Genomic DNA, 57671 nt, shown 5'->3' on the forward strand with positions numbered 1-57671 from the left:
GGAATAAGTTTTAGATAAGTTTTAGATAAGTTACGCTGCGCTCTCTTCAATCGTTATCTATTGTATTGCGTTAGGAATAAGTTGAGGTCAAGAATGAAGGCATTCAGTTGGTTTTGGAAAATTCCTTTTGTGCAGATGTTGCAGGGATACAATCTGCAAAAATTACGGCAAGATTTGATGGGAGGTTTGACGGTAGGGATGATTGCGGTGCCACTTTCGATGGCTTTAGCAATCAATACAGGTGTTGCCCCACAATATGGACTCTATACCTCTATCGTTGCCGGTTTTTTTATTGCAATTTGTGGGGGTTCGCGTTTCAATATCTCCGGGCCTACAGCCGCTTTTATCGTTATCTTACAGCCGATTACGAGTCAATATGGATTAACGGGACTTATCCTCGCCACTAGTATGGCCGGCGTTATCTTAGTTTTGATGGGGCTATTTCGCGTGGGTAGGATGATTCACTATGTCCCTTATCCTGTAACGGCGGGATTTAGTACCGGTATAGCGATTGTCATTGCTATGACGCAGATTCCCGATCTTTTAGGAATCGATGATCCACTTCAAGCCGATGGCTTTATTGAGCGCATCATTGCCATCTTTCAGATGTTGCCACGGCTCTCTATTGTTGATCTTGGGTTAGCTATTTTTACCCTCGCGGGGCTCATTATTCTCCCCAAATTTTTTCATCGGATGCCGCCCCATCTCATTGTATTAGGGGTGAGTGCACTTGTGGGAGTTTTCCTTGCGCAGATGGGTTTTGAATTTCGGACTATCTACTCTGTCTTTAGTTATGAGCATCATGGAGAGACCTATCAAGGAATTCCGAGCTTTCTCCCAGAATTTAGCGCGCCTTGGATCAATCCTGAAGGGGAGAGTATCCTCTCTTTTAAATTGGTTCAAGAGCTGTTGCCGAGTGCTTTTGTGATTGCAGTATTAGGTGCGATCGAATCGCTTCTCTGCTCAGTTGTCGCCGATGGAATGAAGAATACACGTCATAATCCCAATGCCGAGCTGATTGGGCAGGGTGTGGGTAATATTATTGCTCCCTGCTTTGGTGGATTTGCGGCAACTGCGGCACTTGCACGAACAGCGGCTAATATTCGTGCGGGTGGGAATACACCTATTGCCGGGGTGATTCATGCGGTTTTTGTTCTCTTTACGCTCCTCTTTTTTGCAAAATTATTAGGGTATCTCCCGATGGCAAGTTTGGGGGCGATGTTATTGATGGTCGCTTGGAGTATGGCGGATGTCCGTTACTTTAAAGAGACGGTAAAGATGGCGCCGAGAGCAGATTTGGCTGTCCTCTTTAGCTGTTTAATTTTGACCGTTGTTTTCGATATGGTTGTTGCCGTGGCAGTAGGGATGGTGCTCTCAAGTTTCCTCTTTATGACAAGAATGTCCGCTTATACTGAGACAGAATTTTTCCTCGATGATGATTTTGTTGAAAATGGGCGTAAAGGTGCAGCAGAGACTCAAGAATTTGCCGGCGGAATTGAAGGGGAATTGGAAGAGGAGCTTGAGCAATCTGCCCCGCTTATTTTGCATTATGAGATCAGAGGCCCCTTCTTCTTTGGCCCGGCAAGAAAGACCATTGAGTCTCTCGATCGCTTACCCTATCTTGATCAGCAGATTGAGGTGATGATTATCTATCTCGAGCGGGTGCCGATGATCGATTTAACAGGTTTAATTGCCTTTAAGTCGATGTTAGATCGTCTGCAGAAAAAGGGGATTGAGGTGGTTCTTTCCGGTTTAAATAATGATACTAAAGCGGTCTTAGGGAAAGCCGGTCTTTCTCCGAAGAAGCGAGAAGGTCTTCACTGGGCGAAGGATCGGGAAGATGCAGAAACGATCGCTTTCTCGCTCTGTTCTATCTGTGAAAGCTCCCTCTCTGAAGATCTGTCAGAAGAGAAAACTCCACATTAATCATCATTATCTCTATCTCAATCTATAGAAGAACTTATAGAGAAATTGATAGAGGGATTGATAGGGATTGATAGAAGCGCCCCTATCGATTCCTATTTTATGATGATCAGTAAGGGAGTAAGAGAAGGGATTAGAAGCAGGGATTAAGAGAGATGGTTATGATGCTTCTTCTCTTCAGGATCGAGTTGATGAATCTCGTCGATAATTGAGCAGTTATCCGCAGTATGGTTCTGTGTACAGCGGGCTTGAATATCGGCGAGCATCGCTTTTAGGGTGGTTAATTCTTGAATTCGCTCATCGATATGGAAGAGATGATCTTGGATTATTTCATTGATGGGAAGGCAGCTTTCCTCCCCATTTTCTGTAGCATCAATGACTTGTCGAATCTCATCGAGACTCATATCAAAAGCGCGACAATTACGGATAAGAATCAGTCGCTGTAGGTGATGAGGGCGATAGATGCGGTAATTATTATGCGCTCGCTCCGGGGCATCGAGTAGCGCCTCTTTCTCATAGAAGCGGATTGTTTCAACCGGCACTCGGCTCAATGTCGCTAATTCACCAATTAAGTAGGCTTTTTCGTTCTCTATAATCTGCTTTTTCATTTTGATTGATCTTTCCTTTTATATTCCTTTTATATCCCTTTTGTAACTCTTTTCGCATCCAATGAGTGTTTCATTGCTTATCTATTCTACACAAATTTCCTTGACCCTGTAGCAACTATAGGGTGTCTAATAAGATCAATAGAGAAAAGATAGGAATGCAAAGATGTGCTATCGATACGGTTATTGTAGGGCGGTGTGAAAATGGGAGAGAAGATGAGAATTGATAGTTGTTGTGCCGGCGAAATCGGTAATAGAGATGAAAAAAGAAGCTTCGATTGTCATGACGCTCATCATGAAGATCGAATCCTCACCTCTGAGCATGATCACTGTGAGGGTAATCATCATGATCATCACGATCATAAGCATCATGAGGGGGAGGGCTGTTGTACCCTTCCGGCGGAAGAGTATGAGCCGACAGAGCATGATATTCCTGCTGGATATCGACAAGATGTTCTCTATATTAAAGAGATGGATTGCCCGATGGAATCGAAGCTCATAGAGCGGGCTTTAGCCCCTTTCCCTGAGATTGATTCGCTCAATTTTAACTATTTAAAACGGGAGCTCTATATTGTGCATAAAGGGGAGTTAGCCCCTTTTTTAGAGAAGATCAGAAAACTCAATATGACACCGCAGAAGATCACCGGTGGGATCACTGCAGAGAGTGGGCCTGAAGGGATCTATGCTAAGAGCGAACGCTGGCGTCTGATACTATCGGGTCTTGCAGCAGCAACGTCCGAACTCTTTGAGTTTGCTGATTGGAGCAGCTGGGGAAGTGCCTTTTTTGCCTTTTTAGCGATTGCATTAGTGGGGCTCTCAACATACCGTAAAGGTTGGGTTGCCATTAAGAATCGAACGCTCAATATTAATGCTTTGATGAGTGTTGCGGTGACCGGCGCGTTACTACTTGGGATCTTTCCTGAAGCGGCGATGGTGATCTTCCTCTTTACACTTTCGGAGAAGATCGAAGCACACTCTTTAACAAAAGCACAAAATGCGGTCGAGAAATTATTAAAACTTGCACCTGACAATGCCCAAGTGGTCACAGAGAGAGGCATTGTGGAGATGCCGGTAGAGAAGGTGAAAAAGGGTGATCTTTTGCGGATTATTCCCGGGGGAAGATTACCTTTAGATGGTGTTATTACCCGCGGAGAATCGAGTTTTGATGAATCGGCCATTACCGGGGAGAGTCTGCCTGTAGATAAGTCTGTGGATGAGACTGTGTATGCCGGGACGATTAATCAACAGGGGGAGATCGAATATCGGGCAACTTCAACAGCGAAAGATTCCACATTAGCCAAGATCGTTAAAACGATAGAGTCAGCACAGGTGAAGAAAGCGCCGGTGCAGCGATTTATCGATCGTTTTGCCGCTATCTATACGCCGGTTGTCTTTATCGTTGCGCTCTTAATCGCACTCTTATCACCGATTTTTGGAATCTCTTGGTTTGATTCGATCTATCGTGCATTGGTGGTTCTCATTATCGCTTGCCCTTGTGCATTAGTGATCTCTACACCTGTGGCGATTGTGAGTGCTTTAACACAATTGGCGCGCCATGGAATTTTGGTAAAAGGGGGAGAATATATTGAAAAAGGGGCACATTTAACCCATATCTCTTTTGATAAGACCGGTACATTGACACGAGGTGCACCCACCTTTAGTTCAGTTATTGCATTAACTGATGCCGGAGAGGTAGCTCCGCTTTTAGACAATGAGCTTGAGCGTTTAGCCGTAAGTCTAGCTGCAAGATCAGATCATCCTATTTCGCAGGCGATTGTGAGTCACTATCTACAACCGGCAATAGAGATCGATCACTTTATGGCGATTCCGGGAGAGGGTGTTAAAGGGGAGTGGCAGGGAGAAGCCCTGTTACTAGGTAATCGGAAGATGATGCTCAATCATCAGATTCCCCTTGAGATGATTGCTCCCCATCTTGAGGCCGCTGAGGCAAGAGGATCGAGCTTAACACTCTTTGCTTATCGCGGTCAGATTCGAGCGCTCTTTATTGTGGAAGATCCTCTTAAAGAGAATGCAGCAACAACGCTTTCAACATTAAAAAGGTTAGGCATTACGCCGATATTGCTCTCGGGGGATCACAAAGGTGCGGTTCATCATGTGGCAGAAACGGTAGGGATCGATCAAGCGTATGGCGCACTATTGCCGGAAGATAAGTTGACAATTTTGACGCGCTATCAAGAGGAGAATCACCATATTGCCATGATTGGTGATGGGATTAATGATGCCCCGGCGCTTGCACAAGCGGATGTCGGTTTTGCGATGGGGACGATGGGGAGTGATATCTCGATTGAGACTGCTCATGTTGCTTTGATGGATGATGATCTTGCAAAAATTCCCTATTTTCTCCGTGTATCTCGCCGTACTGTGACTTTGATTAAGCAAAATATCGCGGTGGCTTTAGGCATTAAAGCACTCTTCTTTATTGCGATCTTTATCGGTTATGAGAGCATGTGGGCTGCGGTTTTTGCAGATGTCGGCGCTTCTCTTTTAGTGATTATGAATAGTCTACGCATCTTAAAGGAGGATTTTGAAGATTAGTGATATCTTTGTCTCTTATTTTTCTCTCTCGATCTTTTTATCGAGTCAAAAAAAGAGCCCCTTAAAGATCTTTTTGTATGATTGTAAGATTATTTAAGGGGCTTGATGGTTTAGTAGGATATTTTTATATCTTTTTATATCATTAATACCATATCATACGATACCATCTCTTTCCATATTTTATATTTAGGTATATTGATGTGTCGTGGAGCTACTGATAGTCAATAATCACCTTCATTGCTTTTTCATCAGCAGCATTTTTGAAGACTTTATAGGCGTGTTCAAGATCATCGAACTTAAAGTGATGGGTAATCATCTTCTCAAGAGGAAGCTTTCCGGAGCAGCAGGTTTTTAGCAACATATCGGTGGTATTTGCATTGACAAGCCCTGTTGTGATTTTTAGATTTTTAATCCAGAGCTTTTCAAGCGCAAAGCTGACAGGTTGACCATGAACACCGACGTTTGCAATATTGCCTCCCTCTTTAACCACATGTTGACAGACATCCCAAGTAGCGGGGATTCCCACCGCTTCAATTGCACAATCGACGCCGCGTCCATTCGTGAGGGAGAGGATCTTTGCGATCGGATCTTCAGTCGCTGAGTTGACAACATCGGTCGCACCCATTTCGAGCGCCATCTCTAATCGATTCTGATCAGTATCGGCAACGATGATCTTACTTGGCGAGTAGAGTTGTGCGGTTAAGAGTGCTGCCATACCGATCGGGCCGGCACCAACAATAGCAACGGTATCACCCGGTTTGACATCCCCATACTGAACGCCAATTTCATGGGAGGTTGGAAGTGCATCAGAGAGAAGAACCGCAACATCTTCACTTAACTCTTTAGGAAGATGGTAGAGGGAGGTATCAGCAAAGGGAGTACGGACATATTCTGCTTGTGTCCCATCGATCATATATCCCATAATCCAACCACCTTCATTGAGGCAGTGAGCATTAAGTTGTTTTTGACAGTTTTCACAAGTACCACAGCGACTGACACAGGAGATAATCACTTTATCCCCTTTTTTAAAGTTCTTAACAGCGCTTCCGACCTCTTCAATAATACCAATCCCTTCATGACCGAGAATTCGACCATTAAACTCACCATCGCGCTCTTTAGCAGTTGCCTCGATTTCGGGATTTTTACCCTTCATAATACCAAGGTCAGTGCCGCAGATCGTTGTCTTTGTAAGTTTTACAATAGCATCTGTGGGGGCTAAAATTTTGGGAATAGGGCGCTCTTCAAAACGAAGATCATTTTCACCATAATAGACCATAGCTTTCATACTTTCTGACATAGCATTCTCCTTAGTATTGTGGAAAGTTGAGTAAAAAGTATACTGTTTCATAGTAGGATATCTTGCCTGAAAGTACAATCTAAATTCACTTTATCTTCAGTGTTAATTCCCTTTTTATCGAGGATTTGAGCTTTTTTTTAAGTAGGTCTTTGATAATGAAGTGATAATATTAAGAAGTGGATATTGATATATCTCTATGTCACTATATTTTTATATTTCCATATCCCTATACTGCAAATCATTATAATTTAATATTTTTGGGTTTTTATCTCTTTCTTCGATAGGTATAAAAAAAGAGCACTATCTGTAATGCTCTTCTTCGTTGCCACTTTTTTTGATAAGTGACGATTACGCTTTTTTCATAAATTCTGATTTTAACTGTAAGCTCGTTCCGTTGACTTTACAGTCGATATCGTGATCGCCATCGATAATACGGATATCTTTGATCATCGTTCCTTGCTTAACGACCATTGAAGAGCCACGAACTTTGAGATCTTTGATAACGGTCACCGAATCGCCATCTTGAAGTGGTGTTCCATGAGCATCGCGTGTTACCGGTTTTTGCTCCTCTTCAACCACCTCGGCATTTACTGGCCACTCGTGACCACAGTCGGGGCAGAAGTAGAACTCTGTATCGGTATAGGTATGTGTCATCTGACACTCTGGGCAAGGGGGTAAATTATGCATTGTATTCTCTCCCAAATAATATTTTATCGGTTGAATCGGTGCGATATGATGCGCAACTGCCGATTCGGCACTGAGGCAATATACCTAAATAGGAGTTAAAAATCGAGGTGTTAAGTGAATATTGAGGAGGATAAGCGCTATCTTGATGATTTTTTAGTAATCTTGTTGAGTTATTTTGCTATTTTAATAGCGCTTTTGCTTCGATCATGATCTCAACGCGTTTCATTGAGAAATCGCTATAATAGTGGAGTGAACTCATATGAGCGAGCTTGTTGAGGATCCGTAAATTGTTATAAGGGGATAAGATGAGTAGAAAAATTAGTGCGGTAGCATTTGATCTTGATGGAACATTGATTAATAGTGCAAAAGGATTAACGGAAGCGATCGACCTGATGTTAAAGACTTTAGAGTATCCTGTTGCCGGTTTTGAAAAAGTCTCGGTCTGGATTGGAAATGGCGCTATTAATTTAGTAGAGAGTGCCCTTAAAGATGCTGGAGATTTGACGCTTGAACAGTTTGATGAGGCGTATGATCTCTTTAATCGTTTTTATGCTGATGTTTTAAAGAAGGGAAATGAACTCTATCCCGGCGTGCGTGTGACGTTAACCGCATTGAAAGAGCAGGGCTATCGTTTAGCGATGATTACTAATAAGCCATCACGTTTTTTACCACAACTATTGAAGGATCTCTCTTTAACATCACTTTTTGACCTTGTTTTAGGCGCCGATGATGTCGCTGCAAGAAAGCCGCATCCGGCACCGATCTATCAGACATTGGGGGCTTTTGGGCTTTACCGCGAAGAGCTTCTTTTTGTAGGAGATTCCCGCAATGATATTGAGTCGGCAAAAGAGGCAGGTGTTGCAACAGTTGGTCTCACTTATGGTTATAACTTTGGTCGGCTCATTTCAGAAGAGAATCCTACCTATGTGATCGATCATTTTGAAGAGCTCTTATCGATTTTGGAGATTCGATCTTAGAGAGAATCTCTTTTTCATGACTGATGATATCTCATCTAGTTAGCTATCAATATCTATAATGACAAGATGGCAAGACGAAAAGAGAAAAGAGCTATAGCAACAGAGAGTGATTTCAAATTTGAAGCTCTCCATTAATCTATAGCTCTTTTTCTTGCTGATTGCTCTTTAGCGATCGGTTTTGTGAGTTTTGTTAATCTCTTATCTCTATTAACATTTCAACACTTTAATGTTCTATCGATTAGCCACCGACAGCTGCAGAGGCAACTTGTGGGAAGAGTGGTGTCATAAGATAGAGTTTAATGACAATCGCATTGACGATATCGATAAAGAATGCCCCCACCATCGGTACTACTAGGAAGGCTTTTTTTGAAGGACCAAAGCGCTCTGTAACCGCTTGCATATTAGCAATGGCTGTAGGCGTTGCCCCAAGACCAAATCCACAGTGACCTGCCGCGAAAACAGCACCATCTAAACCACGACCCATCACATTGTAGGTGATGAAGACCGCATAGAGCGCCATAATAATTGCTTGTACCGCAAGGATAATGATCATTGGGATCGCGAGAGATTTAAGCTCCCACAATTTAAGACTCATCAATGCCATAGCAAGGAAGAGAGAGAGGCTGACGTTTCCAACGATAGAGACGGAGCGCTCAAAGATAATTTGATCACTGATCAGTGAGAGAATGTTATTGATAATCACACCCACAAAGAGGACACAAACAAAGGTAGGAAGTGCAAATTTTGTGCCGTTGAGTGCATCAGAGATAATGGTTCCTAAAGTGATTGAGATCAGAATCATGGTAATGGTCTCAATCAATGCATTTGAAGTAATACGACGACTTGCGCGGGGTTGTTCAAAGGCGGTGATATCATCAGATGCTTCCTTATCTTGATCTTGCCCCATAATAGTTGTGTCAAGATTCATTTGGCGTTTACGAAGGAGCATGCGCGCTACAGGACCACCGACTAAGCCTCCTAATACAAGACCAAAGGTCGCACAGGCCATTGCAATCTCTGTTGCATTGGTAAAACCATAATCTTTGGAGAAAACTTCGCCCCAAGCGGCGCCTGTTCCGTGGCCACCTGCTAATGTTATAGAACCTGCGAGAAGTCCCATCAGTGGATCAATACCTAGTGCTTTTGCTAAGCCAATACCAACACCACTTTGAATTAAGAGGAAGATGACCACGACAAAGAGGAAGATTAAGAGGGAGACGCCCCCTGAGAGGAGGCTTTTGAAGTTTGCATTAAGACCGATTGTTGCAAAGAACATCAACATTAATGGCGTTTGTAATGCTGTATCGAACTTGATTTCAAAGTCGAAGACAGTTTTTAAGATTAAGATCGTAAATGCAATAATCAATCCACCAGCAACAGGACTTGGGATTGTAAAACGATCGAGGAGGGGGATTTTTGCGACAACAACACGACCAAGAAGCAAGGTTAAACAAGCAATGACGATCGTGGCGTATACATCAAACGAAATCATGTTTGAGCTGATCATTAGGGGTAACTCCTATATCTAAAATAACGATTTTTCAATCAATTCTCCTTCTAGTAGAAGGCTTCTATCTCAATACCCTAATCGAAAAATATCTCTAAGAAGTATCTCTAAAAGGTATCTCTAAAGCTTATCTCTAGCGGTTATCTCCAAGTGTTATCTCAAAAACTTCTAGAGAGCATCCAAAGAGGAACCAAAGAGGATACCAATAGCGATGTGAAGATACTTCTCCATTAGGGTTGGTAGTTCTAAAATGTGCGTTTAGAGCATTGATAAGCACTAAAGCGCACGATGATCCTCGATAATGACGGATCAAACAGTATGCCAATGAGGATACATTCTATAGCAAAGGGCAATCTGTTATAATTCAGTGATCTAAAACTTTGCAAAATTAACCTGAGGCAATCAGCGATGACAAAACGACTTTTACAATGGATTCTTCCCTTGAGTCTTCTTCTATCCCCAACAATAACTTTGGCAAATCAGAAGTTTATTGTCGATTATTTCCAAGATCTAGAGACGCTCGAGGCCAATTTCACACAAGAGATTATCACTAAAGATCGTGTTGATACAACTACCGGTGAATTGATCGTTGAGAAAAATAATCGGGTATTAACAGAAAAAGAGCAACAATTATCCTCGAAAAAGGGGCAGAAAGAGCGAACATCATCCCCTAAATTTCTCTTCGATTACCAGAAGCCTTATCAACAAATTTTAATTAGTAATGGCAAAAAGTTTTGGTTTTCCGATGTCGATTTAATGCAGGTAATTATTAAGCCTCTCTCTGAAGTGCTCAATAATCCTGTCTTGCAGATCCTCTTGAGCTCTGAGCCTTTAGATCAATATTTTGATATTAAAACCGTTAGAGATCGCCGAGAGTATCTCTTAACCCCTAAAATGGGGCATTCTGACTTAGAGGTGAAAGATATTCAGGTCATCTTTGCCAATCGCAAAATCTACTCCTTCAATGTGGAGGATGTTACGGGTCAAAAGATCTCTTTTGTGATGAAACGTGTTCAAGAAAATAGAGAGATCCCCGCTTCTCGCTTCGATTTTACAATTCCTGCTGATGTCGATGTGATCGATGAGACAAAGTAAGAGATGCCGATTCAAAAGTGCACCAATGAATGTCATTAAGTGCTATGAATTGTTATGGAGCGTTATGAATCGTTATGAAATATCACAAAATGTAATGGGATGGAATAAGACAGATGAAAGATCTCTTTTCTGACTTAGCAGAGGAGACAAAGTTACAATTCTCCCCTCTAGCTGATTTAGCGCGACCACAAACGTTAGCGGAAGTCGTTGGGCAAGATGCGCTTTTAGGTGAGGGAAAGCCACTCTATGAAGCGTTCCGAAGTGGCGTTCCCCATTCGATGATCTTTTGGGGGCCACCCGGAGTCGGAAAGACAACGTTAGCCAATCTGATTGCGAAAGAATTTGATGCGGCGTTTATCTCTCTTTCGGCTGTCTTCTCAGGCGTAAAGGAGATTCGAGAGGCGATTAAAGAGGCTGAAAGCTATCAACTTCAAGGTCGCAGAACGATACTCTTTATCGATGAGATTCATCGTTTTAATAAGAGTCAGCAGGATGCGCTACTCCCTTTTGTGGAATCGGGTCTTGTGACCTTTATTGGTGCAACCACAGAAAATCCCTCATTTGAGATTAACCAAGCATTATTATCGCGCGCTTCGGTCTATCTTCTCGCGCCACTTGATGATGAGGCGCAAAAGCGTTTAATTGAGCGTGCTTTAAACCGTTATTATCCGCAATATCAGCTTGATGAAGCGGCAACAGAGCGTTTAGTTGAGTATGCCGGCGGTGATGGCCGGCGGTTATTGAATCTTCTTCAACAGCTGCTTGTAGTGGCTAAAAATGATGAGCTGTATGAGATTGGTCGCCCCTTAGTTGATCGGATCTTATCGAATCAGCCGAAGCGCTTTGATAAAGGGGGTGATTATTTTTATGATCAGATCTCCGCTCTTCATAAGTCGATTCGAGGTTCTGATCCAGATGCTGCGCTCTATTGGTTCTCGTTGATGATGGAAGGTGGTGTCGATCCTCGCTATCTTGGGCGAAGAATCCTGATGATTGCTTGGGAAGATGTTGGTCTTGCAGATCCTAGAGGGATACAGATTGCCACAGATGCATTAACCACTTACGAGCGATTAGGAAGTCCTGAAGGGGATCTTGCTTTAGCACAAGCGGCGATCTATCTAGCCTGTGCCGCAAAATCGAATGCAGGTTATATGGCTTTTAAGAGAGCGAGGCAATTTGTTGCAGCTGATCAGACGCGACCAGTTCCCCTTCATCTTCGTAATGCCCCTACAAAATTGATGGCAGATCTCGGGCATGGGCAACATTACCGTTATGCACATGATGAGCCCAACGCTTATGCTGCCGGCGAACGCTATTTCCCTGAAGGCATGGATGAGATGAGGTGGTATTACCCAACAGATCGAGGATTAGAGCGACAAATTGGTGATAAGCTCAAGTTTTTAGATCAGTTAGATGAAGCGGCTAGAAAAAATCGATCTTCATAGGGGTAGTTGAGCTTTATAGTTTTAATTTTCTCTACCAATCGATTAGATTTTGATGGTAGAGAAATAGGATTAATTTTAATTCGTTTGATTAACTATTCTGTTTTTAGTTTAGAATCATCACTTGAAGTTTCTCTATTAGACTCAAATAGCTATTGATCTAAGATAATCAATTCTGATGCTAGGTCGGGAGTATTGATCAAGGTATCTGCGACAGGGCAGGTCTTGTCAACAAAAGCAATCAGCGCTTCAATCTTTTCACGAGGGGAATCGGAATCAAAGTAATAGAGGCTCTTAACTTGGCTAAGCCCTATCTTCGCTTCGGGGTTGATTCCTAGAAAACCATCAACATCTAGTTCTCCTTCAACTTTTACGCGAATTTCTCGAAACTGTACATCAAATTTTTTAGCATAACTTTTAGCAACAATACATTTGCATGCACCTAAAGCACCAAGAAGAGCTTCTATAGGGGTCATTCCCGCATCACTACTTCCAAGGTTTTCTGGTTCATCAAGTGTAATGGTGTGTTCTCTTGCGGTCACTGTTACACGCAGTTGCTCTTCTAATCGAGTTTCTACAGAGGTTATCTCTTTTGCCATTTTTTAACTCCTTCTCTCTATTTTTGATTCAAATATTCAGTAAAATCATTAAAAATGATTTGTTAGGTATGTTTAAGGAGTATAGTAGCAAAGATCGAGGGTAATAAAATATTCTCTCAATTTAGGAACAATTGAATCAGGCAAAAAAGAACCCTGCCATCAATAGTTGCTAGCAGGGCTCTCTGTTTTTAAAAGTCTTTATTTATAAATTTTTATTTGTAAGTTTTTAATGATTTCTTAAGTCTATTTTAAGAGCTTAAATTGAAGCAATTGCTCTTTCTAATCGTGCAAGCGTTCGCTCTTTGCCGACTAAATAGAGGGTCTCATCAAGGTTGGGGGAGTTTGTACGCCCAACGATTGCGGTACGAAGAGGCATACCGACTTTTCCCATTCCCACTTCAAGATTTTTCGTGACAGTTTTAACTGCCGCATCAAGCTCTGCAGGTTCCCATTCTGTGACATCACCTAAAACACGGACTAACTCTTCGAGTACTGGTTTTGATACCTCCGTAAGCTGTTTTGCTTTTGCAGCTTCATCGATCTCAATCTCATCGATAAAGAGATATTTAATCATTTCCGCAAGCTCAACTAATGTTTCCGCACGTTTAACATGTGCTTCAACTGCTTTTGTGAGAAAGTTATCAAATTCTGGTGTGGTTTCTGTTTGGATACCAATTTTCTCTAAGAATGGCTTGAGCAATTGTCCTAATTCTGCTGGATTTTTCTCGATCATATAATGTTGATTGAGCCAGAGAAGTTTTGAGGTATTAAAAGCACTTGCTGATTTAGAGACATTTTTTAGATCAAAATATTGAACCATCTCTTCGAAGGTAAAGATTTCTTGATCGCCATGAGACCAACCGAGACGAACAAGATAGTTGATCACCGCTTCTGGGAGAAAGCCTCGCTCATAATACTCCATCACACCTACTGCACCGTGACGTTTAGAGAGTTTTTGGCCATCATCTCCTAAAATCATCGCTAAATGAGCAAAGTGAGGAACGGGCTTGCCTAATGCTTTGAAGATATTGACCTGACGATAGGTATTGTTGATATGGTCATCACCACGGATAACATGGGTGATCTCCATATCGACATCATCAACAACAACGCAGAAGTTGTAGGTGGGTGAACCATCACTACGAGCGATAATAAGATCATCTAACTCACTATTTTGAACGCTCAAGTTTCCATGAACGAGATCAGTAAAGCTCGTTACGCCCACTTGTGGATTTTTAAAACGAACCACAGGCTTAATACCTTCTGGGATTTCAGGAAGTGTCTTGCCCGGCTCAGGGCGCCACGTACCATCGTAACGTGGTTTTTCTTTCTTCGCTTCCGCTTTTGCACGCATCTCGGCTAACTCTTCAGGCGTACAGTAGCAGTAGTAAGCATGACCTTTCTCTAAGAGCTCAGCCACAACCTCTTTATAGCGATCAAAACGTTTAGTTTGGTAATAAGGACCTTCGTCATATTGAAAGCCTAACCATTCTAAACTCTCCATAATTGCCGCGACTGCCTCAGGTGTTGAGCGCTCAAGATCGGTATCTTCGATACGCAAAACGGTTGTACCTTTGTTGTGAAGGGCAAAGAGATGAGAAAAGAGCGCAGTTCTAGCGCCACCGATATGGAGATAGCCCGTTGGAGATGGGGCGAAGCGAGTTTTAACCATAATAATAGATCACATTATCCAGTTTAAAAGGTGAATTAAATAGTCAATATCTTCTGCCAGGCACTCGATCGATTATCGAAATCGGGGACAAAAGAGATTGAGAGATAAGATAAAGAGTGCCATTTAATCGACCTAATCGGAGTGATTTTATCGATAAAGGCGCTCTTATAATGGGGATAATTATAGCACTCTTACTCAATTAAAGAGCAGATAAATCATTCTTGAGAGGGGCTTTAAGCTTCTGAATCCTCATGTTTTGTAACCTCAAAAGAGCCCTCTTCTGCTGCTAATTTTGCCGCTCTTTTCTTCTCAATACGTTTACCGATATAGAGGCCTAATTCAAAGAGAAGTAGTGCTGCGGTTGCAAAGATAATCATTGAGAAGGGATCGGGGGGCGTTGCAATGGCAGAAACGGTGAAAACACCCACAATAATGTAGGGACGTTTTTTTACAAGACTCTCCGTTTTTATAATCTGTAAAGAGATGAGGATAATGAGAACAATGGGGATCTCAAAGACAATTCCGAAGAAGAAGAAGAGGCGTAAAACTGTTGAGAGATATTTGCCGATATCTGTTGCCATTTCAACGCCTGATGGCGCAGACCCTGAGAGAAACTTAAACATAATGGGCATAACGGCGTAGTAGGCAAATGCCATCCCTGTATAGAAGAGAATAACACTTGAGAAAATGATGGGAAATGCCACTCGCTTTTCATGTTGATAGAGCCCCGGTGCGACAAACCCCCAAACTTGATAGAGCACCCAAGGGATGGCAATAAAGAAGGAGACCCAAAGCGTTAATTTAATGGGGACAATAAAGGGTGCGATCACATCGGTAGCAATCATTTTCCCCCCTTCTGGTAAGACATTGAGAAGAGGTGTTGCGACAAAGTTATAGATATCATCACGGAAGTAGATGAGAGCTAAGAAGATAATTAAGACCCCGGCACCGGCACGAATAAGGCGATCACGAAGCTCAATAAGATGATGAATAAAGGATTGTTCTTTAGCGGTAGAATTTGTCATAGTCGGGATATCTATCGAGTTATAAACGGAGGTTAAAATGCAAAGATTAAGATGCAAAGAGGAACTCTTGGATTAGACGTGTTCCTGTAATTCCTAGTAATAGAATGACCGCTGTCAGCAGAATAAACTTCGCTGCAGGGCGACCACGTAAACCATAGTAGTGATGCGCCCATAAAATAGCACCATAGAGAATCCATGCAAGCCCGGTTAAGACCGTTTTATGAATGAAGTGGGGCGAAAACCATTGATCAAAGAATGCAAAACTTGTTACAAGGCTGACTGTTAGGAGAATAAAGCCGATGGTGAGCATTCTAAAGAGAAGCAGCTCCATACGTAAAATGGGAGGAAACTTCTGGGTGATTGAGCGCCGATTTTTTAACGCTCGATCCCGGAGATAGAGTAGTAATGCTTGTACGGATGCAAGTAGCAAAATCGCATAGGCGATAATAGAAGTTAAGATATGGAGGCTTAACCAAGGAGATGGGGTACTAAAACCGACATCTTGATGATCAAATAGGGTTAAAATTTGTGTCGCACCGGCAAAGAGCATAATAGCAATAGCTGTATTGAGGTGCCGCTTAAGGTAAGGAATGATAAGAAGGACCATCATGATTGAAGCTAAAGAGAGCGCTTCAATGGCGCTAATGACTTCAAGATCCCCAATTGATAGTTGATAACTTAAGGAGATTGCATGTAAGCCGAGTGCTGAGAAGATCGAGATATAACTGAGGGGCAACCACCATTTTTGTCCCTTCTTGAAAAGATGCGCAAGAAGAAGTAACGCTGACAAAAGATAGAGTCCAATATTGAGTGATACTAATGTCATAATCTTAAGATTCTTACCTTTTTATATCTAAGGGGGAACTTTAAAGAAGTCCCTATATCAAGTAAACTATACAGTGATTTTACTAGAAAATTGATAAGAATTATAAATAAAAGCTAAAAAGGGTTTTTATGTTTGAAAATTTAAGTGGTCGTTTAAGACAAACAATGCGTTCCCTTAGAGGGCAGGCGAGATTAACAGAGAGTAATATTCAAGATGCTCTGCGTGAAGTCCGTATGGCGCTTTTAGAGGCGGACGTTGCGTTGCCTGTGGTTCGTGAGTTTATTAACCAGGTGAAAGAGCGTGCTGTTGGTCGTGAAGTGATCGAGAGTTTAAACCCTGGGCAAGTTTTTGTGAAAGTGGTTCATGAAGAGCTCATCAATATTATGGGCGAGAGTAATGAAACCTTAAACCTGCAGACACAGCCGCCGGCAGTAATATTAATGGCAGGTCTTCAAGGGGCGGGTAAAACCACAAGTGTTGGTAAATTAGCGCGTTACCTTAAAGAGCGTGAGCGTAAAAAAGTCGCCGTTGTGAGTGCGGACGTCTATCGTCCTGCGGCGATTGAGCAGCTACGAAAGGTGGCTGGGCAGGTGGGTGCAGAGTTTATCCCCTCAACGGGAGATGAAAAACCACAAGAGATTGCACGTCGTGCGTTAGAGAGTGCAAAATTGATGAATGCGGATGTCTTAATTGTGGATACCGCAGGTCGTCTCCATATTGATGAGACGCTCATGACCGAGATTCAAGAGATCCATCAAGTGCTCAATCCTATCGAGACTCTCTTTGTCGTCGATAGTATGACAGGACAAGATGCGGCAAACACGGCAAAGGCCTTTAATGATGCGCTCCCTTTAACGGGGGTTGTTCTGACAAAGATCGATGGTGATGCGCGTGGTGGTGCGGCTCTTTCGATTCGTCATATTACCCAAAAGCCTATTAAATTCTTAGGAGTTGGTGAGAAGCTTGAAGCATTAGAACCTTTTCACCCCGATCGTCTAGCATCTCGTATTTTAGATATGGGAGATGTGCTCTCTTTAGTTGAAGAGATGGAAGCTAAAGTTGACCAAGAAGAGGCTGAGCGGATCACGAAGAAATTTAAGAAAGGGGAAGGCCTCGATCTCAATGACTTCAAAGCACAGATGGAGCAGATGCTCAATATGGGAGGCATCAATACGTTACTGACCAAATTGCCGGGAATGGGTGATATTGCGGAGAAAGCTAAAGGGAAAGTGGACGATAAGATCTTTGTTCAGAAGATTGCCATTATTAACTCCATGACGCCGGCAGAGAGAGCCGATCATAAATTGATTAAAGCGCCACGTCGTAAACGGATCGCAGATGGTGCAGGTGTCAATATTCAAGAAGTCCATAAACTTTTAAAAGAATTTGATCAGATGCAACGGATGATGAAGCAATTTAAAGGGGGCGGTGTTAGAAAGATGATGCGTTCCCTCAAAGGTAAATTGCCACGCCGTTAATATGTTATCGGTATCATAGGTTGATGCCCGATGATGGATAGAATCAAAATTGATAAGAGAACCCTTATTGCTCGGCAGTAAGGGTTTTTGCCAAATAGGGAGAGAAGAGATGAGTAGAGAATCGATCAATCATATTCCAGCGCTAGATCGAGAGGCGCTAGAAGGTGGCTATCAGAGCGGACAAGGTCATAGCGGCAATAGTCATGGGCATAATAATGGTGGAGGAGCCCTTGATTCCTCGCGCTTAACAGAGGCGTTAGCCAATGCCCTCAACAATGCAACTGTCGAGGCCCGGAGAAAGAGACGTTGGACCATCTTTTTCCGATTGCTCTTTGGTACCCTCTTTCTATTAATGGTCTTACTCTTTTTTGCCGGAAGATCGATCGAAAGCGGAGCGATTAAGGTTGATTCAGAGGGGCGTGTTCTCGATCGTTATAGTGCGGTAATCGATCTAAAGGGGATTATTGCTGAAAATAGTGATGCAAGCGCTGCAAGATTGATATCAGCACTAGGGAAAGCTTATCAAGATCCTAAAGCTGTCGGAATTATATTGCGAATCAACTCAGGGGGAGGATCTCCGGTACAGAGCGGTTATGTCTATGATGAGATTAATCGTCTTCGTGCGCTCTATCCTCATAAGAAGCTTTTTGCCGTGATTGAAGATATTGGCGCTTCGGGAGCTTACTATATTGCGGCTGCCGCAGATCAGATCTATGCAGATAAAGCGAGTTTAGTGGGATCGATCGGGGTGACTGCGGCGAGCTTTGGTTTTGTCGAGTTGATGGATAAGATCGGTATTGAGCGTAGGCTCTATACATCAGGGGAATATAAAGCTTTTCTCGATCCCTTTTCACCCCAAAATCCTGTTGAGACAGAGTTTTGGAAAGAGGTACTCGATGGTGTCCATCAACAATTTATTACCGCAGTGAAAGAGGGGCGCGGTTCTCGATTAAAAGATGCTGATAATCCGCTACTCTATAGTGGTCTTGTTTGGAATGGAGAGCAGGCGCTCTCCCTAGGATTGATCGATGGTTTAGGTTCAGCGGCTTCTGTTGCAAGAGAGTGGCAAGCGCCGGCATTGATCGATTTTACAGAGAAAGAGGATCCATTGAGTAAGATGATGCGGGAGCTAGGGTTAGGTGTGATATCTACCATTAAAGCACTCTTGCCACAGCCGGGACTCTATTAAAACTTTCTTTTTCATGTTCTCTCTTAATAGGAGATGATCGATCGACTTATGGCTGATCGACTTGCCTGAAAGAATTCTCTCGTGAGTCGCCAATAAAAGAAGCGCTATCGAACGGTAGAGTCAATGATCATTAAAGATGATGACTCTGCCATTCAAATAGCGCTTTTTATGATGATGTTTCTTCTCTTTTGAGTGATTGATTACTCTTAAAAAGGGGGCCTACGCCCCAATGTGCACCCAATGTGCATATCGTAACTAGTGATTCTGATCTTCTAATTGATGATCGTAATCATTGTCGATTAAGACTGCTTGCATCAAGAGGCTTGCCGTTGCGGTATTACAAGCAATCGGAATGTTGTAGAGCGTTGAGAGACGGATCAATGCTTTAACATCAACATCATGGGGCATTGGCGTTAAGGCATCTGTAAAGAAGATCAACATATCGAGTTTATCAGTACAGATCATTGATCCTAATTGTTGGTCGCCTCCGAGAGGACCGCTCTTTAATCTTGTTAAAGAGAGATCGGGATACGCCTCTAAAATATGGGATCCGGTGGTTCCTGTTGCGTAGAGATTATGTTGTCTAAAGTAGGGGAGATAATCTCCGATCCAATCTACCAAGAGCTTTTTTTTTGCATCGTGGGCGACTAAGCCGATAGAGAGAGGTTTCATATTTAATATCCTTCTAGGTGGTAAAAGCGGGACAAAACTTATTACTGATAATAGATCCTCTGATCTATTTTGCAATAGCGATGATCAAGATCTCAATCACTCTCTCTTTCTTATTCGTTGCTCTTATTCATTGTTCCTATTTGTTGTTCTCTGTACGCTTCTTTTTTATATTTTCTTTTTACCCAATTTCCCAAATAGTGGGATACTGTGCCAAGCAAGCCCTGTTGTTTCGAGGACCACTATGGGCGCAAGAAGTAGGAGTGCTGTGATATTAGGAAGCACCATTAAACCGTTAAAGAGATCCGCCATCTGCCAGACAATATCGACATGGATAAAGGCAGCAAAAAAGATGCCAATAACGGCGATTAGCTGAAAGATGGGTACAGCCGCACGACTCTTAAAGAGATAGCGAACATTTGTTTCGGCATAGTAGTACCAGCCAATAATGGTTGAGAAGGCAAAAAAGAGTAGGGAGATTGCGATAAAGATGCCTCCGATAGAGCCAAATACCATCTCATAGGCATATTGGGTGATGGTAATGCCGGTACCGTGACCGTCAAAGAAGGAGAGGAAGGAGGGATTGTCACTCATTGAGGCTTCCCAGCCTCGTATCCCTGAGGTAATAATCACAAGACCCGTTAAGGTGACTATAATTCCCACCACAAAAACCCCCATCATAGCGATATAACCTTGCTCTTCTGGAGTTTTAACTTTAGCAACCGCATGAGCATGAGGTGTTGAGCCCATTCCCGCTTCATTCGAGAAGAGTCCTCGTGCAATACCTAAACGCATTGCTTGCTGAATTGCAATTCCGGCCCCACCCCCTAAAACAGCTTCAGGATTGAAAGCTGCGATAACAATCATCTTTAATGCCGGGAAGATATATTGATAATTGAGGCCTAAGACGATGATAGCTCCTAGAAGGTAGAAGAAGGCCATTGAAGGGACAACTTTTTCAGTAAAGGCGGCAATATTACGAATCCCACCAATAATAACGAAGGCAACGAGCAGTGAAACTACAAGAGCCGTGATCCAAGTGGGAATCGAGAGTGACTTTTCAAAGGCCGATGCAATCGAGTTTGACTGCACCATATTGCCAATAATGCCGAGCGCCAAAATGATGAAGATGGCAAAAAGGATGGCAAGCCATTTGATACCTAACCCTTTCTCAATGTAGTAAGCCGGGCCTCCTACAATCTGTCCTGTACGATCATAGGTGCGATATTTTTGCGCTAAAATGGCTTCTGCATAGATGGTCGCCATTCCAAAAAAGGAGGAGACCCACATCCAGAAGAGGGCTCCTGGCCCACCGGCGATAATTGCTGTTGCCGGTCCTGCGAGATTCCCCGTTCCTACCTGTCCTGCAATGGCGGTTGATACCGCTTGAAATGAGCTCATTCCCTTTTTATCTGCCCGTTTTCCTGAGAGGGAGAACTTGGCAATTAAGGTCTTTAGGGCGCTCTTAAATTTTCGAACCTGAATCCCTTTTAGGAGAAAGGTGTAGAGAATCCCAGTACCACAAAGAAGGTAGACTAGCAGATAGTCCCAAAGGATTGTTTGAAAAGCGGTTAATAATGTATCAAAAGACATTGATCAGAATTCCTAAAATTGTGGGAAATAGCGCCCAACAGCTAGCTTTTGTTCATAGGCTTAAGTCAACTATTACGGCAAATTTTTAAGCTAATTTTGAGAACTCTGTATAATGATCTCTTCACAAAAGCATTATGCATGTAGTATCTCAAAAAGAGATTATTATAAGCATAAAAAGAGAAAGATGAAAGTCAAAGCGTATTTACTAGAGCCTAGGAGGGGCATGTAATCATGCAAGTATTGGTATTAGGAAGCGGTGCTGTTGGCACCTCACTCGCATATTTTTTAGCTAAAAAAGGTTTTAAAGTCACAGTTGTTGATCGACAGGATGGCGCAGGACTTGAAACAAGTTACGGTAATGCGGGGCAGATCTCACCGGGTTATGCGTCCCCATGGGCGGCGCCGGGAATCCCAATGAAAGCGATTAAATGGCTTATGCAGAGTAAGCATGCACCTTTGGCAATTCGTCCTACCTCTAGCTTAAAACAGTATAAGTGGATGTGGGATCTCTTCTTAAATTGTAATGAGAAGAGCTATGCAATTAATAAGGCGCGGATGGTTCGTATCTCTGAATATAGCCGAGATTGTTTAAGAGACTTACGTGCTGAGATCGATCTTCATTATGAAGAGAGAACTTTAGGAACAACACAGCTCTTAAGAACTGAAAAGCAGATGGAAGCGATTAAGAGCGATATCGCGGTATTAGAGGAGTTTAATGTCCCTTATGAAGTTCTTGATCGTGATGGCATTGTAGCGGTTGAGCCGGCATTGGCAAAAACGGTTGATAAATTAGCAGGAGGATTGCGTCTTCCTAATGATGAGACAGGCGATTGCTATCTCTATACAAGTCGTCTTGCAGAGAAAGCAAAAGCGCTAGGTGTAGAATTTAAGTTTGGTGCTATTGTTGATAAGATCGAAGTAGATGGAAAGAAGGTCACCGGCGTTATTGTTGATGGTGAACGATTAACAGCAGATGCTTATGCAGTCTGTTTAGGGAGTTATGGTGCTGAAAAATTGGCTCCGATCGGAATTGAGATTCCTGTCTATCCTTTGAAAGGATACTCGCTCACAATCCCTATCACAAATCCTGATATGGCGCCTAAGTCTACAATTTTAGATGAGACTTATAAAATTGCGATCACCCGTTTTGATGAGCGTATTCGTGTCGGCGGTATGGCAGAAGTAATGGGGTATGACTTGAGTCTTGATCCTCGTCGTCGCGAGACATTGGAGTTTGTGACAAAAGATCTCTATCCAGAAGGGGGAGATATTCCAGAGGGGATTTTCTGGACCGGTTTAAGACCGGCAACACCTGATGGAACGCCTATTTTAGGTCGTGCAAAATATGATAATCTCTTCTTAAATATCGGTCACGGAACGCTAGGTTGGACCATGGCGGCAGGATGTGGTCGTTATGTGAGTGACTTGATTGCAGGCGAAACACCTGAGATTAGCACTGAAGGGCTCGATATCACGCGATATAAGCGTTAAATCGATTCACTAAATCGATCGTTATATCTACGATCGTTATACCTATTAAATCTTTAAAAGAGGCTCATAGAAGATGAGCCTCTTTTTTATGGTTGGAAGATTGTCGCTGTTGAATATCTATTTCTTGCGTTTATCTTTTCGCTCTCTTCTACGTCTTCTTTCTACTCGCTGAGCGTTTCTGTGAGATAATGGTCTCTTTCTCGATAGATTCTTACACCTACAGCATCAGTCTGTTCAATTGCTCGAAGCTTATTGAGCTCGATCGTTAATGCCGGAATATTAAATTTCTCGATCAGTTTTTTAGCTAATAGCTCAGTAAAGGTCTCTACGAGTTGAAAAGAGGAGTTTTTGGCAAAATCTTTAATGTAATTGCTCACCTTTTCATAGTCGAGCGTTAGAGTAATATCATCACTATTTGCTGCAGGGCGGTTATTCCATTCCATCTCAAGATTGAGGGTAATGGGTTGAAGGTTCGTGCGCTCATGGGGATAGATGCCGATAATGATATCGAGTTGAAGATTTTTGATAAAGACAATATCTGGTTTAGGAAGTGAAAATTTTTCCATGAAGTATTCCTTGTTGTAATACAACGCCCTTTCGGGAAAAGTTAATAGGGTGATAAGTGGAAAATCTGAAAGATCAAAAAGGCCGGTAAGTACCGACCTTCGTGCTAAATTTTTACCATAACTGCTGACTATTCTATCATTATAAAGATTTCAGTTTATTGAAACCGGCAGCGGATAGGTATCTATTTATCTATTCCCTCTATATCTATTCCCTCTATATCTATTCCGGCTATCGAACTGATTGAGCTTATTGCTATCAGTAGAGGGCAACGGGATAGGATCCCAATACCTTAAAGAAAGAGGAGACCTCTTCTATCTCTTTGAGGGCTAATTTTAAGCCATGTTCCTCAAAATGTCCTAAAACATCGATAAAGAAGATATAGCTCCAATTACTATTTTTGGAGGGGCGGGACTCAATGCGTGTCATTGTAATATTATACTTTGAGAGTGGCGCAATTAGATGGAGTAACAAGCCGGGGCGATCATTGGCGGAGACAAGTATCGTTGTCTTATCATTACCACTTGGTGGGATACGTTTTGTGCCGATAATTAGAAACCGCGTACTATTGGTGAGATTATCTTCAATATTTTTTTCCAATATGGGGACGCCGTAAACTTCAGCCGCTTGCTTCCCTCCTAAGGCCGCAGTTCCCGGTTCGTTATTGGCGCGTTGAACTGCACCGGCATTGGAGTTTGTAGCGATACGCTCTGCATGAGGAAGATACTCATCGAGCCAGGAACGACACTGTGCTAATGATTGCGGGTGAGCATAAACAGTCTTGATCGATTGTAGCTCAGATTCATGAGACATTAAGTTTTGGTGAATCTTTAACTCTGTTTCACCACAGATATAGACATTTGATGTGGGAAAGCAGTCGAGAGTCTGATTCACTGCCCCTTCCGTTGAGTTTTCAATGGGAACAACACCAAAATCAAACTTTCCTGACTCTACGGCATGAAAGATCTCATCGATCGTTCGAATGGGAAGGCGTTTCGCCGCACCACCGAAGTGTTTAATGGTTGCTTCTTCAGTAAAGGTTCCTTCCGGACCTAAGTAAGCAATATTGAGCGGTTTCTCTAATGAGAGACAGACAGACATAATCTCACGAAAGAGACGGGCAATATCGATATCTGGGATAGGACCAGGATTTGCTGCCATTTTACTCTTTAGAACCTGAGCCTCTCTCTCCGGGCGATACATTTCACTATCACCACTTGCGATCTTAATATCACCGATCGCTTTTGCCTCTTTAGCGCGTTCATTCAGAAGGTGCAAAATTTCTGCATCAATTTTATCGATAGCCGCTCTATGGGGGGCTAAGGGGTCAGCTATTGATGATTCTTCAGCTGTAATCTGCTCAGTTTGGGAGATCTTCTCTTCGGTTGTAACACTCTTCTTCATTCTCTATTCCATAATTCCATACATGATTTTGATGATTGAATATTTCTGTTAACGCTTTATGGTGCGTTGATTAATATTTTTGGTTGCTCAAATTACTATAGAATGAATTGTTATAGAATGACAATGATCATTGACGAATATCATTCACGAATATCCACGAATATCATTTACTAATAATCATTCGTAATAGTGATACTGAATGACCGGCACTTAATGATTGATGCTGAATAGATCATTCATCAGAATTCTTGAGTGCTCATGAGATGGGTACAAAATTGAAGTGTAAAAAAGTTGCAGTCTAGGAGATAGGTTAATGGCAGAGAATTTAGTGGCAGAGAATATTATTACATTTGAGGGGATGACGCCGAAAATAGGGCAGAAGAGTTGGGTTCACTCAAGTTCAACCATTATTGGTGATGTTGAGCTAGGAGAAGATGTCTCAATCTGGCCGGGAGTTGTGATTCGTGCTGATGTTAATCGTGTTGTGATTGGTGATCGAACCAATATTCAGGATGGGTCAATTATTCATGTGACCAATCCTGGTGCAAATCCCCCTGATGGATATCCTACTATTATTGGTAATGATGTCACAGTTGGACATGGCGCTATGTTGCATGGTTGTACCATTGGTGATGGGGTTTTAATCGGTATGCGCGCTATTTTACTCGATGGTTCACGGGTAGAGCCGCACAGTATTTTAGGGGCTGGTGCGCTCTTAGCGCCGGGAAAAGTTGTGAGAAGTGGTGAAGTTTGGGTAGGGGCGCCGGCACGAAGAATTAAGGTATTGAGTGAAGAGGAGATTGAAGGGCTCTATCTCTCTGCAAAACAATATGTCACCTTAAAGGATCGGTATTTGAAAGAAGGTTTATAGAAATCCATTACATTAAGGCATTAAGGCATTAAGGAATTGAGGTATGAAGGGTTAAATTCACGGCTATTAAATGGTCATAGAAGATGGTAATAAAAAATTGCGATTAATGAGGTTGTTAACAAGTTTGTGGATAAGTCTGGTAGAGCAAGATAATTAGTGGTTATCGCTTGAGATCGCTGATTTCTACTTGCTTTTACCAATAGCAAGCTCTTAAATATCATGCTATAATTTTGAAGATCAATATCTGCAAAATTTCAGATCTGTAATAGTGAGCGACATCTTATGTGAGACGATTTCAGAAAGATATTGGTTAACGTCGATATCTATCGCTCACCCAAGAAGAGACTAAAAGAGGACCTATGAAGTTAGTTATTCAAAGAGAACAGTTGATGAAGCCTCTGCAGGCGATCATCGGTGTAATTGATAGAACGCAGACGCTTCCCATTTTAGCGAATGTTAAATGTGTTGCGAGTGATGATGAGATTACGCTCACTACCACCGATTTGGAGATTGAGTTAACTTGCTCATTTCCCCATATCCCTGTTGAGCAAGGCGCCATTACATTCCCGGCAAGAAAGCTATTTGATATTTTAAAAGCGTTGCCAGAGGGTATTGAAGTGCAGATTGAGGTTGATAATCTGCGAGCAATTATCACTGCGGGCCGTTCACGATTTACCTTAAGTTGTTTACCGGTCGATGAGTATCCGGTATCGGATCATTTGGAATTTGAAAAGACATTGACTCTGCCGAAAAATGAGCTTCGTCGCCTGATTGAAAAGGTTGCTTTCTCTATGGCCGTTTCCGATGTGCGATACTTCTTAAATGGTCTATTGCTAGATGTTAATGATACAGAGCTCAATGCTGTTGCAACGGATGGGCATCGTCTTTCTGTCTCTTATCTCCAATTGCCGGAGAGTTCTGAGATGCAAAAACAGCTGATCATCCCTCGAAAAGGGGTCGAAGAGTTACTGAAGCTTATTGAAAATGAATCGGCACCGGTTCATTTAGAGCTCAGCGAAAATCATCTGCGTGTAGAGTTAGGAAGTATTGTCTTTACAACAAAACTGATCGATGGCAAGTTCCCTGATTATAAGCGTGTTGTTCCTCCATTAGGGGATAAAATTATTGTGGCGGATCGGGTCGGATTGATCGAAGCGCTTAATCGCGCATCCGTCTTGTCTCAAGATAAATTCCGCGGTATTCGTTTTACCGTCTCCGATTATCTTCTAAAATTACAGGTTAATAATCCTGAGCAGGAGCAAGCAGAGGAGGAGGTTGAGGTGAATTACCAAGGGGAAACCTTCACAACAGCCTTTAATGTGGGATATCTGATCGATGCGCTAAAAGCCCTCGATGATGATATGGTTCGTTTAAGCTTTACGGCCATTAACTCAAGTTGTCTGATTCAGAACTCAGATAGTAATGGTGTCAGTTATGTTGTTATGCCGATGAGACTCTAACTCAGAGTGATTATTCAATCTTTACAAGTTGAAAATTTTAGACATTTAGCGAGTCAAAAGTTTGATTTTGACTCGCAATTTAATTTAATTGTCGGAAAAAATGCATCAGGTAAGACCTCACTACTTGAGGCGCTCTACTTTTTATCCCAAACCCACTCCTTTAGAACTTCCCGTATCAATCAAGCGATCTGTGAAGGAGCGGATTATCTTCGCGCTATTGCTGAGCTTCGCTCTTTAGATGGGGTATCGACTTCTCGCTTAGGGCTTGAGCGAACAAAAACGGAGTTAATCGTTCGCCAAGATGGTGAGAATATTCGGCGTCGATCTCATCTTGCAAAGCTATTGCCGATGCTCTTTTTAGGACCTGATACCGGCACACAGCTGATGGCAGAGCCGAAAGCTCGCCGGCAATTTATGGATTGGGGATTATTTCAAAATTACGATCTCTATCACAGTATCTGGCAACGCTATGATAAGGCACTCTCTCAACGCAATGCTGCTCTAAAAGGGGGCTACTCCAATGCTGTTTTAAATAGCATTGAATTGGAATTAGCAGAATCGGGGGAGATATTAAATGGTTATCGCCGGAGATTTGTGGAGGAGATTACCCCTTCAGTTGTTCTATTGTTAGGAAGGCTTATTGATCAAGATGTCACTTGGCGTTTAGATTACCTTTCGGGCTTTACAGAAGGGGCATTGCAAGAGGAGCTCTTTACGGCAAGAGAGCGAGATCGGCAGATGACCTTTACTCGGGTAGGACCTCATCGGGGAGATTTCACGCTACGTTGCAATGGACGAATTGTGACACAGCATCTATCACGTGGTGAGATTAAGCTGGCAACGATTGCGCTGATGCTTTCACAAATTCAGTTACATCAGAAACTTCAAAATGCTTCAACGATTCTCTTAATGGATGATTTAACCGCAGAGCTTGATCAAGAGAAGCGACGTATTCTTCTTGAGGAGTTGATCGCCCAAAAATCGCAACTCTTTGTGACTTGCTTAGAGGCAGATGAGTTTCCTGAGTTAACCGATCCTACTCTGATCTCAGAAAGAAGTTACTATCAACTTAATGACGGGATTGCGCAAAAAATGGTATAATCGAGAGCTATTACAAGGAAAAATAGGTAGTAAGCTACTGTCAATTGAATCATAAAATAATTTTATTCTTATTCTCAATTTATGGGGCTTTTGCTACGAGGTTATTACAGGATTATTGTAAAAGACTCATAAAGGTTGATAAAGATTTATGAGTTTTATAAAAGTTTTATCAGAATCAATAAAGAGGTATTGTGAATGACAACTGAAAGTCAATCTCCAAGTATCAAGGTTTTAAGAGGGTTAGATGCTGTTCGTAAGCGCCCTGGAATGTATATTGGAGATACCGATGATGGTACCGGTCTTCATCATATGGTGTTTGAAGTTCTCGATAATGCGATCGATGAGGCATTAGCGGGGCATTGTGACGATATCAGCATCACAATTCATGTTGATAACTCTGTAACAGTAACGGATAACGGTCGTGGTATCCCTGTTGAGATTCATCCTGAAGAAGGGGTGTCATCAGCGCAGGTTGTTATGACGGTGCTTCATGCTGGAGGTAAGTTTGAAGATAATGCTATCTCCGGTGGTCTGCATGGTGTTGGGGTTTCTGTTGTCAACGCACTCTCTTCAAAATTGAAATTAACCATCTATAAGCATGGCAAAATTCATGAGCAGGAATATACTTTAGGAGATCCTGATTATCCCTTAAGAGAGATCGGTGAGACTGATAAAACGGGGACGACGGTCTATTTTAAACCGAGTAAAGAAGTCTTCAATAATATCGATTTCGATTACGATACCCTCTATAAGCGCTTAAGAGAGCTTGCATTCCTCAACTCGGGAATTCGTATTACGCTACGTGATGAGCGAAATGACCGAGAAGATGTCTTTCAATATGAAGGAGGAATTAAGGCCTATGTTGAGCTGATTAATAAAAACCGTAATAAGATTCACCCTCAAATTTTCTATTGTAATTGTCAAAAAGATAATATTAGTGTTGAGATCTCTCTTCAATGGACCGATGGTTATCAAGAGAGTGTTTTCTGTTATACCAATAATATTCCTCAAAGTGATGGTGGAACGCATCTTGCCGGTTTTAGAGCGGCAATGACAAGAACGCTTAACCGTTATATGCAAGAGGAAGGGCTTTTAAAGAAAACAAAAGTTGCCACAACAGGCGATGATGCGCGTGAAGGTTTAACGGCAATTATCTCTGTGAAGATTCCGGGACCTAAATTCTCTTCACAGACAAAAGAGAAGTTAGTTTCGAGTGAAGTGCGTCCTGTGGTTGATAGTATTTTAGCAGAGCGTTTAGAGGAGTTCCTTTTAGAGCGTCCTGAAGATGCTAAAGCGATTACCTCAAAAATTATCGATGCGGCGATGGCGCGTGAAGCTGCTAGAAAAGCGAGAGAAAACACTCGAAGAAAGAGCGCACTCGATATCGCAGGATTACCTGGAAAACTTGCAGATTGTCAAGAAAAAGATCCTGCAAAATCAGAGCTCTTTATTGTGGAAGGGGACTCGGCGGGGGGATCTGCAAAGCAGGGACGTAGCCGTAAATTCCAAGCAATTCTTCCTTTGAAGGGGAAGATCTTAAACGTAGAGCGAGCACGATTTGATCGAATGATTAGCTCCGCTGAGATTGGTACATTAATTACTGCGCTCGGTTGTGGGATTGGTCGTGATGAATTTGATCCTGACAAATTGCGTTATCATCGGATCGTTATTATGACGGATGCTGACGTTGATGGTGCGCATATTCGAACCCTACTTTTGACCTTCTTCTATCGTCAAATGCGTGAACTCGTTGAGCGTGGACATATCTATATTGCACAACCTCCACTCTATAAGGTTAAGCGCGGCAGACAAGAAACTTATATTAAAGATGATAATGAACTTGCACTCTATTTCTTAAATACCGCTTTAGAAAATGGTTCTATGCATCCAAGTAGTGATGCGCCAGCAATCTCTTCGGTTGTGATGGAATCGTTAGCGAAGCAGTTAATGAGAGTCGAACATATTATCCATCGTATTGGTCATCGAGTACCAGAAGAGGTTCTCTATCATCTACTTGAAATGCCGGCATTAACAGAAGAGATGTTAGCGACAGCCGATGCCGCCGATTGGGCTAAGATGTTAGAGACAGAGTTACAACGAGATATCTCTGAAGGGGCAGTAAATTACCAAGTAGTTGCAAATCCTGAAGCAAAAGAGATCACTATTTTGGGTGAGCGTTACAATATCACCGATAAATATCTCATTGATGCTCGCTTTATTAACTCAAATGAATATCAAGAGATCGCTATTCTCGCGACTGAATTACACGCGCTTATTCAACCGGGTGCTTTTGTGCAGCGAGGTGAAAAACGCTTTAAGATTAGTGGCTTTAAACAAGGTTTAGATTGGTTGATTGATGAGGCTAAAAAAGGACAACAAGTCTCCCGCTATAAAGGCCTTGGAGAGATGAATGCCGAGCAGCTATGGGAGACAACAATGGATCCAGATTCTCGTAGGCTTCTGCAGGTTAAAGTTGAAGATGCGGTTAAGGCGGATGAAGTCTTCACCATGTTGATGGGGGATGAAGTTGAACCTCGTCGTGAGTTTATCGAAGAAAATGCACAGATGGTTGGTAATTTAGATATTTAAGATTGTTTTCTTGTCGAATCTCACAATCTTTGAAATGAAGAGAAAACCTCTGCTGGAAAAGCAGAGGTTTTATTTTTATCTCTATTTAAAATATTAAACTATTAGCATTACTAAATCTGTGAATGATGATATGTATAATCAGTAATAGAGAGGAACATTTAATTCTCTATTTCTCCTTCTTTCCCTGTTTTTGTTGATATCGTTTAATCAGCCACTGCCGGCTCTTATCGTAGAGATAGTTGTAGAGATAGGTGTAGAAGAGAAAGAAGATGAGTAATCCGACTTCAATCATAAAGGCTTCTGTAAGCGAGACACTTAAAATATAAGCAAGCATCGGGATCGTAAAGAGAATGAGCGTTGCCTCAAAACTCAATGCATGCAATATCCGGATGGAAACGGGTCGTTCACCATTAACAAAAGGGAAGAGCTTATCAAATATCCAGTTGAAAACAATATTGAGAAGTAACGCCGTGACGGAGATTAATACGGAGACTACGCCCATTGCATCTACAGGTTTATGAAGGAGAAAGATTCCGATTAACATCGTAAAGAGAATCGCTAAAACCTCAAAGAGTAGGGCATGAAAAAAACGTTCTTTCAGTGATCTTACTGTTGTAATAGTCATAATAAATAATTGGGGAGCAGGGATATTAGGCTTATCTGCATGCTCTTTATCGCTCGTTGTGAATAATCACTCCCTTGTATCACAAAAGTGTTTAATAAAATAGAGAAAAGGGAAAGAAAAACGCATACTAGAGCGAGGGCTTAAGATATTTTTAAGGCGATCACGCTAGGATGCTAAAAGATACAGAGGAGTGCTTTATGAAAATATTGCTTGTAGAGGATGATCGGTCATTAGGAGAAACTCTTCAAACATGGCTAGAGATGGATGGCTATGTGGTTGATTGGGTGATGGATGGAGTGAGTGCACAAAATGTTTTGATCGATACTTATGATTCTATCCTATTAGATCGAGGGCTTCCCGGCGCTTCTGGAGATATTGTACTGAAGAAGTTGCGAGAGAAAGGGGAGTCGATCCCGATCATTATGATTACTGCGCAAGATAGTATTGCTGATCGGATTGAAGGGTTAGATCTTGGTGCAGATGATTACTTAGTAAAACCTTTTGATCTAGAAGAGTTGAGTGCAAGAATTCGCGCACTCTCTCGGAGATCAGCTCGTAAATTGCAGACGCTCTTTGAGCATCGAGATGTTATTTTAGATCCTACAACAAAGAGTGTGACTCGCAGTGGAGAGAGTATCTCTTTAACTGCTAAAGAGTATGCTGTGTTGCACACTTTAATGCAGAATCCTACACAAATTTTTACGCGAGAGCAGTTAGAAGATAAGTTATATGCTTGGGGAAATGAGGTGGAGAGTAATGCAATAGAGGTCCATATCCACCATCTGCGAAAAAAGCTCGGCAATGATTTTATTAAAACAAGACGTAATTTAGGTTACACGCTAGGTAGTGAATGAGACGATTGAAGAATTTACAACAGTGGTGGCAACAGCGGCGAAAAGGGCAAAAGAGGCTCTACTCTCTTCGTGCAACATTGATGGCGAGTATCGTTGCTTCTACATTACTAGTTTCCGGTGTTAGTCTCTCTATTACGACCTACCTTAGCTGGGATCAGACAAAAGAGGTTCTAGATGAGGCATTAAAACGCTCCGCTCAGACCTTAGCGCAATTAGCTTATCGTGAGAATTTAGGGGGCCGTCCTGTTAAGGGGCATATGGATTTAGAAGATAATGAGTTCTATTTCCAGATTATCAATCAAGGTGTGGTGATTGCAAAGAGCAGTTCAGCACCTAATCGCCCCTTTATAGCAACGAGTGATCGTCGGGGGTATAAGGGCTTTAAGACCATCAAGATTAAGGGCAAGGGTTGGCGGGTTTTTCTCTTAAAGCCAAGGCATGCAAACTTTGAAGTGCAAGTTGCCCATGCGGTAGAGATGCGCTATCAATTTTTAGAGAAGTTGGCAAAGCAGCTGATTTTAGCGGGAGGAATAGTTTTGTTAATTTCACTTCTCATTAATGGGCTCTTTATCTATTTTGGCTTACGACCATTAACGGTAGTTTCACAACAGATTAAACGGATCTCCTCGAAGAGCTTAACGCCTATTGCAACCCACTCTCGTAGTAAAGAGATCGTTGCCATTGAAGATTCGCTTAATATGTTGTTAACCAATTTAGAGACAGCCCGCCGGCATGAAAGACAATTTACCGCGGATGCTTCTCATGAGCTTCGGACTCCATTGAGTGCGATTCAGATGAAGTTACAACTCCTAAGACGTTTAAGACCAGAACTGATCGCTGATTTAGCTCCGCTTCAACATGATATATCGCGCGCAACCCACTTAATTGAGCATCTCATGTTATTAGCTCGATTAGACCCACTCTCTCCCGATGAAAATAGCGATCTACTAAAGCAGGAGTTACTCTTTTCGGTGCTCTTTTCTGACCTTAATGAGAGTTTTAAAGAGGAGACAGCGCGAAGGGGAATCGAGATTCACTTCCATGAAGAGAGAGTCTCTCTCTGTGCCAATTATGATCTACTCTATATTGCCCTTAAAAATTTAATTAATAATGCCTTAAAGTACTCTCCAAGAGGGTCGAAGATAGAGGTCACTTCAGGAACAATTTTTGTAAATGCTGCTAAAGGAGTATCAGAGAGAGCGATCATTAAGGTGAGGGATAATGGGCGGGGTGTCGAGCCAGAAGAGCTTGCTCGACTAGGTCAGCGTTTTTACCGTGTATTGGGAACTGATGAGATCGGAAGTGGTTTAGGATTATCGATAGTGAAAAAGATCGTGGAACTTCATCGAGGGGAGATGCATCTTCGTTCCAAGCCGGAGATAGATGGTTTAGAAGTTTCGCTTATCTTTCCCGTAGAAAAGGGATAGTAACTTTAAGGGTAATCGATCACTTTTGTGATTGGCCTATTATTTTGAAGATTTTTATCTAAAAATATTATCTTCTTAAGATTTAGTTAAGGTTAATTTGGTCTAATAGTTTGTAGATAGAGAAGAGACTCTTAAGATTATCACACTCTTTTTGTCGATTATCCGGGAGATGGTTAGTCGAGAAGAGGAGCAGAAATCACTGATGAATCCCTTCTTTCCCTATTTATTAATCTCTAATTAAGAGAGGAGTTTACAATGCGAAAATTACTATTAGTATCGGCATTAATGTTAGGTTCATCACTTGCTTTTGCTCAATTTACAGGACCCTCAACTGATAATGTACAGGCCGAAGTTGCCGGCAAGTTAGAAAATGTGCTCTCTGTTGAGCAAGCGCGACACCTTAAAGATGATACAAAAGTGATCCTTGAAGGAAAAATTGTAGAGCATTTAGGTGGTGATAAGTACCGCTTTAAAGATCAAAGTGGTGAAATCACCATTGAGATCGATCATGATGATTGGAGAGGCGTGAAAGTCGGCCCTGAAGATACAGTCGTGATCTATGGTGAAGTGGATCATCATCGTCATAAACCAACCGATATTGATGTTGATAGAGTGGTTAAAAAGAGTGGCGAAGTTGTTGCTGAATAACTAAATAGCCTGACTACTAAATAGCGATATATAGCGGCATATAACGATTTAATACCGTATTTCTGCTTAAACTGTTGATTTAGCGACTGAGTTTGATCATATTATTTATATTTATATTTATATTTAGATATGTTACTGATATTAAAGGAGTGCAATGATGCGTCCACTATTTTTACTTTCAACCTTAATTTTAAGTTCTTCAATTGCTTTTGCCCAAGTCGATGCTCCAAAAGTTGAAACACCCGTGACAGAGAGAGTGGGAGTTGAAGCAATCGAGGAGAAAGCACAAACGCCGACAGAGCCAAGACAGATTAGAGCACAAGCGAGAATTCATAAGGATGAATGTGCAACAGGAGATTGTCCTGGAAAAGCTCAAAATGAGAAGCGTAATGGCGATAAAGCAGAGATGAAAAAGCAGCGCAAAGAGATGAAGAATGCCGATGGTAAGAGAGAGGCTCAAAAGGAGAAGCGAGCTAACTCTAAAGATGGTAAGAAACATCATAGTGATAAAGAGTATAAAAAGAACCATAAGAAAGAACATAAAAAAGAGCATAAGAAAGAGAAGAGAGCAAAAGAGCACCGCGATGGCTCAATGAAGGGCGATAAAGGTGCTAAAAAGATGGAAGGGCGTAATTAAGCGATAATATTAGTGAATAGATATATTTTATAAAAGCGAAGTTAGGGTCTGTTGAGCATTGGTGTGTAACTTACTGTTTTTAAAGATTATGATGAGTTTGCTGAAAATCGTCATAATCGATATATTTTCAGTAGGTTATAGTTACTAATTTTTGAATGTTCAACAGACCCTAATCTACTAAACCTAAGTTTCCCTTATTCTCACTTTTGTGGGGATAAGGGTTTTTTATATCGTATCTATTCACGACCTTCTAAAATCATTAAAAAATAGATAGGGAGATGAGTGCATTGCATTATCAGCGATTATTTTAGAGATGATAGCTCAGTTGTATTAAAATAGAGGTTCGACTTGTGATACTGCTGAGAATTATTCAGCGATACAAGGACTGGTAGAGAGATCTACAGATTGATAAATAGAGGTAAAAAATGGCAAAAAAACCACAAAAAGGTAGTGCACAGATTGCAGGTAATAAACGCGCTTACCATGATTACTTTATTGAAGAGAAGATCGAGACGGGTATTGAGCTACAAGGTTGGGAAGTTAAGAGTTTAAGAGAGGGCCGTGGGCAACTTTCTGAGGCTTATGTGCAGATTAAAAATGGGGAGGTCTATATGATCGGCTCCCGCATTACTCCTCTACTTTCCGCCTCAACCCATATCTATGCTGACGATACACGGACGCGTAAATTACTGCTCCATCGCCGTGAAATTGATCGCTTAATGGGAGCGGTAGATCAGAAGGGATATACAATTGTTCCCTTAAGTTTGTATTGGAAGCGGGGAATGGTTAAGGTAGAGATAGGATTGGCGAAAGGGAAAAAGGATCACGATAAACGAGCGACAATTAAGGAGCGAGATTGGAATCGTGAGAAGCAGAGAATACTTCGTCATGAACATCGATAATGTTAAATCATAAAAAATTGAATAAAGATTCATGAAAAACTGGAGGAGAAGATGGATAGAAAAAAGATTGTCTTTTTAGATCATGGAACAATGAGTCGCTTTGATCTCTCTTTTAACTTTCCTTATGAGTTAATTGAGATTGATAATTGCCCTAAAGAGCAGGTTGCTCAAGCATTAGCAGGTTGTGAAATTGCGATTACTAATAAGGTGCCGATCGACCGCGCGGCGATGGAAGCTAATCCACAGCTGAAATTGATTGCGGTAGCGGCAACAGGATTCAATATGATCGATATTGCAGCTGCAAGAGAGTTGGGCATTATTGTCTCTAATGTTGCAGGCTATAGCCAAACTGCAGTTGCAGAGCATGCATTTATGATGATGATCTCTTTAGTTCATCGTCTTCCACTTTATGAAGCACGTGTTCGTGCCGGTGAATGGCAAAAGTCACCCTTCTTCTCCCTATTTGGTGCGCCTATCTATGAATTAAAAGGAAAAACATTAGGAATATTTGGGCGCGGAAGTATCGGCTCACAATTTGCAAAGTATGCAGAATGTTTTGGAATGAAGGTTCTCTATTCTGAACGAAAGGATGCATCGACGATTCGCCCAGGATATGAGAGTTTCTCTGATGTGTTAGAAAAGAGTGATGTCTATTCGATTCATGCTCCTTTAACGTCGGAGACAGAAAATCTTATTTCAGCGAAAGAGATCGCAAAGATGAAGCCAGGGGTTGTTATTCTGAATGTGAGTCGTGGAGGATTAGTGAATGAAGCTGATTTAGCCGAAGGCTTGCGTAGTGGACAAGTAGGAGGTGCCGGAATAGATGTGTTGACTTCAGAGCCTCCCAAACCAGATAATCCACTCCTAGCGGATGATCTTGGGAATTTTATCTTAACACCGCATACTGCATATGCTAGTGAAGAGGCATTGGCAAAATTAGTCGTTATTCTACAAGATAATATTAACCAATTTGTTGCCGGCGCCCCGATGAATGTTGTTAGTTAGGGATGCTATTTGATCTTGTAGGGTTGAGTGTGTCATCATTGCCTGATTGATCACTATATTACTAGAGGAATATCGATGTTAGCAGCGTCTTATATGGGGCTAAAGCATACACATATTATGCTTGCCTTCTTTTCAATTATCTTTTTCAACTTCCGTTTTTGGAAATATTTTTTAGTAGCAAGACCCAAATGGGCACGTATAGTACCACATATTATTGATACTTTTCTCTTATTGACCGGTATCTTATTGGCGGTTGCGCTCTCTATTAATCCATTTTCATTGGGGGGAAGCTGGTTAGGGGTAAAACTCTTCTTTATTGTGCTCTATATTCTTTTTGCAATTTTAGCAATGAGACAAAGCTTTGCACTCTCTACAAGATTGATTAACTACCTGATTTGTAACAGTATGGCAATGGCAGTTGTCTGGATGGCGATGATGAAGCCACAACTGTTCTAATTCACTATTAATCTGCTCTGTTCCAAAACGGATAAAGAGTAGACAAAAATTTGCAAGTTACTAAAATTGTTATATACTAACCATCTTAGTTAAGCGCCCATAGCTCAGCTGGATAGAGTACCTGGCTACGAACCAGGCGGTCGGAGGTTCGACTCCTTCTGGGCGCGCCATATAGTAAACCCCTTACTTCCGAGTAAGGGGTTTTGTTTTTAATGAGTTCTAATGAGTTTTAATGAGTTTAGTAGAGGCGTTTGTTGTAGTGGTATTCCTATAGATCTCTGTAGATGGATATAGATGGATTCAGCTGCTTTTATGCGTTAGAGGTTTATAACCTCTCCTCAGTAACAATAACGATAACGATAACGATAACGTATGACTCATAACTCATAATCACATCACACAACTATTTTGATTCTCTTCGGTATCTTTTGTTTGACATTCTGAAAATATCGGGTATAGTAATGATCTTAGTTAAGCGCCCATAGCTCAGCTGGATAGAGTACCTGGCTACGAACCAGGCGGTCGGAGGTTCGACTCCTTCTGGGCGCGCCATACGATAAACCCCTTACTTTCGAGTAAGGGGTTTTATTTTATTAGTCTATTTTGAGCCTATTTTGAAGCTATTTTGCTGCTCGATTGAGATCTTCTTTAGGGGTTGGGCGAATGATCTATAGATTAGCTATCACCGTCATTTGCTTCCTGTCATTGCTATTGCCGAATAGTGGGGCAATGCCATAAGGTCTTTTTGAATGACGATGATGCGATTATCAGTAATACTCTACCGCGCTAAAAGTAAAATACTAAAAGCGGGGAGTAAGAGTGATTTATCTTTCGATTAATTCATATTGATAGTGAGGGCGATCGCCAACACGGTAATAGATAAAGTCTTTTTGATAGCTATCTAAGAATTTTTGTCGAGCTTCTGCACTCTCAAACCATCTTTCCGCCTTAAAGTCAGGTCCTAGAAGATTTTCACGCATAAAAGTTGCATTAGGGGGTAAGGTCATTCGAACGCCATATTGTTTACTCATAATTGATCTCCATCTTACAAATTTGATTACTTAATCTTCGATTCTATCGGGTCTGTTGAAAGCTTCATTTTTGACTGGAAGCTTAATCCTCGTTTTAATATTTGCTTTTAATATTCGTTATTAATATTGGTTTTTCCTATTGGTTTTAATATCTATCTGCTTTTCACTTATCTCTTTTCGTATAGGTCTAATATTAGCCTAATATTAGTTTAAGATCGGTCGATATTTCAATAATGTTTTCAGCCCATTTTTCAGTAGCACTACTGTTGAAGGATGTTGCAATCTATTGATTAACCACCTGTCATCGACATGATTCGTTTAATTTTAGTTGCATCTGTTCTGAATTCATGTTTTTGCGGCTTAAGATCGATTGCTTCTCTAATCGCCTTTTGAAGTTCTTCATCACTACAATGATCTCTAAGCATCTTCCTTAAGGGATAAGCCTCCTCTTGTCCGAGACACATATAGAGGGTGCCATCGACAGCGAGACGAACACGATTACAGCTATCACAAAAGTGTTGACTCAATGGGGTGATTAATCCAAAAGTGAAAGAACCATCTGGCGATTGGTAATATCGAGCTGGCCCCTGTCCGAGTTTTTGTGGAGCATCTACTAAACCATATTTAACTTTTAAGGTCTCTAGCAGTTTTGTGAGGTCTTTTCCTTCGGTATTTTGTCCGGTTATTCCCATTGGCATTGCTTCAATCAAGCGAAGAACTAAGCCATTGTCGATACAGAATTGGATCATTTTGTCGATATCCTGATCATTGATTCCAATCATCGGTACCATGTTGATCTTAATCATTTCAAAGCCCGCATCGATTGCAGCAAAGATTCCTCTTTTAACTTTATCGATACAATCATTGCCGGTAATTTGGTGGACAGTGAGGGGATTGAGTGAGTCGAGGCTAATATTAAGGCGGTCAAGCCCCGCCTCTTTTAGGGGTTTTGCTAGGCGTTCGAGTTGTGTTGCGTTTGTGGTCATAGAGAGATCTTTTATGGTGGGGATCTCTTTCATTCGTGCAATGAGCTCGGTGACATCCTTTCTTAAGAGGGGTTCACCGCCGGTGATGCGGTAGTGATCGGTTCCCATTGCTGAAAAAGCTTTAACAACGCGAATAATCTCATCAAATGTGAGCCAATTTTTATTGACCTCAAAACCTTTAAACCCTTTAGGGATGCAGTAGGTGCAGCGAAGGTCGCATCGATCTGTCACTGAGATTCGTACATAATCAATTTTACGACCAAACTGATCAATTAACATTTATTAAAATCTCCCTGAAATGGATTGTTCTTAGATGCATTGAGAAACACTGAGATGGGGTAGATGATCTACATAATTAAAGTGGTGTTTAATAAGACATCTCATCTAGCGCCATCTAGGATTGTCTAGTGTGATCTCATGCTTAGCAAGTTCAATAAGTTTACCTCTAGAGCGAGTTTTATAGACTCAGCTCTATGAGGGATCTCTTAAAAGAGCTACTAAAGATTGAGGTCTTTAATACATTTTACAATTGTTTCGATTTTTTTCATCTGTGTGAACTCTTTTCGATAGACAAGTGCGACTTTCCGCGTAGGTACGGGCTCTGTAAAAGGGATGTAGTGAAGTAACTCGCTCAAATGATCATCTGTTAATGCATATTTAGGGAGTACTGAAATTTGATGACCAGCTGCCACAATATTGCGAATAGTCTCAAGTGAGTGATGATGAGAGCTTGTTGCATTGATCTCTTTGCAGCGATCGAGTACTTGATCACGAAAGCAGTGACCGATATTGAGAAGCAGTGGATCATATTCATGAATCTCATCGGGCGAGATCACCTCTTTCTCATTGAGGGGGTGCTCTTTAGGGGTTATCACAAAGAAAGGTTCTTCATAAAGCTCTATCACCTCAAAGGTTGGATCAGCAATAGGAAGCGCAAGAATTGCGGCATCGATCTCACCTGTCTTTAACATTGGGAGAAGATTGTCCGTCATATTTTCAAAGAGGTTGAGTTGTAGCTCGGGTGCAGCCTCTCTTAAAAGGGGGATCATTCTAGGAAGAAGATAGGGTGCAATAGTGAAGATAATCCCGAGGTTGAAACGACCCTCTATTGAATCGGATTCTTTACTTAAAGAGAGCAATTCATCAACAAGCTCAAAAATTTTGCGAGCTTTGGGAAGTGCTTTTTCACCTTCAGGCGTAAGAAGAACCTCATTAGTGGTTCGTTCAAAGAGTGAGACATCCATAGAGGCTTCAAGGTTTTTTATCCCAATAGATAATGCCGGTTGAGAGATAAAACACTTTTGCGCTGCTCGGCCAAAATGCCGCTCTTCCGCAACCGCAATGAAGTAACGAAGTTCATTTAATTTCATGCATTATTCCCATAAGTAACATTAATGTAGTGAATGATTTACATACTAACATATTTGCATTAAGGTGATTCTAATTAAGCATAAATCCCGTGTTTATCAGCCCTTGATGCGCTATTGAAATGTGAAAGATTGATCAGGTTACAAATTGCGCGAAATGGAGAAAAATGGGCTATAATGAGGGAAATTTCTTTCTTTTTAATTTCCTATTAATTTTAGACGACTTAAGTGAGCGATAACAATGAAACTAATCGATAAGTTTAGAGAGACGTCGGCACTCTATGGTGCAAACCAGACTTATGTCGAAGAGATGTTTGAATCATATCTCGAAGATCCAAGTTCTGTATCTGCACAATGGCAGGCCTATTTTGCCGATTTTAAAAATAGTCAAGGCGAGGATGTAGCTCAAGGACCTGTTAAGCGTGCTTTTGAGCAGATGCGTCACCAAGGGGTGCGAGTGCAATCTGCGGGTGTGGATGAAGCACATCTTGAGAAGCAAGTTGCAGTACTCAATTTAATTGGCGAATATCGCCGTAGAGGGCATCAAGTAGCAGACTTATGCCCTCTTAATTTACGTGATATCCCTAATGTGCCTGAACTCAATCCCGGTCATTATGGTTTAACTGAAATGGATATGGGCACAACCTTTAAAACAGGTGGATTAGCGGGCAAGTCAGAGATGACGCTTCGTGATATCTTAGATGTTTTAAAGAAAACTTATACCGGACATATTGGTGCTGAGTTTGAGCATATCACCAAAGATGCAGAGCGCGACTGGATTAGAACGCGTTTAGAAGAGGTTCAAGATCATTATCGTTTAAGTGATGAAGAGCGTATTGAGACCTTAAAAGAGTTGATCTCAGCAGATGGTTTAGAGCGTTATCTTCATACTCGTTATGTTGGACAAAAACGCTTCTCATTAGAGGGTGGGGATGCTTTAATTCCGATGCTCCATGAGATGGTCGTAGGTGCTTCCAATTTTGGTGCGGAAGAGATCGTGATCGGGATGGCTCACCGTGGTCGTCTTAATACCTTAGTTAATATCTTAGGAAAAGCTCCTAAACAGCTCTTTGCAGAGTTTGAGGGGGTTCCAACCTTCTCGAAAGGTTCCGGTGACGTAAAATATCATATGGGATACTCCTCCTCAGTGATTGCATCGCCCGATAATCCTCCTGTGCATCTTGCGCTTGCATTTAACCCTTCTCACCTTGAGATTGTAAATCCTGTTGTGGAAGGATCTGTTCGTGCACGTTTAGAGCGTCGTATTGAGCCAGGTACCCCAACAGGACATCTCCCATTTAATACTGTGCTTCCTGTATTGATTCATGGTGATGCAGCATTTGCAGGGCAAGGAATTGTTCTTGAGACGCTCCAGATGTCTCAAGCTCGCGGTTATACAACCGGGGGAACAGTTCATATTGTTGTTAATAACCGTGTTGGTTTTACAACATCAAATCCGCTAGATGCGCGTTCATCTGAGTATTGTACTGATGCGGCGAAGATTGTTCAGGCGCCTGTTTTACATGTAAATGGTGATGATCCTGAAGCGGTGAAGCATGTGATGCAATTAGCCTTGGGCTATCGTAATACCTTCCATAAAGATGTTGTGATCGATTTAGTCTGCTACCGTAAATTAGGTCATAACGAAGCTGATGAGCCAAGTGCAACACAGCCGATGATGTATAAGAAAGTGCGTAATCATAAGACCCCAGCACGTATCTATGCAGATCGCCTTATCGCTCAAGGATTGATTACGGAAGAAGACTTTAAAAACTTCACACAAGAGTATCGCGATAAGTTGGAAGAAGGTACACCTGTTGGATTCCCAACTGTTGAGTCGATCAATAGCTCCTATATGCAGAAGTGGGAGAAGATCTCAAAGATGCATGATCGCTTTGATGAAGAAGGTCCCGTTGTTCCTGAAACAGGTGTTGTTCCTTCAAGAATCACCGAGCTTACCCGCATTATGAATCAATTGCCTGAGAGCTTAAAACTCCATAATCGTGTTCAAAGAATTCACGATAATCGCCTTAAAATGGGTGAAGGTGAGTTAGAGATCGATTGGGGCTTTGCTGAGATTATGGCGTATGCAACGCTTCTTGAGGAAGGTTATCCCATCCGTATTACGGGGCAGGATTCAGGACGTGGAACATTCTTCCATCGTCATGCGGTTTACCATAATCAAGAAGATGGAAGTAGCTATATCCCACTTCAACATCTCACGAAAGATCAAGCGAACTTTACCGTTATTGACTCTATTTTGTCAGAGGCAGGGGTCTTAGGATTTGAGTATGGCTATGCATCGACTGAGCCGAATGCACTTGTTATTTGGGAAGCGCAATTTGGTGACTTCGTCAATGGTGCGCAGGTTGTTATCGATCAGTTTATCGCTTCAGGTGAAACAAAGTGGCGCCGTTATAATGGTTTAGTGATGTTACTGCCCCATGGTTATGAGGGGCAAGGACCTGAACACTCTTCCGCACGTCCTGAGCGCTTCTTAGAGCTCTGTGCAGAGAATAATATGAGTTTTGTTGTTCCGACAACACCCGCACAAGCCTTCCATATGTTCCGTCGTCAGATGCATCAAGATTATCGTAAGCCATTAATTGTGATGTCACCTAAGAGCTTGTTACGCCATCGTCAAGCAGTGAGCACTTTAGAAGAGCTTGCAACGGGTACTTTCCGTTCGGTCTTATCAGAGATTGATGCAATTGATGCAGCGAAGGTAGAACGTGTGGTGATCAGTGTTGGTAAGATCTACTATGATGCAAGAGATCGTAGAGCAGCAGTGAATGATGAAAAAACAGTGATTATCCGCTTAGAAGAGATCTATCCATTCCCAGCAGCGGCCTTAGCGGCAGAGTTAGCGAAATATCCTAATGCGAAAGAGGTGATCTTCTTGCAAGATGAACCTAGAAATCAAGGATATGCAACCTTTGTTTATCCACATTTAATTGAGTTGTTAGGCGATAAACATGCGTTACGATTTGTGACTCGTCCTGCAGCTGCTGCGCCGGCAGTAGGATATAGCCATGTTCATGCAGAGCAGGAGAAAGCGCTTCTTGACGCAATCTTCCCAACTGAATAGTGATGATTGTCAATGAAGGAGCTCTTAGTAGAGCTCCTTACTTATCAACAGAATTTAAAGCTTATTGCTGATTAAAGGCTTCATTAAAAAGTTTATAAGTTTACAAATTATAAGTTACAAGTTTATATAAGTTTTATAACAGTTATATATTTACATAGGAGAAAATCCATGAGTGTTGAAATTAAAGTTCCAGTATTACCTGAGTCAGTTGCTGATGCATTACTCTCTGCTTGGCATAAACAAGTAGGTGAGTTTATTGAAGAGGGTGAGAACCTTGTTGATCTTGAGACTGACAAAGTGATGTTAGAAGTTCCTGCTACAGTGAGCGGCGTTCTTAAAGAGATCAAAGTTGAAGAGGGCACAGATGTTACAGAAGGAACTGTTTTAGCAATTATCGAAGCAGGTGAAGCACCTAAGGCAGAAGCCGCGCCTAAAGCAGAAGAGAGCAGTGTGGCAGCCACTGTTGAGAGTGATGAAGAGGTGGGAATGTCACCAACTGTTCGTCGCTTAGTTGAAGAGAATAACCTTGATATTAGTAAGATCCCGGCAACCGGCAAAAATGGTCGTCACCTTAAAGAAGATATTGAAAACTTCTTGAAAAATGGTGGTGCGAAAGTGGCACCAGCAGCGAGTAAAGCAGCACCAGTTGCTTCTGTTCCAACTGGTGAGCGTGTTGAAAAGCGTGTACCGATGACGCGTCTTCGTGCTCGTATTGCAGAGCGTCTTCTTGATGCCACAAATAGCACGGCAATGTTAACAACATTCAACGAGATCAACATGGAGCCTGTGATCTCGATGCGTAAGAAGTATCAAGATCGTTTCACTAAGACCCATGGTGTAAAACTTGGTTTTATGTCTTTCTTTGTTAAGGCAGCAGTTGAAGCACTTAAGAAGTATCCAGCAGTTAATGCTTCGATTGATGGTAATGATATTATCTATCATGGTTATTTCGATATCGGTATTGCCGTCTCTTCACCACGTGGTTTAGTGGTGCCAATTATTCGTAATGCAGATCAATTAAGCCTTGCTGATATTGAGAAGCAAATTATTGAATATGCAACAAAAGCGAAAGAGGGTACTTTAACTATCGAAGAGATGACAGGTGGTACATTTACAATCACTAACGGTGGTGTATTTGGCTCAATGCTCTCAACGCCGATTATCAACCCACCACAAAGTGGTATTTTAGGTATGCACAATACTTATGAGCGTCCAATTGTTAAAGATGGTCAAATTATTGCTGCACCGATGATGTATGTTGCTCACTCATATGACCATAGAATCATCGATGGTGCTGAAGCAGTTGGATTCTTAGTCTCAATCAAAGAATCAATCGAAGACCCAGCAAGTATGCTTCTTGAACTCTAATCAGTGAAGAAGCAATAGAGCTTTAGTGGGTAGTAACAATTATAGATATTAGAGAAGATCCTTTATTGAACTTTTATCGATAAAGGATCTTTTTCAAGGAGAATATTTTATGGCGAAGAAAGAATTTGATGTCATCGTAATTGGTGGTGGTCCTGCAGGTTATGTTAATGCCATTCGTGCAGCACAGTTAGGTTTAAAAGTTGCCTGTGTTGAAAAATGGATTGGCAAAGCAGGAAAGCCCGTTTTAGGGGGAACCTGTCTTAACGTAGGTTGTATTCCTTCTAAGGCACTGCTTGAGTCATCAGCACTCTATGAAGAAGCAAAAGATCATGGCGCAGATCACGGTATCTCTGTTGAAGGGATTAAAATGGATCCTAAAGCGATGATTGCTCGTAAAGATAAGATTGTATCTGAATTAACAGCGGGTATTTCGATGTTGTTCCAAGCGAATAAAGTTGAATGGCTACAAGGAACAGGGAAGTTATTAAAAGATAATGTTGTTGAAGTCACTGATCATGACGGTAAAGTTGAGACATACAGCGCGAAAGATGTTGTTTTAGCGACCGGTTCAGTACCAATGGATATTCCATCAGCTGTTGTTGATAATAAGCGTATCTTAGATTCTGAAGGGGCACTTGATTTAGAAGTTGTACCAAAACGTTTAGGTGTGATTGGTGCTGGTGTTATCGGTCTTGAGATGGCAAGTGTCTGGTCCCGTTTAGGTGCTGAAGTTGTCATTTTTGAAGCGATGGATAAGTTCCTTTCAGCGGCAGATCAACAGATTGCCAAAGATGCGGCAAAGCATTTTAAGAAACAAGGCTTAGATATTCGTCTAGGTGCGCGTGTTAATGAGTCAGTCGCAACGGATGATGGTGTTGCTGTTAAATATAGTGACAAAAGTGGTGAGCATGAAGAGAAGTTTGACTACTTATTAGTTGCTGTAGGCCGTAAGGCGTTCACAGATGGGATTGTTGATGAGTCTGTCGGTCTTGAGATGGATGGACGTTTAGTTAAAGTTGATGATAAATGTCAGACCAATATTCCTAATGTCTGGGCGATTGGTGACCTTGTTCGTGGACCTATGTTAGCGCATAAAGGTTCTGCAGAAGGTATTGCTGTGGCGCAACGCATTGCGGGTCAATATGCTCGTGTTAATTATGATGCGGTGCCATGGGTGATCTATACCCATCCTGAGATTGCATGGGCAGGTAAAACTGAAGAGCAATGTAAAGCAGATGGTATCGAGGTGATTACTAGCTCCTTCCCATTTGCGGCATCAGGACGTGCAAAAGCGATGGGCGCAACAGAAGGTTTAGTTAAAGTCATTGCCGATGCAAAAACAGATAAATTATTAGGGGTACATATTGTTGGACCTAATGCATCAGAATTGATTCATGAAGCAGTTATTGTTCTAGAATTTGGTGGTACATCAGAAGATATCGCAAGCACAATGCATGCGCATCCAACACTTGCTGAGAGTGTTATGGAAGCAGCGCACGGTATTCATAAAAGCGCAATTCATATGATGAATCGAAAATAGTATGGAGCAAAAATAGTTAGCAAGGTTTGAGGTGAGCACTTAAAAAGATTGAATGAAGTATTCTGTTGATCTTACATTTTGATCTTACTCACCTCTCATCGTAGTTAATTATGATCCCTATAAACGAAGAGTAAGCACTACTTCTTGATAAGAGGTAGTGCTTTTTTATCGATTGCTAGAGTGTGATTGTTAGATTGAAATATTTCATAACTTGATATAATTCGATATATCTCGATATTAAGCGCACAATTTTATTAAAAATCTCTTTATAGATAGGTCTTGATGGCACTATAACTTATTGATATATATGTATAGTATTGTTAAATCTCATCATTGATCAATAATAGAGCAAAAAAAGTGTGAGATCTGTTTGACATACTTTAGGGTTCATACTATTATAGTCACCTGTTCACGAGGAGAAGCTTCCAAGAGAATGGATTTGGTCCCTATCGTCTAGCGGTTAGGACACTGCCCTTTCACGGCGGCAACCGGGGTTCGAATCCCCGTAGGGACGCCAAATATCGAAGCCTACTGATTATATCAGTAGGCTTTTTTGGTTTCTAGAGATATTCATTTATATTGTATGCATTGATATTTAATAAGTGATATTTAGTTAGTAAGTAGATCTATCTGGATCTATCCGGATCTATTATAGAGCTGATCTCGATGAGATATCAGAAATAGGAGAGTTATAGATGGCAAAAATTTTTATATGTAAAGTGGATGATCTTGCAGCAGGAGAGATGCGTAAGTTTGAAACGGAAATTGGTGAGCTCCTTGTCTTTAATCGAGAAGGGGAATACTTTGTAACGGATGATCAATGTACCCATGCAACAGCATCTCTCTCTGAAGGTGATTATTTTGATGATACGATCAGCTGTCCTCTACATTGGGGGGAGTTTAATATTATGACGGGAGAAGCTACTGCCGCTCCGTGCAAGAAGCCATTGCGTACCTATCGTGTTTTAGTGGAAGGGGATGAGATCCATATTGATAGTGAATTAGAAGCAGAGGCGGCAATGCTTAAATAGTGGATTGGTAGAAGATCGTCATAGATCGAGAAGTTGGTAAACCATAGAATGAAGCAGAAGAAGAGCCTAAAGGGCTCTTTTTTTATTTCCTTATAGATTTCTTATAGATCCCTATAGATCCCTATAGATCATTAAAATGATATTGGAGATTGTACAAAATAGAAAATAAAGGGTATATAAATAGATAAGGCTATAGTAAGTCTTTAAGTTCGATAGTAGTCGGATAAAATGACAAGATTGAGCAGCAGTTTTAACTCACTCTTGTTGAAGTTTAGTTTTAAAGAGGAGATGTGACAAGGGTTAATAGTGTGCCGGGATTGAGTCATCAATCTTGAGTCTGATCATCAATAATAAAAAAAGAATCATTAAAGAGAAATGATCGAAAAGGTCGGAAAGATCAGTAGCGCTATTAGAGATTGATCACATTATCTTATTTTATGTGGGTGATGCCCTTAATTTTAGGAGGAGAAGATGTTTACATTTATTGGCGGTATATTACTGCTTATTATAGGTTACTTCACTTATGGGAAGTATGTAGAGAAGGTCTTTGGGGTGAAAGAGAGGCCTACACCGGCATATACGAGTAGCGATGGTGTTGATTACGTACCGATGAACACGGCTAAAAACTCATTGATTCAGCTGCTCAATATTGCCGGCGTCGGTCCAATTTTTGGCCCGATTTTGGGAGCGCTTTATGGCCCCGTTGCTTTTATCTGGATCGTCTTTGGTTGTATTTTAGCCGGAGGAGTTCATGATTATTTAACGGGAATGATCTCGATTCGAAATCGTGGGGCTCATCTTCCTGAACTTGCAGAAAAGTTTTTAGGAAAATCGATGCGCCATATTGTCAATGCCTTTGCCTTACTGCTGCTTGTTCTTGTAGGAACGGTGTTTGTTTCGGCTCCAGGACAGTTACTCTATGATCTGATGGGCGGTAAAGTTGGTCTCGCAATTATTGTGGGTATTATCTTTATCTACTATGTTTTAGCAACGCTATTGCCGATCGACAAGATCATCGGGCGCTTCTATCCCTTCTTCGGGATGCTCTTAGTTTTAAGTGCTATCGGTATTGGTGTTGGTTTAGTTGTTACAGGGCAGGCTGGCAATATTCCTGAGTTGACCTTAGATAATCTTCATCCTGGTGGTCTTGCTATCTTCCCGTTACTCTTTTTGACAATCTCTTGCGGGGCACTTTCAGGTTTCCATGCAACACAATCGCCTATTATTTCACGTACAACTAAGAATGAAGGGCATGGGCGAAAAATTTTCTACGGCATGATGATTGCAGAAGGTGTTATTGCAATGATCTGGGCTGCGGCAGCGATGGCGATGTTCTATGATCCAGCAGCACCTTTTGGCGAGGGATTAAATGCGGTATTGAAAGAGGGTGGTCCGGCATTAGTCGTTAGTAAAGTGGCGGTTATGATGTTAGGTGGTGTAGGAGGAACAATTGCGATTTTAGGTGTGATTATCCTTCCCATTACCTCTGGTGATACCGCATTTAGAAGTGCAAGAATGATTATTGCGGATTATCTTAAGATTGGACAAGATAAGGTCGGCAAGCGTCTTTGGATTGCTCTTCCAATGTTTGTTATCTCTGCTATTCTTCTTCAGCTCGATTTTAATATTTTATGGCGTTACTTCTCATGGGCGAATCAATCGACAGCAGTGATAGCGCTCTTTGTAGGGGCGATGTATCTCTATATTGGTGGTAAAAATTACTGGATCTCACTATTGCCGGGAATTTTTATGTTATTAGCGACAACTACCTATATTTTAGAGCAACCGATCGGCTTTGGTCTCTCGACAGAGATCTCTCAGATCGGAGCGGTGATTATCTCAATTGCGCTTGTTGCACTCTTTTTCTGGCAAGCAAAACGTCAAAGAGCATGTGGACTGCCTTTAGAAGAAGATTTAACAGGTTGGGATGGCACGATGAAAGAGGGTGGCTATGACTTCACCTGTAAAGGCTTATAATCTCTTATATTTTATGATCACGACTTTAAACGCACTTTAAGTGAGTTTTAGAGTTTTAATAATGTGAATAGTAGAGTAAAGAGTATTAGATAAGTATTAGATAAAACTCCCGGATAATTCTGGGAGTTTTTTCATGAGAGAAATGGGAGAAATGAGAAGGTGCGAGGTGGAGATATGAAGATTGTGATTGCTCCAGATTCATATAAGGAGAGCTTATCTGCTCTTGAGGTAGCGCAATTGATTCAAAAAGGGTTCTCTCTCCATTATCCAATGGCAGAGTATCATTTAGTGCCGATCGCAGATGGTGGGGAAGGGACAATCGATGCAGTGATCAGAGCAACTCAGGGGCAAAGAGTGATGCTCTCCGTAATGGGACCGTTAGGTCAGCCGGTAGAGGCATCTTATGCAATTACTGGTGATGGAAAGAGCGCTGTGATTGAGATGGCAGAAGCTAGTGGGTTAGCGCATGTTCCATTAGCGCAACGAGATCCGCGAATAACAACGAGCTTTGGAACGGGTGAGTTGATCAAAGATGCATTAGCGCGAGGCATTCGACATATTATTTTAGGTTTAGGGGGGAGCGCGACTAATGATGGTGGTGCCGGCATGTTAGCGGCGCTAGGTCTACAGTTATTGGATGCAAAAGGGAATCTACTCCCATTAGGCGGACTCTCTTTAAAAGAGCTCGCCTTTATCGATAGTAGATATTTTGATCCGGCTATTAAGGAGTGCCATTTTGAGGTTGCTTGTGATGTGGATACTGTATTGATAGGAGAGCAGGGCGCTTCAGCAATTTTTGGTCCACAAAAGGGTGCAACGGTGGAGATGGCTACTCAGTTAGATAATGCACTAGCCCATTATGCAAAGATCGTTGCGCAGACATTAGCGTGTGATGTGCAAGCTATTCAAAATCATGCAGGAAGTGGTGCGGCCGGTGGAATGGGATTTGCAGCCCTCACTTTTCTTCAAGGTAGATTGAGGCCGGGGATAACGCTTATTTTGGATTTGATCAATTTTGCGGCATTGATTGCTGATGCCGATCTTGTTATTACCGGAGAAGGAAAAATAGATCGACAGACTCTCCATGGTAAAGCGCCAATAGGGGTTGCAAGGATCGCTAAAGCGCATAATATCCCGGTCATAGCGATCGCCGGCAGCCTTGGAGATGGAGCTCATCTTGTAAAAGAGGCGGGAGTTGATGCGCTTGTGAGTATTCTCAATTCTCCTTGTACGTTAGAAGAAGCATATCTAGAGAGTAGGAAGAATCTTGAGCAAACGGCAGAGAATGTAGCGGCAATATTAAAAGTCGGTAAGATGTTATAGGTCATCTATTAGGGTTCTCTATCAGGATTATCTATCATGATTATCTGTCAAGAGCCCCTATCAACAAGAGGAGGGAGAAATGTTAGAGACATTTGGGTTGGAAATCACGATTTTTATTAAACTAATCGTAGGAATGATCGGTGTTCTTCTCTATCTGCGCGTATCGGGTAAATCACAAATGTCTCAGATGACGCCGGCAGATATCGTTAGCTCCTTTGTGATCGGCGCGATCGTCGGAGGGACAATCTATGCACCTAATCTATCTGTTTGGTATATGATTTTTGGCCTTATGGCCTGGACTGTCGTGAGCTATGCACTCCATCTATTGACTAAAATCCCCTTCTTTTATCGGCTTTTTTATGGTTCGGTCACCTTCATTGTGAAAGGTGGGGCATTGCAACTTGATGAGATGCGTCGTAATAAAATGGATGCTGAACAATTGACTGCAAAATTGCGAGAGCAACGTATTTTTAGTCTGATGGATGTTGATGATGTGAGATTAGAGACAGATGGACAGATGACAGTTTTTCTTAAGACAGAGAAAGTGCGGGGATTTCTCTTGATTAGCGAAGGCAATATTTTAGAGGAGAATCTTAAAGATGCCGGCAAAAGTGAGGCGTGGCTTCAGGATGAGTTGGGAAAAATAGGGATTCAGGAGATAGAATCTCTCTATTGTGTTGAGTGGACGCCGGGTCGAGGCGTGATGGTAGTTGATGACAAGGGTAAGACGATAACTGTTACAGAGTAGGTAGTTGTAGAATCACCTTCTTGAAAATAGATCTTGAAGGTGATGTACGGTGATAGATTACGTTACCTGTTTGTCTCTACTCTCTTTTGATTAAACATCTCTTGAACAAAATCGACCTCTCCCGTCTCTACTTTATAGAAAGCGCCGACGATACCGATCTCTCCAGATTGATACATCTCTTTTAGAACGCTACTTTTATCGAGAATATGCTCAATGGTATGTTCCACATTATGAAGCGCCACTTTATCAACTGCTTCTTTGGAGGCGATATCGATCCCTTGATGCGCTTTTTTCACATGTTCAATGGAGGGTTTTACTTTGGCCAAAAGATTGGTAAGGTGCCCTAGTTCAGTTCCTTTGCAGGCCCCTGTAATTGCTCCACAGTGAGTATGACCAAGCACAACAATCAATTTTGAGCCTGCCAATTTACAGGCAAATTCCATCGAGCCGATAATATCATCATTAAGAACATTGCCGGCAATGCGAACACTAAAGATATCGCCTAAACCTTGGTCGAAGATCAGCTCGGCCGAGGTTCGGCTATCGATACAGCTGAGGATAATGGCAAAAGGAAATTGCCCCTCTTTTGTTTCATTCACTTGTTCTAATAGATTGCTGTGAGCCTTTAAGTTAGCAACGAATCGTTTATTTCCCTCTTTTAAGAAGGAGAGGGCTAGCTCAGGGGTTAATGATTTTTGGTCTTCGATATTATGTAATCTCATTCTTCAACTTCTCTCTATTAAGGTAGAATCACCAGAAGTGGATATAAGGTGATTAACAATTACTCAGTCTACCTTGGTTTAGATTGAAAAAAGAGTAAATGAAAATTATTCTTACAAAAAGTGATCAATTTTTGAGCGCGATATAGTGCTATCTCTTTGAATCAGAAACAGGAAGCAGAAAAAGTTGAATCGGCTCTTTTTCACTGGAATTGATAGTGGGATGGGCTCTAATTCAATAGATAGATGAGGTAGTAGAGTCCAAAGTAAAATGCCACAATAACCACCAAAGAGAGTGCCACAATTGTGGCAAGGTAGATTATCTTAAAAAGCATTTTTTTAAGAATAGATTGAGATTGAATCTCTCTATTTTTATGATGTTTCGTCATGTGGTGATATCCCCCCCTCAATTTTTGTAATGATTGTTATTTAGAGAATAGAAAGCATGATACTTATTGTCTTTGCCGGGCCTTGGTGATGCTCAGCTCAAACTCTTAAAAGCTTCTATCGCTCTAAGGCGGCTACTTTTTAAATCAACAATGGCATGCTTTTGCACTTTATGAATTTGTTTATTATCTAAGTGGGCTAACTCCGGACACCATTGACGAATAAAGTCTCCATTGGGATCAAATCGCTCAGATTGGGTGACAGGATTAAAGATTCTAAAATAGGGCACAGCATCTGTACCAGTAGAGGCAGACCATTGCCAGCCGCCATTATTAGCAGCAAAGTCACCATCGATGAGATTCTGCATAAACCAAGCCTCCCCTTTACGCCAATCGATTAAGAGATTTTTGGTGAGAAACATTGCGGTAATCATGCGCCCACGATTATGCATCCAACCGGTTGTTTTCAGTTGCCTCATAAAAGCATCCACAATGGGGATGCCGGTCTCTCCATTTTTCCAGGCCTCAAAGTCGGTTTCATTCTCGCGCCATTGGATATTTTCTGTCTTTTCCTGGAAGGCTCTATTTCTAGAGACTTGAGGGAAGTTCCACATGATATGGTAATAAAATTCTCGCCAATAGAGCTCATTCATCCAAGTTAAAATCCCTTCATCTCCCGCGTGAAAATCACCTTCATTGATCATCAATGCTTCTTGAAGGAGGGTTTTAACGGAGATCACACCGAGTGCGAGATAGGGTGATAGACGACTCGTTCCTTCAATGGCAGGAAAGTCCCGGCGAGCATGATAACGGAAAATATCTTCCTTTAAAAAGTTCTGAAAAACCTCAAAAGCGGAGTCTTCACCAGCTTGATAGGCTAAATTATCAAATGCCGCATAAGGATTAACAGAGAGATCATCGCTTGTAATATCGAGCTTATTTTGCGTGGGAATTTCAAAATGATTCTCAAAACGCTGATATTGCAAAACGTCGATTAAGCGTCTTTTGAAGGCGGTAAAGACTTTGTAAGGTCTATTTTCACCATTTAAGATGGAGCCCAATTTTACTAAGGTCTTATCGTGGCAAGGATAGATATCTAAGAGATGTTTCTTTAATTGTCGATACACCGCCCGATCTCTTGCAACTTCATTAACGCCGACTTCATGATTAAAATAGAACGAGGAGATCTGATAAGCTTCCATCAATTGCAGTATGCGCGTCGGAATCTCCGCCCAAGAATCAACTTCTACGATCTTTAAAGGGATATTTTTACTCTCGAGCGCTTTTTGCAATGCTTGTAAGTTTCGCCACATAAAAGCGAGTTTCAGCTTCGCATCATGATGCGCTTCCCATTCTCGATGAGAGACAATAAACAGCGCAATTGTTTCCTGATTTTCAGTTGCCCTATAGAGCGCCTCATTATCATGAACTCTTAAATCAGATCGAAACCACATTAAAGATCGCATAATACCTCTGAACCCTATTAAAAATGAGAAGATGGGATGATAAGGAATAGACTATAACCTTCTGGTAGTTTATGCGAGGTTTTTATTAAAATCTGTTGCTTGATGGAGTAGGAGCGTAGAGTAAGACATGCTTTAATCTCTATAAAGGGGGTTTAAAGGAGATTGTTTAGAGGGGGTTTGTTATTCGATTCCCGCCAAAATTTACGCCAAATTGACTTCCAGATACAGCAAAGCCCGCTAAATAGCGGGCTTTCACAATCATGATTGGTGGAGGCGGCGGGATTTGAACCCGCGTCCGAGAACTATCCATTCTTGGTACTACATGTTTAGCCGTATCTTTAATTTAACTTCACATCGTCCGATCGGCAGGAGATGCAAAGCTGTTCTAAGTTAAGTTTCGCAAAATACCCCTTAGAAATGATATTTCACTATTTCGTTTAAGTTGACTGATGATAATACCGAACGAACACAGTATTATGATCAGTTAGCAGACTAAGCTGCTAAAGCGTAGTTGTTATCGTTTGCAACTATACAATTTGCCGCGTTTTTACAAGACTCTCGACCATCTTGACATGCACCTCAAACTTCAACATCCCCGTCGAATCCAAGAACGCCCCCGTTTAAGTTGATAGGCTATTATAGCGAATCGCTTGGTTTTATGCAATATTCAATGATTTAGTTTCTATTTAGTTTCCGTTACTGAGGTCAGGATTCTTTTCTAGAAGCTCTTTAAGCGCAAGTTCTGCGGGTAGAAATTGTGCCATGCTCGGATCTTGTAGAAGCTCAATAGCTCTAGGTAGATCTTTAGGGCTGCCGGGACGTGATTTCATCAAAAGTTTTGCCAGTTCTAAGCGCGCAGCTTGATGATTTCCGGCGATAGCGGCTTCATAAAATCGAGCTGCTTTTGCTGCATCTGTGCCGATTACAACATCATTTGCATACATGTAACCAACTTTAAAGAGCAATTCACTATTCTCTTTTGTGGGGGATAATTTTAAAATTGTTTCTTCTAGTTTTTTAATTTCTGCTACTGCTTTAGGCTCTTCTCTTCTTGAGAGGAGGAAATAGCGGAGAGCGAGTGCTCTATCAGTTGTGGCCTCTCCCTTCTCAAGTTCGATTAATCCAAGATAGAAGAGAGCACGATTATATTTTTTATCAGCTGCCTTCTGTAGATATTTTGTCGCTTTTTGATGATCTTTCGTAACATATTTACCTTCATAATAGAAAGTACCTAAGCGGCAGAGTTCAATGCGATTATTGAAGGCTGCGGAGAGTCGTGTAAATAGATATTCAAGCATAGTTGTTAATGTCGTTACCGTAATTGATTGTCATGTGGAGTAGAAAGTGTATTGCGCTCTTCTCTAGCTTATTTTGTAGAGTAACTTTTTAGTACGAGCTCATAGCGTTTTCCTTTTTCATAATAAGCGATTAATGCCGGGAGGAAGAGCTCTTTGGGTGCAAGACCTAATTCAACACGATCATCTCCTTCGCCACTTGCATAGAGGATAATAGGGGTTCTTTTACCATTAATATAACCCTCCTTCTCTCCCACTTTAACAAAAGGTGGGCGCTGATAAACCTTTTTACCATTGGTTGTCTGAATTTTTTCATTTAATGGCGCATGATTGAGTGTGGCTTGCCATGCTGTTGTGAAGAAATCTTGAGCTAATGTTGTCATCTCTGCTGATAGATTCTGTTCTCCTCGGCCGTAATTGATTTTTTTGTGAGTAAGGTCGAAGCGAGCACTTGCATAGTTCTTACCGCCTCTGATATCTGTAAAGGAGTGGGTAATAAGACGTTTTCCATCAACACTTCCGATACTGGTAAACTCCATTTTTTTAAAAGGTATGTTGACGGTTGTTTCGAGGCGATACTCACTATTATTGTGGGTGAAGGTCATAGAGGCCGGCACTTGAAATGGACCTACAAAGTTGAGGTGGACTTGAGCAGGGAATGGTTCGGCGTGAACGGCATGAGTGAAGAGCGCAAAAAAAGATAGTGTAAAAATAAGTAGTAAGCGCATAAGCATATGGTCTGACCTCTTAAATATATAGGAAGGCTAAGCCATCCTTGTTATGATGAAATAGACTCAGGAATGAGTCATATTTAGAATCTATATAATATTATTATACTGCGAAGAGGAGATGCGCATGCAACCTAATTTACGTCAAAGACATTTTTTAAAACTACTCGATTTTTCTAAAGAAGAGATTCTCTATCTTGTAGGGCTTGCTGAGGAGCTTAAAAAAGCGAAGCGAGCAGGAATGGAGCAACGACGATTAACAGGCAAAAATATCGCACTCATCTTCGAAAAATCATCAACACGTACCCGTTGTGCTTCAGAAGTTGCTGCGGCGGATCAGGGTGCGGCAACTAGTTATCTCGGGAGTGATGGGACTCAGATCGGTACAAAAGAGTCGATGAAAGATACCGCGCGGGTATTGGGAGATATGTATGATGCGATTTTATATCGTGGATTTAGTCAAGATGTTTTAGAGAATGAGTTAGCGGCTTATGCCGGCGTTCCTGTCTATAATGGCCTGACTGATGAGTTTCACCCAACACAGATGCTTGCCGACCTTTTAACCATGAAAGAGAGTAGCGATAAGCCGATTAGTGATTTTAGTTATGCCTATCTTGGTGATGCGCGAAATAATATGGGAAATTCTCATCTTGTAATGGCAGCAAAGTTAGGTGTTGATTTCCGTGTTGGAGCGCCGAAGCATCTTTGGCCAGAGGCAGATCTTATTGCTAAATGCCAAGAGCTCGCTAAAGTAAGTGGTGCGACATTGACATTTACTGATAGTGCCGAGGAAGCAGTCAAAGGTGTTGACTTTATCCATACTGATGTTTGGGTTTCAATGGGAGAATCTGAAGATGCATGGCGTGAGCGTATCGCTCTTCTACAGCCTTACCAAGTCAATGGTCAATTAATGCAAGCAACAGGAAATAAAAATACTAAATTTATGCACTGCTTGCCAGCATTCCATAATCGTGAAACTTCTGTTGGAGAATGGATTTATCAAACATTTGGTCTTGATGGTGTAGAGGTTACAGAAGAGGTGTTTGAAGGGCCTCAGGCTATTCAATTTCAGCAAGCCGGTAATAGAATGCATACGATCAAAGCGATTATGGTGGCAACTTTAGGATAGATCTATTTAGGATCTGGTTTAGCTAGCTGATTAGTCATTTAATCATTTAGTTATTATGTTGTGTAAAAAAATCTCGCTCCATCTAAATAAGCCTGAACTGAATACTTGTTAAATATCGATGGAAACATTTATCAACTGTTTCTCTGTTATTTGCATCAAGTATTCAAGTACTTATTAAGGAGATGGGCGAGATCTTTTGTATGAGATCTTTTCTAGAATCTCGATTCTATCTATTCGACTCTCTATTGCTCTCTTAAATGCTAGTATTAAGACGACGGAGAAGTTCACTCGCTTCTGCAGGCGGATAGTTTTGGA

At 41.6% G+C, this 57671-nt stretch carries 49 protein-coding genes, 3 tRNA genes and 1 other RNA gene (1 of these 53 only partly in view); 30 read left to right on the forward strand and 23 right to left on the reverse strand.

The genetic code is table 11. The features are described 5' to 3' along the window. Positions 1 to 93: 93 nt before the first annotated feature. Entirely contained in the window at positions 94 to 1926 is a 1833-nt protein-coding gene (gene dauA / locus AC0SAP_RS07920) for a C4-dicarboxylic acid transporter DauA (protein ID WP_473383794.1), read from the forward strand. A gap of 143 nt (positions 1927 to 2069) precedes the next feature. Here dauA and AC0SAP_RS07925 read toward each other — a convergent pair whose 3' ends face one another. Further along, positions 2070 to 2531 (reverse strand): MerR family transcriptional regulator, encoded by a 462-nt coding sequence (locus AC0SAP_RS07925; protein ID WP_473383795.1) that lies wholly within the window; start codon positions 2529 to 2531, stop codon positions 2070 to 2072. Between the two features lie 213 nt (positions 2532 to 2744). On the opposite strand from AC0SAP_RS07925, the gene AC0SAP_RS07930 reads away from it, so the two are divergent. Then, entirely contained in the window at positions 2745 to 5084 is a 2340-nt protein-coding gene (locus tag AC0SAP_RS07930) for a heavy metal translocating P-type ATPase (RefSeq protein WP_473383796.1), read from the forward strand. A 211-nt stretch (positions 5085 to 5295) separates the two neighbouring features. Here AC0SAP_RS07930 and AC0SAP_RS07935 read toward each other — a convergent pair whose 3' ends face one another. Further along, entirely contained in the window at positions 5296 to 6369 is a 1074-nt protein-coding gene (locus tag AC0SAP_RS07935) for a zinc-dependent alcohol dehydrogenase family protein (RefSeq protein WP_353623225.1), read from the reverse strand. A gap of 360 nt (positions 6370 to 6729) precedes the next feature. After that, positions 6730 to 7068: a zinc ribbon domain-containing protein YjdM gene (locus AC0SAP_RS07940; protein ID WP_094568317.1), complete on the reverse strand. Its 339-nt coding sequence runs from the start codon at positions 7066 to 7068 to the stop codon at positions 6730 to 6732. 305 nt (positions 7069 to 7373) lie between these two features. Here AC0SAP_RS07940 and AC0SAP_RS07945 point away from each other — a divergent pair, with 305 nt between their 5' ends. Beyond that, a complete protein-coding gene (locus tag AC0SAP_RS07945; protein ID WP_286483137.1) occupies positions 7374 to 8045 on the forward strand; it encodes a phosphoglycolate phosphatase in 672 nt (223 codons plus the stop codon). Between the two features lie 238 nt (positions 8046 to 8283). Here AC0SAP_RS07945 and gltS read toward each other — a convergent pair whose 3' ends face one another. Next, positions 8284 to 9537, reverse strand: a complete 1254-nt coding sequence (gene gltS, locus AC0SAP_RS07950; protein WP_473383824.1) for a sodium/glutamate symporter — start codon at positions 9535 to 9537, stop codon at positions 8284 to 8286. A gap of 423 nt (positions 9538 to 9960) precedes the next feature. Here gltS and AC0SAP_RS07955 point away from each other — a divergent pair, with 423 nt between their 5' ends. Next, positions 9961 to 10647: an outer-membrane lipoprotein carrier protein LolA gene (locus AC0SAP_RS07955; RefSeq protein WP_473383797.1), complete on the forward strand. Its 687-nt coding sequence runs from the start codon at positions 9961 to 9963 to the stop codon at positions 10645 to 10647. A 113-nt stretch (positions 10648 to 10760) separates the two neighbouring features. Further along, positions 10761 to 12092 (forward strand): replication-associated recombination protein A, encoded by a 1332-nt coding sequence (locus AC0SAP_RS07960; protein ID WP_286483141.1) that lies wholly within the window; start codon positions 10761 to 10763, stop codon positions 12090 to 12092. A gap of 149 nt (positions 12093 to 12241) precedes the next feature. Here the strand turns inward: AC0SAP_RS07960 and AC0SAP_RS07965 are convergent, their stop codons facing one another. From AC0SAP_RS07965 to AC0SAP_RS07980, 4 genes are all read right to left on the reverse strand, one after another. Then, a complete protein-coding gene (locus AC0SAP_RS07965) occupies positions 12242 to 12688 on the reverse strand; it encodes an OsmC family protein (protein ID WP_286483142.1) in 447 nt (148 codons plus the stop codon). 256 nt (positions 12689 to 12944) lie between these two features. Continuing rightward, positions 12945 to 14363, reverse strand: coding sequence for a glutamate--tRNA ligase (gene gltX, locus AC0SAP_RS07970; protein WP_353623227.1), 1419 nt, complete (start codon positions 14361 to 14363; stop codon positions 12945 to 12947). Between the two features lie 230 nt (positions 14364 to 14593). Further along, a complete protein-coding gene (gene tatC, locus AC0SAP_RS07975; RefSeq protein ID WP_473383798.1) occupies positions 14594 to 15385 on the reverse strand; it encodes a twin-arginine translocase subunit TatC in 792 nt (263 codons plus the stop codon). 46 nt (positions 15386 to 15431) lie between these two features. Beyond that, on the reverse strand, positions 15432 to 16211 hold the full coding sequence (locus AC0SAP_RS07980; RefSeq protein WP_094568310.1) for a cytochrome C assembly family protein: 780 nt from the start codon (positions 16209 to 16211) through the stop codon (positions 15432 to 15434). A gap of 128 nt (positions 16212 to 16339) precedes the next feature. On the opposite strand from AC0SAP_RS07980, the gene ffh reads away from it, so the two are divergent. Together ffh and AC0SAP_RS07990 are read left to right on the forward strand one after the other, a co-directional pair. Then, on the forward strand, positions 16340 to 17689 hold the full coding sequence (gene ffh / locus AC0SAP_RS07985) for a signal recognition particle protein (protein WP_473383799.1): 1350 nt from the start codon (positions 16340 to 16342) through the stop codon (positions 17687 to 17689). Positions 17690 to 17798: 109 nt separating this feature from the next. Continuing rightward, a complete protein-coding gene (locus tag AC0SAP_RS07990) occupies positions 17799 to 18878 on the forward strand; it encodes a S49 family peptidase (protein WP_473383800.1) in 1080 nt (359 codons plus the stop codon). A 255-nt stretch (positions 18879 to 19133) separates the two neighbouring features. Here AC0SAP_RS07990 and AC0SAP_RS07995 read toward each other — a convergent pair whose 3' ends face one another. After that, entirely contained in the window at positions 19134 to 19550 is a 417-nt protein-coding gene (locus AC0SAP_RS07995; RefSeq protein WP_094568307.1) for a methylglyoxal synthase, read from the reverse strand. 165 nt (positions 19551 to 19715) lie between these two features. Further along, entirely contained in the window at positions 19716 to 21140 is a 1425-nt protein-coding gene (locus AC0SAP_RS08000; RefSeq protein ID WP_473383801.1) for an alanine/glycine:cation symporter family protein, read from the reverse strand. 231 nt (positions 21141 to 21371) lie between these two features. Between AC0SAP_RS08000 and AC0SAP_RS08005 the strand changes: the two genes are divergently transcribed. Then, positions 21372 to 22631, forward strand: coding sequence for a D-amino acid dehydrogenase (locus AC0SAP_RS08005; protein ID WP_473383802.1), 1260 nt, complete (start codon positions 21372 to 21374; stop codon positions 22629 to 22631). A gap of 161 nt (positions 22632 to 22792) precedes the next feature. Here the strand turns inward: AC0SAP_RS08005 and folB are convergent, their stop codons facing one another. Continuing rightward, positions 22793 to 23197 (reverse strand): dihydroneopterin aldolase, encoded by a 405-nt coding sequence (gene folB, locus AC0SAP_RS08010; protein WP_473383803.1) that lies wholly within the window; start codon positions 23195 to 23197, stop codon positions 22793 to 22795. 256 nt (positions 23198 to 23453) lie between these two features. Beyond that, positions 23454 to 24599 (reverse strand): prephenate dehydratase, encoded by a 1146-nt coding sequence (gene pheA, locus AC0SAP_RS08015; RefSeq protein WP_473383804.1) that lies wholly within the window; start codon positions 24597 to 24599, stop codon positions 23454 to 23456. 358 nt (positions 24600 to 24957) lie between these two features. On the opposite strand from pheA, the gene AC0SAP_RS08020 reads away from it, so the two are divergent. The 4 genes from AC0SAP_RS08020 to gyrB all read left to right on the forward strand — a co-directional run bounded on the left by AC0SAP_RS08020 (position 24958) and on the right by gyrB (position 30620). Then, positions 24958 to 25470, forward strand: coding sequence for a gamma carbonic anhydrase family protein (locus AC0SAP_RS08020; protein WP_435659258.1), 513 nt, complete (start codon positions 24958 to 24960; stop codon positions 25468 to 25470). A gap of 359 nt (positions 25471 to 25829) precedes the next feature. Further along, positions 25830 to 26930: a DNA polymerase III subunit beta gene (gene dnaN / locus AC0SAP_RS08025; protein WP_286483156.1), complete on the forward strand. Its 1101-nt coding sequence runs from the start codon at positions 25830 to 25832 to the stop codon at positions 26928 to 26930. Between the two features lie 6 nt (positions 26931 to 26936). Continuing rightward, positions 26937 to 28031 carry a DNA replication/repair protein RecF gene (gene recF, locus AC0SAP_RS08030; protein WP_473383805.1) on the forward strand — a complete coding sequence of 365 codons (1095 nt, stop codon included), beginning with the start codon at positions 26937 to 26939 and terminating at the stop codon, positions 28029 to 28031. 195 nt (positions 28032 to 28226) lie between these two features. Continuing rightward, positions 28227 to 30620: a DNA topoisomerase (ATP-hydrolyzing) subunit B gene (gene gyrB / locus AC0SAP_RS08035; protein WP_473383806.1), complete on the forward strand. Its 2394-nt coding sequence runs from the start codon at positions 28227 to 28229 to the stop codon at positions 30618 to 30620. Positions 30621 to 30786: 166 nt separating this feature from the next. On the opposite strand, the gene AC0SAP_RS08040 is transcribed toward gyrB, so the two are convergent. Then, positions 30787 to 31245, reverse strand: a complete 459-nt coding sequence (locus tag AC0SAP_RS08040; protein WP_473383807.1) for a PACE efflux transporter — start codon at positions 31243 to 31245, stop codon at positions 30787 to 30789. 197 nt (positions 31246 to 31442) lie between these two features. On the opposite strand from AC0SAP_RS08040, the gene AC0SAP_RS08045 reads away from it, so the two are divergent. The 9 genes from AC0SAP_RS08045 to AC0SAP_RS08085 all read left to right on the forward strand — a co-directional run bounded on the left by AC0SAP_RS08045 (position 31443) and on the right by AC0SAP_RS08085 (position 37726). Then, entirely contained in the window at positions 31443 to 32099 is a 657-nt protein-coding gene (locus AC0SAP_RS08045) for a response regulator transcription factor (protein ID WP_286483305.1), read from the forward strand. After that, the gene (locus tag AC0SAP_RS08050) at positions 32096 to 33526 is read left to right on the forward strand and encodes a sensor histidine kinase (RefSeq protein ID WP_286483307.1); all 1431 of its coding nucleotides are present in this window, start codon (positions 32096 to 32098) and stop codon (positions 33524 to 33526) included. Before AC0SAP_RS08045 ends, AC0SAP_RS08050 begins: the two co-directional genes overlap by 4 nt. Before the next feature lie 255 nt (positions 33527 to 33781). Further along, positions 33782 to 34174 (forward strand): NirD/YgiW/YdeI family stress tolerance protein, encoded by a 393-nt coding sequence (locus AC0SAP_RS08055; RefSeq protein ID WP_286483308.1) that lies wholly within the window; start codon positions 33782 to 33784, stop codon positions 34172 to 34174. Positions 34175 to 34328: 154 nt separating this feature from the next. After that, complete coding sequence (locus AC0SAP_RS08060; protein ID WP_473383808.1) at positions 34329 to 34811, forward strand: hypothetical protein; 483 nt, start codon at positions 34329 to 34331, stop codon at positions 34809 to 34811. A gap of 425 nt (positions 34812 to 35236) precedes the next feature. Next, positions 35237 to 35713 (forward strand): SsrA-binding protein SmpB, encoded by a 477-nt coding sequence (gene smpB / locus AC0SAP_RS08065; RefSeq protein ID WP_094568514.1) that lies wholly within the window; start codon positions 35237 to 35239, stop codon positions 35711 to 35713. A gap of 51 nt (positions 35714 to 35764) precedes the next feature. Next, the gene (locus AC0SAP_RS08070; RefSeq protein ID WP_473383809.1) at positions 35765 to 36718 is read left to right on the forward strand and encodes a D-2-hydroxyacid dehydrogenase; all 954 of its coding nucleotides are present in this window, start codon (positions 35765 to 35767) and stop codon (positions 36716 to 36718) included. A 75-nt stretch (positions 36719 to 36793) separates the two neighbouring features. Then, positions 36794 to 37174, forward strand: coding sequence for a SirB2 family protein (locus AC0SAP_RS08075; protein ID WP_286483311.1), 381 nt, complete (start codon positions 36794 to 36796; stop codon positions 37172 to 37174). Between the two features lie 93 nt (positions 37175 to 37267). Continuing rightward, positions 37268 to 37344: transfer RNA gene (locus AC0SAP_RS08080), tRNA-Arg, on the forward strand. Positions 37345 to 37649: 305 nt separating this feature from the next. After that, a tRNA-Arg gene (locus tag AC0SAP_RS08085) sits at positions 37650 to 37726 on the forward strand. 272 nt (positions 37727 to 37998) lie between these two features. On the opposite strand, the gene AC0SAP_RS08090 is transcribed toward AC0SAP_RS08085, so the two are convergent. The 3 genes from AC0SAP_RS08090 to AC0SAP_RS08100 all read right to left on the reverse strand — a co-directional run bounded on the left by AC0SAP_RS08090 (position 37999) and on the right by AC0SAP_RS08100 (position 40561). Continuing rightward, positions 37999 to 38205, reverse strand: coding sequence for a hypothetical protein (locus AC0SAP_RS08090; RefSeq protein ID WP_094568517.1), 207 nt, complete (start codon positions 38203 to 38205; stop codon positions 37999 to 38001). Positions 38206 to 38495: 290 nt separating this feature from the next. After that, a complete protein-coding gene (moaA, locus tag AC0SAP_RS08095) occupies positions 38496 to 39470 on the reverse strand; it encodes a GTP 3',8-cyclase MoaA (RefSeq protein ID WP_473383810.1) in 975 nt (324 codons plus the stop codon). 218 nt (positions 39471 to 39688) lie between these two features. After that, the gene (locus AC0SAP_RS08100; RefSeq protein WP_473383811.1) at positions 39689 to 40561 is read right to left on the reverse strand and encodes a LysR substrate-binding domain-containing protein; all 873 of its coding nucleotides are present in this window, start codon (positions 40559 to 40561) and stop codon (positions 39689 to 39691) included. 238 nt (positions 40562 to 40799) lie between these two features. Here AC0SAP_RS08100 and AC0SAP_RS08105 point away from each other — a divergent pair, with 238 nt between their 5' ends. The 8 genes from AC0SAP_RS08105 (at position 40800) to AC0SAP_RS08140 (ending at position 51633) form a co-directional block, all read left to right on the forward strand. Next, entirely contained in the window at positions 40800 to 43646 is a 2847-nt protein-coding gene (locus AC0SAP_RS08105; RefSeq protein WP_473383812.1) for a 2-oxoglutarate dehydrogenase E1 component, read from the forward strand. Between the two features lie 168 nt (positions 43647 to 43814). Continuing rightward, positions 43815 to 45014 carry a 2-oxoglutarate dehydrogenase complex dihydrolipoyllysine-residue succinyltransferase gene (odhB, locus tag AC0SAP_RS08110; protein WP_473383813.1) on the forward strand — a complete coding sequence of 400 codons (1200 nt, stop codon included), beginning with the start codon at positions 43815 to 43817 and terminating at the stop codon, positions 45012 to 45014. A gap of 109 nt (positions 45015 to 45123) precedes the next feature. Next, positions 45124 to 46554, forward strand: a complete 1431-nt coding sequence (lpdA, locus tag AC0SAP_RS08115; protein ID WP_473383814.1) for a dihydrolipoyl dehydrogenase — start codon at positions 45124 to 45126, stop codon at positions 46552 to 46554. Positions 46555 to 46996: 442 nt separating this feature from the next. Then, a tRNA-Glu gene (locus AC0SAP_RS08120) sits at positions 46997 to 47071 on the forward strand. Positions 47072 to 47249: 178 nt separating this feature from the next. Then, complete coding sequence (locus tag AC0SAP_RS08125) at positions 47250 to 47585, forward strand: non-heme iron oxygenase ferredoxin subunit (protein WP_473383815.1); 336 nt, start codon at positions 47250 to 47252, stop codon at positions 47583 to 47585. Between the two features lie 471 nt (positions 47586 to 48056). After that, positions 48057 to 49562, forward strand: a complete 1506-nt coding sequence (locus AC0SAP_RS08130) for a carbon starvation CstA family protein (protein ID WP_473383816.1) — start codon at positions 48057 to 48059, stop codon at positions 49560 to 49562. A gap of 174 nt (positions 49563 to 49736) precedes the next feature. Further along, positions 49737 to 50885, forward strand: coding sequence for a glycerate kinase (locus AC0SAP_RS08135; protein ID WP_473383817.1), 1149 nt, complete (start codon positions 49737 to 49739; stop codon positions 50883 to 50885). Positions 50886 to 50964: 79 nt separating this feature from the next. Beyond that, positions 50965 to 51633: a DUF421 domain-containing protein gene (locus AC0SAP_RS08140; protein WP_473383818.1), complete on the forward strand. Its 669-nt coding sequence runs from the start codon at positions 50965 to 50967 to the stop codon at positions 51631 to 51633. 62 nt (positions 51634 to 51695) lie between these two features. Here AC0SAP_RS08140 and AC0SAP_RS08145 read toward each other — a convergent pair whose 3' ends face one another. From AC0SAP_RS08145 to AC0SAP_RS08170, 6 genes are all read right to left on the reverse strand, one after another. Next, positions 51696 to 52355 carry a carbonic anhydrase family protein gene (locus tag AC0SAP_RS08145; RefSeq protein ID WP_094568527.1) on the reverse strand — a complete coding sequence of 220 codons (660 nt, stop codon included), beginning with the start codon at positions 52353 to 52355 and terminating at the stop codon, positions 51696 to 51698. A gap of 227 nt (positions 52356 to 52582) precedes the next feature. Further along, positions 52583 to 52741, reverse strand: coding sequence for a hypothetical protein (locus AC0SAP_RS08150; protein WP_473383819.1), 159 nt, complete (start codon positions 52739 to 52741; stop codon positions 52583 to 52585). Positions 52742 to 52833: 92 nt separating this feature from the next. After that, positions 52834 to 54192, reverse strand: a complete 1359-nt coding sequence (locus AC0SAP_RS08155; RefSeq protein ID WP_473383820.1) for a cryptochrome/photolyase family protein — start codon at positions 54190 to 54192, stop codon at positions 52834 to 52836. A 277-nt stretch (positions 54193 to 54469) separates the two neighbouring features. After that, positions 54470 to 54822: a transfer-messenger RNA gene (gene ssrA, locus AC0SAP_RS08160) on the reverse strand. A gap of 68 nt (positions 54823 to 54890) precedes the next feature. Next, on the reverse strand, positions 54891 to 55502 hold the full coding sequence (locus AC0SAP_RS08165; protein ID WP_473383821.1) for a tetratricopeptide repeat protein: 612 nt from the start codon (positions 55500 to 55502) through the stop codon (positions 54891 to 54893). A 68-nt stretch (positions 55503 to 55570) separates the two neighbouring features. Continuing rightward, complete coding sequence (locus AC0SAP_RS08170) at positions 55571 to 56233, reverse strand: hypothetical protein (protein WP_473383822.1); 663 nt, start codon at positions 56231 to 56233, stop codon at positions 55571 to 55573. 121 nt (positions 56234 to 56354) lie between these two features. On the opposite strand from AC0SAP_RS08170, the gene argF reads away from it, so the two are divergent. Further along, on the forward strand, positions 56355 to 57356 hold the full coding sequence (gene argF / locus AC0SAP_RS08175) for an ornithine carbamoyltransferase (protein WP_286483336.1): 1002 nt from the start codon (positions 56355 to 56357) through the stop codon (positions 57354 to 57356). A gap of 253 nt (positions 57357 to 57609) precedes the next feature. Here argF and AC0SAP_RS08180 read toward each other — a convergent pair whose 3' ends face one another. Further along, positions 57610 to 57671 carry the 3' end of a tetratricopeptide repeat protein gene (locus tag AC0SAP_RS08180; protein WP_286483339.1) on the reverse strand. 634 nt of this gene lie beyond the right edge of the window, so the window shows 62 of its 696 coding nt (coding positions 635–696); its start codon lies off the right edge, out of view; it ends in the stop codon at positions 57610 to 57612.

Source organism: Ignatzschineria sp. PL_is040, assembly GCF_055813795.1.

Excerpts from the sequence above, each read along its gene's own strand:
- dauA (WP_473383794.1), top strand. The coding sequence starts at position 94 with ATGAAGGCATTCAGTTGGTTTTGGAAAATTCCTTTTGTGCAGATGTTG.
- AC0SAP_RS07925 (WP_473383795.1), bottom strand. The coding sequence starts at position 2,531 with ATGAAAAAGCAGATTATAGAGAACGAAAAAGCCTACTTAATTGGTGAA.
- AC0SAP_RS07930 (WP_473383796.1), top strand. The coding sequence starts at position 2,745 with ATGAGAATTGATAGTTGTTGTGCCGGCGAAATCGGTAATAGAGATGAA.
- AC0SAP_RS07935 (WP_353623225.1), bottom strand. The coding sequence starts at position 6,369 with ATGAAAGCTATGGTCTATTATGGTGAAAATGATCTTCGTTTTGAAGAG.
- AC0SAP_RS07940 (WP_094568317.1), bottom strand. The coding sequence starts at position 7,068 with ATGCATAATTTACCCCCTTGCCCAGAGTGTCAGATGACACATACCTAT.
- AC0SAP_RS07945 (WP_286483137.1), top strand. The coding sequence starts at position 7,374 with ATGAGTAGAAAAATTAGTGCGGTAGCATTTGATCTTGATGGAACATTG.
- gltS (WP_473383824.1), bottom strand. The coding sequence starts at position 9,537 with ATGATTTCGTTTGATGTATACGCCACGATCGTCATTGCTTGTTTAACC.
- AC0SAP_RS07955 (WP_473383797.1), top strand. The coding sequence starts at position 9,961 with ATGACAAAACGACTTTTACAATGGATTCTTCCCTTGAGTCTTCTTCTA.
- AC0SAP_RS07960 (WP_286483141.1), top strand. The coding sequence starts at position 10,761 with ATGAAAGATCTCTTTTCTGACTTAGCAGAGGAGACAAAGTTACAATTC.
- AC0SAP_RS07965 (WP_286483142.1), bottom strand. The coding sequence starts at position 12,688 with ATGGCAAAAGAGATAACCTCTGTAGAAACTCGATTAGAAGAGCAACTG.
- tatC (WP_473383798.1), bottom strand. The coding sequence starts at position 15,385 with ATGACAAATTCTACCGCTAAAGAACAATCCTTTATTCATCATCTTATT.
- AC0SAP_RS07980 (WP_094568310.1), bottom strand. The coding sequence starts at position 16,211 with ATGACATTAGTATCACTCAATATTGGACTCTATCTTTTGTCAGCGTTA.
- ffh (WP_473383799.1), top strand. The coding sequence starts at position 16,340 with ATGTTTGAAAATTTAAGTGGTCGTTTAAGACAAACAATGCGTTCCCTT.
- AC0SAP_RS07990 (WP_473383800.1), top strand. The coding sequence starts at position 17,799 with ATGAGTAGAGAATCGATCAATCATATTCCAGCGCTAGATCGAGAGGCG.
- AC0SAP_RS07995 (WP_094568307.1), bottom strand. The coding sequence starts at position 19,550 with ATGAAACCTCTCTCTATCGGCTTAGTCGCCCACGATGCAAAAAAAAAG.
- AC0SAP_RS08000 (WP_473383801.1), bottom strand. The coding sequence starts at position 21,140 with ATGTCTTTTGATACATTATTAACCGCTTTTCAAACAATCCTTTGGGAC.
- AC0SAP_RS08005 (WP_473383802.1), top strand. The coding sequence starts at position 21,372 with ATGCAAGTATTGGTATTAGGAAGCGGTGCTGTTGGCACCTCACTCGCA.
- folB (WP_473383803.1), bottom strand. The coding sequence starts at position 23,197 with ATGGAAAAATTTTCACTTCCTAAACCAGATATTGTCTTTATCAAAAAT.
- pheA (WP_473383804.1), bottom strand. The coding sequence starts at position 24,599 with ATGAAGAAGAGTGTTACAACCGAAGAGAAGATCTCCCAAACTGAGCAG.
- AC0SAP_RS08020 (WP_435659258.1), top strand. The coding sequence starts at position 24,958 with ATGACGCCGAAAATAGGGCAGAAGAGTTGGGTTCACTCAAGTTCAACC.
- dnaN (WP_286483156.1), top strand. The coding sequence starts at position 25,830 with ATGAAGTTAGTTATTCAAAGAGAACAGTTGATGAAGCCTCTGCAGGCG.
- gyrB (WP_473383806.1), top strand. The coding sequence starts at position 28,227 with ATGACAACTGAAAGTCAATCTCCAAGTATCAAGGTTTTAAGAGGGTTA.
- AC0SAP_RS08040 (WP_473383807.1), bottom strand. The coding sequence starts at position 31,245 with ATGACTATTACAACAGTAAGATCACTGAAAGAACGTTTTTTTCATGCC.
- AC0SAP_RS08045 (WP_286483305.1), top strand. The coding sequence starts at position 31,443 with ATGAAAATATTGCTTGTAGAGGATGATCGGTCATTAGGAGAAACTCTT.
- AC0SAP_RS08050 (WP_286483307.1), top strand. The coding sequence starts at position 32,096 with ATGAGACGATTGAAGAATTTACAACAGTGGTGGCAACAGCGGCGAAAA.
- AC0SAP_RS08055 (WP_286483308.1), top strand. The coding sequence starts at position 33,782 with ATGCGAAAATTACTATTAGTATCGGCATTAATGTTAGGTTCATCACTT.
- AC0SAP_RS08060 (WP_473383808.1), top strand. The coding sequence starts at position 34,329 with ATGATGCGTCCACTATTTTTACTTTCAACCTTAATTTTAAGTTCTTCA.
- smpB (WP_094568514.1), top strand. The coding sequence starts at position 35,237 with ATGGCAAAAAAACCACAAAAAGGTAGTGCACAGATTGCAGGTAATAAA.
- AC0SAP_RS08070 (WP_473383809.1), top strand. The coding sequence starts at position 35,765 with ATGGATAGAAAAAAGATTGTCTTTTTAGATCATGGAACAATGAGTCGC.
- AC0SAP_RS08075 (WP_286483311.1), top strand. The coding sequence starts at position 36,794 with ATGTTAGCAGCGTCTTATATGGGGCTAAAGCATACACATATTATGCTT.
- AC0SAP_RS08090 (WP_094568517.1), bottom strand. The coding sequence starts at position 38,205 with ATGAGTAAACAATATGGCGTTCGAATGACCTTACCCCCTAATGCAACT.
- moaA (WP_473383810.1), bottom strand. The coding sequence starts at position 39,470 with ATGTTAATTGATCAGTTTGGTCGTAAAATTGATTATGTACGAATCTCA.
- AC0SAP_RS08100 (WP_473383811.1), bottom strand. The coding sequence starts at position 40,561 with ATGAAATTAAATGAACTTCGTTACTTCATTGCGGTTGCGGAAGAGCGG.
- AC0SAP_RS08105 (WP_473383812.1), top strand. The coding sequence starts at position 40,800 with ATGAAACTAATCGATAAGTTTAGAGAGACGTCGGCACTCTATGGTGCA.
- odhB (WP_473383813.1), top strand. The coding sequence starts at position 43,815 with ATGAGTGTTGAAATTAAAGTTCCAGTATTACCTGAGTCAGTTGCTGAT.
- lpdA (WP_473383814.1), top strand. The coding sequence starts at position 45,124 with ATGGCGAAGAAAGAATTTGATGTCATCGTAATTGGTGGTGGTCCTGCA.
- AC0SAP_RS08125 (WP_473383815.1), top strand. The coding sequence starts at position 47,250 with ATGGCAAAAATTTTTATATGTAAAGTGGATGATCTTGCAGCAGGAGAG.
- AC0SAP_RS08130 (WP_473383816.1), top strand. The coding sequence starts at position 48,057 with ATGTTTACATTTATTGGCGGTATATTACTGCTTATTATAGGTTACTTC.
- AC0SAP_RS08135 (WP_473383817.1), top strand. The coding sequence starts at position 49,737 with ATGAAGATTGTGATTGCTCCAGATTCATATAAGGAGAGCTTATCTGCT.
- AC0SAP_RS08140 (WP_473383818.1), top strand. The coding sequence starts at position 50,965 with ATGTTAGAGACATTTGGGTTGGAAATCACGATTTTTATTAAACTAATC.
- AC0SAP_RS08145 (WP_094568527.1), bottom strand. The coding sequence starts at position 52,355 with ATGAGATTACATAATATCGAAGACCAAAAATCATTAACCCCTGAGCTA.
- AC0SAP_RS08150 (WP_473383819.1), bottom strand. The coding sequence starts at position 52,741 with ATGACGAAACATCATAAAAATAGAGAGATTCAATCTCAATCTATTCTT.
- AC0SAP_RS08155 (WP_473383820.1), bottom strand. The coding sequence starts at position 54,192 with ATGTGGTTTCGATCTGATTTAAGAGTTCATGATAATGAGGCGCTCTAT.
- AC0SAP_RS08165 (WP_473383821.1), bottom strand. The coding sequence starts at position 55,502 with ATGCTTGAATATCTATTTACACGACTCTCCGCAGCCTTCAATAATCGC.
- AC0SAP_RS08170 (WP_473383822.1), bottom strand. The coding sequence starts at position 56,233 with ATGCTTATGCGCTTACTACTTATTTTTACACTATCTTTTTTTGCGCTC.
- argF (WP_286483336.1), top strand. The coding sequence starts at position 56,355 with ATGCAACCTAATTTACGTCAAAGACATTTTTTAAAACTACTCGATTTT.